The organism is Erythrobacter colymbi, from assembly GCF_002155685.1.
Classification (GTDB): domain Bacteria; phylum Pseudomonadota; class Alphaproteobacteria; order Sphingomonadales; family Sphingomonadaceae; genus Erythrobacter; species Erythrobacter colymbi.
Genome location: NZ_MUYK01000014.1, coordinates 1 through 54,829, shown reverse-complemented (window position 1 = coordinate 54,829; position 54,829 = coordinate 1). Strand labels below are relative to the sequence as shown.

General features: G+C 68.2%; 54 protein-coding genes, 3 tRNA genes and 1 other RNA gene (1 of these 58 cut by a window edge). 26 read left to right on the top strand and 32 right to left on the bottom strand.

Annotation, left to right across the window (positions count from 1 at the left end):
• Positions 1-298, top strand: the final stretch of a protein-coding gene (gene rlmB / locus BZF57_RS17220) for a 23S rRNA (guanosine(2251)-2'-O)-methyltransferase RlmB (protein WP_086740351.1). The gene continues 494 nt to the left of window position 1, outside the view; the window shows 298 of its 792 coding nt (coding positions 495-792); its start codon lies beyond the left edge, outside the window; its stop codon occupies positions 296-298.
• Positions 299-324: 26 nt separating this feature from the next.
• Positions 325-1,251, top strand: a complete 927-nt coding sequence (locus tag BZF57_RS17215) for a hypothetical protein (protein ID WP_086740317.1) — start codon at positions 325-327, stop codon at positions 1,249-1,251.
• A gap of 95 nt (positions 1,252-1,346) precedes the next feature.
• Here the strand turns inward: BZF57_RS17215 and BZF57_RS17210 are convergent, their stop codons facing one another.
• The 7 genes from BZF57_RS17210 to ffs form a co-directional block, all read right to left on the bottom strand.
• On the bottom strand, positions 1,347-1,619 hold the full coding sequence (locus tag BZF57_RS17210; RefSeq protein WP_086740315.1) for an HU family DNA-binding protein: 273 nt from the start codon (positions 1,617-1,619) through the stop codon (positions 1,347-1,349).
• A gap of 245 nt (positions 1,620-1,864) precedes the next feature.
• On the bottom strand, positions 1,865-4,273 hold the full coding sequence (gene lon, locus BZF57_RS17205; RefSeq protein ID WP_086740312.1) for an endopeptidase La: 2,409 nt from the start codon (positions 4,271-4,273) through the stop codon (positions 1,865-1,867).
• Positions 4,274-4,391: 118 nt separating this feature from the next.
• A complete protein-coding gene (locus BZF57_RS17200; RefSeq protein WP_086740310.1) occupies positions 4,392-4,697 on the bottom strand; it encodes a DUF1905 domain-containing protein in 306 nt (101 codons plus the stop codon).
• 19 nt (positions 4,698-4,716) lie between these two features.
• Entirely contained in the window at positions 4,717-5,631 is a 915-nt protein-coding gene (locus BZF57_RS17195) for a hypothetical protein (protein WP_086740308.1), read from the bottom strand.
• A gap of 4 nt (positions 5,632-5,635) precedes the next feature.
• Complete coding sequence (locus BZF57_RS17190; protein ID WP_086740305.1) at positions 5,636-5,977, bottom strand: YbaB/EbfC family nucleoid-associated protein; 342 nt, start codon at positions 5,975-5,977, stop codon at positions 5,636-5,638.
• A gap of 13 nt (positions 5,978-5,990) precedes the next feature.
• On the bottom strand, positions 5,991-7,772 hold the full coding sequence (locus tag BZF57_RS17185; RefSeq protein WP_086740302.1) for a DNA polymerase III subunit gamma/tau: 1,782 nt from the start codon (positions 7,770-7,772) through the stop codon (positions 5,991-5,993).
• Between the two features lie 70 nt (positions 7,773-7,842).
• Positions 7,843-7,937: signal recognition particle sRNA small type (gene ffs, locus BZF57_RS17180), an RNA gene on the bottom strand.
• 63 nt (positions 7,938-8,000) lie between these two features.
• On the opposite strand from ffs, the gene BZF57_RS17175 reads away from it, so the two are divergent.
• Positions 8,001-8,522 carry a hypothetical protein gene (locus BZF57_RS17175; RefSeq protein ID WP_086740300.1) on the top strand — a complete coding sequence of 174 codons (522 nt, stop codon included), beginning with the start codon at positions 8,001-8,003 and terminating at the stop codon, positions 8,520-8,522.
• Positions 8,523-8,534: 12 nt separating this feature from the next.
• Here BZF57_RS17175 and BZF57_RS17170 read toward each other — a convergent pair whose 3' ends face one another.
• The 3 genes from BZF57_RS17170 to BZF57_RS17160 are packed head-to-tail and all read right to left on the bottom strand — an operon-like array spanning position 8,535 to position 12,291.
• On the bottom strand, positions 8,535-8,813 hold the full coding sequence (locus BZF57_RS17170; protein ID WP_086740298.1) for an ETC complex I subunit: 279 nt from the start codon (positions 8,811-8,813) through the stop codon (positions 8,535-8,537).
• Positions 8,814-8,828: 15 nt separating this feature from the next.
• The gene (gene hrpB / locus BZF57_RS17165) at positions 8,829-11,261 is read right to left on the bottom strand and encodes an ATP-dependent helicase HrpB (RefSeq protein WP_086740296.1); all 2,433 of its coding nucleotides are present in this window, start codon (positions 11,259-11,261) and stop codon (positions 8,829-8,831) included.
• A gap of 19 nt (positions 11,262-11,280) precedes the next feature.
• On the bottom strand, positions 11,281-12,291 hold the full coding sequence (locus BZF57_RS17160) for a polyprenyl synthetase family protein (protein ID WP_086740293.1): 1,011 nt from the start codon (positions 12,289-12,291) through the stop codon (positions 11,281-11,283).
• 68 nt (positions 12,292-12,359) lie between these two features.
• Between BZF57_RS17160 and BZF57_RS17155 the strand changes: the two genes are divergently transcribed.
• On the top strand, positions 12,360-12,668 hold the full coding sequence (locus BZF57_RS17155; protein WP_086740291.1) for a chorismate mutase: 309 nt from the start codon (positions 12,360-12,362) through the stop codon (positions 12,666-12,668).
• Between the two features lie 333 nt (positions 12,669-13,001).
• On the top strand, positions 13,002-13,127 hold the full coding sequence (locus tag BZF57_RS21740; RefSeq protein WP_276206644.1) for a hypothetical protein: 126 nt from the start codon (positions 13,002-13,004) through the stop codon (positions 13,125-13,127).
• Positions 13,128-13,293: 166 nt separating this feature from the next.
• Here the strand turns inward: BZF57_RS21740 and BZF57_RS17150 are convergent, their stop codons facing one another.
• The 7 genes from BZF57_RS17150 to BZF57_RS17120 all read right to left on the bottom strand — a co-directional run bounded on the left by BZF57_RS17150 (position 13,294) and on the right by BZF57_RS17120 (position 18,951).
• Positions 13,294-13,851 (bottom strand): hypothetical protein, encoded by a 558-nt coding sequence (locus tag BZF57_RS17150; protein ID WP_086740289.1) that lies wholly within the window; start codon positions 13,849-13,851, stop codon positions 13,294-13,296.
• Between the two features lie 124 nt (positions 13,852-13,975).
• Positions 13,976-14,890 carry a hypothetical protein gene (locus BZF57_RS17145; protein WP_086740287.1) on the bottom strand — a complete coding sequence of 305 codons (915 nt, stop codon included), beginning with the start codon at positions 14,888-14,890 and terminating at the stop codon, positions 13,976-13,978.
• On the bottom strand, positions 14,887-15,504 hold the full coding sequence (locus tag BZF57_RS17140; protein ID WP_086740285.1) for a sigma-70 family RNA polymerase sigma factor: 618 nt from the start codon (positions 15,502-15,504) through the stop codon (positions 14,887-14,889). The genes BZF57_RS17145 and BZF57_RS17140 overlap by 4 nt, the downstream gene beginning before the upstream one ends.
• A gap of 83 nt (positions 15,505-15,587) precedes the next feature.
• Positions 15,588-16,931 (bottom strand): sensor histidine kinase, encoded by a 1,344-nt coding sequence (locus BZF57_RS17135; protein ID WP_240506033.1) that lies wholly within the window; start codon positions 16,929-16,931, stop codon positions 15,588-15,590.
• 118 nt (positions 16,932-17,049) lie between these two features.
• On the bottom strand, positions 17,050-17,727 hold the full coding sequence (locus BZF57_RS17130; RefSeq protein ID WP_086740283.1) for a response regulator transcription factor: 678 nt from the start codon (positions 17,725-17,727) through the stop codon (positions 17,050-17,052).
• Positions 17,728-17,851: 124 nt separating this feature from the next.
• Complete coding sequence (locus tag BZF57_RS17125; RefSeq protein ID WP_086740281.1) at positions 17,852-18,160, bottom strand: PepSY domain-containing protein; 309 nt, start codon at positions 18,158-18,160, stop codon at positions 17,852-17,854.
• Between the two features lie 47 nt (positions 18,161-18,207).
• A complete protein-coding gene (locus BZF57_RS17120; protein ID WP_162291037.1) occupies positions 18,208-18,951 on the bottom strand; it encodes an SIMPL domain-containing protein in 744 nt (247 codons plus the stop codon).
• Between the two features lie 114 nt (positions 18,952-19,065).
• Between BZF57_RS17120 and BZF57_RS17115 the strand changes: the two genes are divergently transcribed.
• The 3 genes from BZF57_RS17115 to BZF57_RS20895 are packed head-to-tail and all read left to right on the top strand — an operon-like array spanning position 19,066 to position 21,826.
• Entirely contained in the window at positions 19,066-20,910 is a 1,845-nt protein-coding gene (locus BZF57_RS17115; protein ID WP_086740277.1) for an ABC-F family ATP-binding cassette domain-containing protein, read from the top strand.
• Positions 20,907-21,689 carry a uracil-DNA glycosylase family protein gene (locus BZF57_RS17110; RefSeq protein WP_338029947.1) on the top strand — a complete coding sequence of 261 codons (783 nt, stop codon included), beginning with the start codon at positions 20,907-20,909 and terminating at the stop codon, positions 21,687-21,689. Before BZF57_RS17115 ends, BZF57_RS17110 begins: the two co-directional genes overlap by 4 nt.
• Complete coding sequence (locus BZF57_RS20895; protein ID WP_162291036.1) at positions 21,686-21,826, top strand: hypothetical protein; 141 nt, start codon at positions 21,686-21,688, stop codon at positions 21,824-21,826. The genes BZF57_RS17110 and BZF57_RS20895 overlap by 4 nt, the downstream gene beginning before the upstream one ends.
• A gap of 7 nt (positions 21,827-21,833) precedes the next feature.
• On the opposite strand, the gene BZF57_RS17105 is transcribed toward BZF57_RS20895, so the two are convergent.
• Positions 21,834-22,316, bottom strand: coding sequence for a DUF6456 domain-containing protein (locus BZF57_RS17105; RefSeq protein ID WP_086740275.1), 483 nt, complete (start codon positions 22,314-22,316; stop codon positions 21,834-21,836).
• Between the two features lie 108 nt (positions 22,317-22,424).
• On the opposite strand from BZF57_RS17105, the gene BZF57_RS17100 reads away from it, so the two are divergent.
• Positions 22,425-23,003 carry a helix-turn-helix domain-containing protein gene (locus tag BZF57_RS17100; protein ID WP_086740273.1) on the top strand — a complete coding sequence of 193 codons (579 nt, stop codon included), beginning with the start codon at positions 22,425-22,427 and terminating at the stop codon, positions 23,001-23,003.
• Between the two features lie 25 nt (positions 23,004-23,028).
• Positions 23,029-24,213, top strand: a complete 1,185-nt coding sequence (locus BZF57_RS17095) for a glycosyltransferase (protein WP_086740271.1) — start codon at positions 23,029-23,031, stop codon at positions 24,211-24,213.
• A gap of 13 nt (positions 24,214-24,226) precedes the next feature.
• On the opposite strand, the gene secF is transcribed toward BZF57_RS17095, so the two are convergent.
• Genes secF through yajC form a run of 3 tightly spaced genes read right to left on the bottom strand, consistent with a single transcriptional unit; the run spans position 24,227 to position 27,194 of the window.
• Positions 24,227-25,204 (bottom strand): protein translocase subunit SecF, encoded by a 978-nt coding sequence (gene secF / locus BZF57_RS17090; protein WP_086740269.1) that lies wholly within the window; start codon positions 25,202-25,204, stop codon positions 24,227-24,229.
• A gap of 13 nt (positions 25,205-25,217) precedes the next feature.
• On the bottom strand, positions 25,218-26,807 hold the full coding sequence (gene secD / locus BZF57_RS17085; protein WP_086740267.1) for a protein translocase subunit SecD: 1,590 nt from the start codon (positions 26,805-26,807) through the stop codon (positions 25,218-25,220).
• A 57-nt stretch (positions 26,808-26,864) separates the two neighbouring features.
• Positions 26,865-27,194, bottom strand: a complete 330-nt coding sequence (yajC, locus tag BZF57_RS17080) for a preprotein translocase subunit YajC (protein ID WP_086740266.1) — start codon at positions 27,192-27,194, stop codon at positions 26,865-26,867.
• 200 nt (positions 27,195-27,394) lie between these two features.
• Between yajC and BZF57_RS17075 the strand changes: the two genes are divergently transcribed.
• Positions 27,395-27,471: transfer RNA gene (locus BZF57_RS17075), tRNA-Pro, on the top strand.
• A 108-nt stretch (positions 27,472-27,579) separates the two neighbouring features.
• Positions 27,580-28,587 (top strand): XdhC family protein, encoded by a 1,008-nt coding sequence (locus BZF57_RS17070; protein WP_086740263.1) that lies wholly within the window; start codon positions 27,580-27,582, stop codon positions 28,585-28,587.
• Here the strand turns inward: BZF57_RS17070 and BZF57_RS17065 are convergent.
• From BZF57_RS17065 to BZF57_RS17055, 3 genes are read right to left on the bottom strand one after another with little or no spacing between them, the layout of a single operon-like run.
• Positions 28,500-29,102: a nucleotidyltransferase family protein gene (locus BZF57_RS17065; RefSeq protein ID WP_086740261.1), complete on the bottom strand. Its 603-nt coding sequence runs from the start codon at positions 29,100-29,102 to the stop codon at positions 28,500-28,502. The genes BZF57_RS17070 and BZF57_RS17065 overlap by 88 nt on opposite strands.
• Positions 29,103-31,367 carry a xanthine dehydrogenase family protein molybdopterin-binding subunit gene (locus tag BZF57_RS17060; protein WP_086740260.1) on the bottom strand — a complete coding sequence of 755 codons (2,265 nt, stop codon included), beginning with the start codon at positions 31,365-31,367 and terminating at the stop codon, positions 29,103-29,105.
• Positions 31,367-31,855 carry a (2Fe-2S)-binding protein gene (locus BZF57_RS17055; protein WP_086740258.1) on the bottom strand — a complete coding sequence of 163 codons (489 nt, stop codon included), beginning with the start codon at positions 31,853-31,855 and terminating at the stop codon, positions 31,367-31,369. Before BZF57_RS17055 ends, BZF57_RS17060 begins: the two co-directional genes overlap by 1 nt.
• 241 nt (positions 31,856-32,096) lie before the next feature.
• On the opposite strand from BZF57_RS17055, the gene BZF57_RS17050 reads away from it, so the two are divergent.
• The 3 genes from BZF57_RS17050 to BZF57_RS17040 all read left to right on the top strand — a co-directional run bounded on the left by BZF57_RS17050 (position 32,097) and on the right by BZF57_RS17040 (position 35,652).
• The gene (locus BZF57_RS17050; protein WP_086740256.1) at positions 32,097-34,211 is read left to right on the top strand and encodes a TonB-dependent receptor plug domain-containing protein; all 2,115 of its coding nucleotides are present in this window, start codon (positions 32,097-32,099) and stop codon (positions 34,209-34,211) included.
• A 56-nt stretch (positions 34,212-34,267) separates the two neighbouring features.
• Entirely contained in the window at positions 34,268-35,167 is a 900-nt protein-coding gene (locus tag BZF57_RS17045) for an HpcH/HpaI aldolase/citrate lyase family protein (RefSeq protein WP_240506032.1), read from the top strand.
• A gap of 71 nt (positions 35,168-35,238) precedes the next feature.
• On the top strand, positions 35,239-35,652 hold the full coding sequence (locus BZF57_RS17040; RefSeq protein ID WP_086740254.1) for a holin family protein: 414 nt from the start codon (positions 35,239-35,241) through the stop codon (positions 35,650-35,652).
• Between the two features lie 9 nt (positions 35,653-35,661).
• Here the strand turns inward: BZF57_RS17040 and BZF57_RS17035 are convergent, their stop codons facing one another.
• Positions 35,662-36,204: an STM3941 family protein gene (locus tag BZF57_RS17035; RefSeq protein ID WP_086740251.1), complete on the bottom strand. Its 543-nt coding sequence runs from the start codon at positions 36,202-36,204 to the stop codon at positions 35,662-35,664.
• 91 nt (positions 36,205-36,295) lie between these two features.
• On the opposite strand from BZF57_RS17035, the gene BZF57_RS17030 reads away from it, so the two are divergent.
• The 5 genes from BZF57_RS17030 (at position 36,296) to BZF57_RS17010 (ending at position 40,861) form a co-directional block, all read left to right on the top strand.
• Complete coding sequence (locus BZF57_RS17030; protein WP_086740249.1) at positions 36,296-36,736, top strand: type II 3-dehydroquinate dehydratase; 441 nt, start codon at positions 36,296-36,298, stop codon at positions 36,734-36,736.
• A gap of 106 nt (positions 36,737-36,842) precedes the next feature.
• Complete coding sequence (accB, locus tag BZF57_RS17025) at positions 36,843-37,358, top strand: acetyl-CoA carboxylase biotin carboxyl carrier protein (RefSeq protein WP_086740247.1); 516 nt, start codon at positions 36,843-36,845, stop codon at positions 37,356-37,358.
• A gap of 4 nt (positions 37,359-37,362) precedes the next feature.
• Entirely contained in the window at positions 37,363-38,712 is a 1,350-nt protein-coding gene (accC, locus tag BZF57_RS17020; RefSeq protein WP_086740245.1) for an acetyl-CoA carboxylase biotin carboxylase subunit, read from the top strand.
• Positions 38,688-39,377, top strand: coding sequence for a phytanoyl-CoA dioxygenase family protein (locus BZF57_RS17015; RefSeq protein WP_086740243.1), 690 nt, complete (start codon positions 38,688-38,690; stop codon positions 39,375-39,377). Before accC ends, BZF57_RS17015 begins: the two co-directional genes overlap by 25 nt.
• A gap of 173 nt (positions 39,378-39,550) precedes the next feature.
• Positions 39,551-40,861, top strand: a complete 1,311-nt coding sequence (locus BZF57_RS17010; RefSeq protein ID WP_086740241.1) for an NAD(P)/FAD-dependent oxidoreductase — start codon at positions 39,551-39,553, stop codon at positions 40,859-40,861.
• On the opposite strand, the gene BZF57_RS17005 is transcribed toward BZF57_RS17010, so the two are convergent.
• From BZF57_RS17005 to BZF57_RS16995, 3 genes are all read right to left on the bottom strand, one after another.
• Positions 40,858-41,325 (bottom strand): hypothetical protein, encoded by a 468-nt coding sequence (locus BZF57_RS17005; protein WP_086740239.1) that lies wholly within the window; start codon positions 41,323-41,325, stop codon positions 40,858-40,860. The two genes, BZF57_RS17010 and BZF57_RS17005, sit on opposite strands and share 4 nt — an antisense overlap.
• Before the next feature lie 23 nt (positions 41,326-41,348).
• Complete coding sequence (locus tag BZF57_RS21650) at positions 41,349-42,122, bottom strand: GFA family protein (protein WP_240506031.1); 774 nt, start codon at positions 42,120-42,122, stop codon at positions 41,349-41,351.
• A 92-nt stretch (positions 42,123-42,214) separates the two neighbouring features.
• Positions 42,215-42,676 carry an Lrp/AsnC family transcriptional regulator gene (locus BZF57_RS16995; RefSeq protein ID WP_067405649.1) on the bottom strand — a complete coding sequence of 154 codons (462 nt, stop codon included), beginning with the start codon at positions 42,674-42,676 and terminating at the stop codon, positions 42,215-42,217.
• Positions 42,677-42,948: 272 nt separating this feature from the next.
• On the opposite strand from BZF57_RS16995, the gene BZF57_RS16990 reads away from it, so the two are divergent.
• The 4 genes from BZF57_RS16990 (at position 42,949) to BZF57_RS16975 (ending at position 45,991) form a co-directional block, all read left to right on the top strand.
• Entirely contained in the window at positions 42,949-44,709 is a 1,761-nt protein-coding gene (locus tag BZF57_RS16990; protein ID WP_086740338.1) for a histidine kinase dimerization/phospho-acceptor domain-containing protein, read from the top strand.
• Between the two features lie 21 nt (positions 44,710-44,730).
• Positions 44,731-45,732 (top strand): polysaccharide deacetylase family protein, encoded by a 1,002-nt coding sequence (locus tag BZF57_RS16985; protein WP_086740237.1) that lies wholly within the window; start codon positions 44,731-44,733, stop codon positions 45,730-45,732.
• An 85-nt stretch (positions 45,733-45,817) separates the two neighbouring features.
• Positions 45,818-45,890 (top strand) — tRNA-Ile (locus BZF57_RS16980).
• 24 nt (positions 45,891-45,914) lie between these two features.
• Positions 45,915-45,991, top strand: a tRNA-Pro gene (locus BZF57_RS16975).
• 14 nt (positions 45,992-46,005) lie between these two features.
• Here BZF57_RS16975 and BZF57_RS16970 read toward each other — a convergent pair.
• Positions 46,006-47,172, bottom strand: a complete 1,167-nt coding sequence (locus BZF57_RS16970; RefSeq protein WP_086740335.1) for an acyl-CoA dehydrogenase family protein — start codon at positions 47,170-47,172, stop codon at positions 46,006-46,008.
• A 312-nt stretch (positions 47,173-47,484) separates the two neighbouring features.
• Here BZF57_RS16970 and BZF57_RS16965 point away from each other — a divergent pair, with 312 nt between their 5' ends.
• Together BZF57_RS16965 and BZF57_RS16960 are read left to right on the top strand one after the other, a co-directional pair.
• Positions 47,485-49,104, top strand: a complete 1,620-nt coding sequence (locus BZF57_RS16965) for a sensor histidine kinase (RefSeq protein WP_086740235.1) — start codon at positions 47,485-47,487, stop codon at positions 49,102-49,104.
• Between the two features lie 2 nt (positions 49,105-49,106).
• On the top strand, positions 49,107-49,730 hold the full coding sequence (locus BZF57_RS16960) for a response regulator (protein WP_086740233.1): 624 nt from the start codon (positions 49,107-49,109) through the stop codon (positions 49,728-49,730).
• Between the two features lie 194 nt (positions 49,731-49,924).
• Here the strand turns inward: BZF57_RS16960 and BZF57_RS16955 are convergent, their stop codons facing one another.
• The 3 genes from BZF57_RS16955 to BZF57_RS16945 all read right to left on the bottom strand — a co-directional run.
• On the bottom strand, positions 49,925-50,632 hold the full coding sequence (locus BZF57_RS16955; RefSeq protein WP_086740231.1) for a VIT1/CCC1 transporter family protein: 708 nt from the start codon (positions 50,630-50,632) through the stop codon (positions 49,925-49,927).
• Positions 50,633-50,671: 39 nt separating this feature from the next.
• Positions 50,672-51,493, bottom strand: a complete 822-nt coding sequence (locus BZF57_RS16950; protein WP_086740229.1) for an SDR family NAD(P)-dependent oxidoreductase — start codon at positions 51,491-51,493, stop codon at positions 50,672-50,674.
• Between the two features lie 107 nt (positions 51,494-51,600).
• The coding region (locus tag BZF57_RS16945; RefSeq protein WP_143738497.1) for an autotransporter outer membrane beta-barrel domain-containing protein at positions 51,601-54,829 on the bottom strand (3,229 nt) is incomplete at its 5' end.

Below are 54,829 nucleotides of genomic sequence, written 5' to 3'. Positions count from 1 at the left end.
CGCGCTCGAGACCGTGCCGTGGGTGCGCGTCGTCAACCTCGCCCGCGCGCTCGAGGAGCTGGCCGAGGCCGGTTACTGGCGCATCGGCATGGCGGGCGAGGCCGAGGCGGTGCTCGCCGATATCCTGCCCACCGGACCGGTCGCCATCGTCCTCGGCGCCGAGGGCGAAGGGATGCGGCACAATATCGCGGCGCATTGCGACGTGCTGGCCAAGCTGCCGATCTCCTCGGCGATCGAGAGCCTCAATGTCTCGAACGCGGCGGCGATTGCGCTTTATGCCGTGGCCAGCCGCGGGTAGAACGGCGCAAACGAGGGGGAAATGCCATGATGATGTTCTCGAGCCTTCGCCTGCGCGCCGCCGCGCTGCTGACCGGCTTTGCGCTGGTGCTTTCGGGGTGTTTCATGTCACCCGGCAAGTTCACCTCCGAGCTCGCGCTGACCGGGCCGGACAGCTTCACCTTCACCTATGAAGGCGAGATCTTCTTCCTTGGCCTGTCGAAGCTCGCCCGCATGGGGGCCGAGGTCGAGACGCCGTTCACGGCCAACTGCTTCGACGACGAGACCTACGAGGCGCGCGACTGCACCAAGGAAGAAGAGGCCGAGCAGCGCAAGGAGTGGGAAGCGGGCGCTGCCGAACGCGCGGAGAAGGCCAAGAAGGACGCCGAGACCATGAAGGCGATCATGGGCGGCATCGACCCCTCCGATCCCAAGGCGGCCGAGGAACTGGTCAAGCTGCTCGAGAGGCAGAAGGGCTGGAACCGCGTGGTCCACAAGGGCGACGGGCTGTTCGAGGTGAGCTATTCGGTGACCGGCACGCTGGGCCACGACTTCATGTTCCCGATGATCGAAGGCTTCCCACCGACCAACCCCTTCGTCCAGATGTTCCTGCGCGATGGCAATCAGGCGCGGATCAACGCGCCTGCCTTCGTGTTCCAGACCAGCGACAGCCCGTTCAGCGGCATCGGCGGGTTCGGCTCTCTGGCGGGTCTTGCGGCGATGGGCGCGGCAGAGGATGCCAAGGCCATCGCGGGCGAAAGCGGCGAAGGCAACGCGGCGCCCGAAGCGATCCCCGGCGTGCCGACGCTGGAGGGCACCTTCACGATCCGCACCGCGCCCGGCATGAAGATCCTCGCCAACAACACCGATGAGGGCCCCGAGGCCGCGCCCGGCGGCGGCGAGGTGCTGCGCTGGTCGATCACTCCGCGTTCCTCGCAGGCGCCCACCGCGCTCGTCGTCACGGCGCCGCGCTAAGGCCCGGAAGCGGACAATGAAAAATCCCGCCGGCCGCGAGGCTGGCGGGGTTTTTCGTGCCCGTCCGCAAGGCGGAGGGCTGCGTCAGCCGCAGGTCAGTTGACCGCGTCCTTGAGGCCCTTGCCCGCCTTGAACTTGGGCTGGTTCGAAGCCTTGATCTTCATCGGTTCGCCGGTGCGCGGGTTGCGCCCCGTGGAGGCCTTGCGCTTGGCGACCGAGAAGGTGCCGAAGCCCACCAGCCGCACTTCGTCGCCGCCCGAAAGCGCCTTGGTGATCGCGTCGAAAACGCTTTCGACCGCGTTCGAAGCATCGTTCTTCGAAAGACCGCTGGCGTCGGCAACGGCGCTGATAAGGTCGTTCTTGTTCATCTGGGAACCCCCTCGTGTCAGGATTTCGTTGTGTCGTATGAATCGCACTTTTCGAAAGCCGGCAAATTGAGACGTTTTTGCCAAGGCTGTCAAAGGCAAATAGCCCACGCGGGGCCGCCTTGCGAAAAGCCGTGCAACTTCGCGCGCCTAACATGGATCGGGCGCAGGAGTGGTCTCTGAAAAGCCGTATTCCGGAAGGATGCGACCCCGCCGCGAATCACGGCAAGTGCGCGCCTTCTAGCGGCTCAGTGCGCGGTTGGCACCTCCGACGCAGCACCGCTTGCACCCGAAGTGGAGGTAGCCGGCTGGCTCGCCAGATCGTCCGCCTCGGTCCACTCGATCGGCTCGAGCGGTGCGACCAGTGCGCGGGCCAGCACCTCGTCGACATGGGAGACGGGGATGATCTCCAGCCCGGCCTTGGCGTTGGCGGGGATTTCAGCGAGGTCCTTGACGTTCTCCTCGGGGATGAGGACGGTCGTGATCCCGCCCCGCAGCGCCGCGAGCAGCTTTTCCTTGAGGCCGCCGATCGCCAGCACGCGGCCGCGCAGCGTGACCTCGCCGGTCATCGCCACATCAGGGCGCACGGCGATCCCGGTGAGGGTCGAGACGATCGAGGTGACCATGCCGATCCCGGCGCTCGGCCCGTCCTTGGGCACCGCGCCCTCGGGCAGGTGGATGTGGACGTTCTTGCGGTTGAAGACGCTCGGCTTGATGCCATAGGCGGGCGCACGTGCCTTCACGAAGCTGAAGGCCGCCGCGACGCTCTCGTTCATCACCTGGCCGAGCTTGCCGGTGGTCTTGACCTCGCCCTTGCCCGGGGTGGTGACGCTTTCGATGGTGAGCAGTTCGCCGCCGACCGACGTCCACGCCAGACCGGTGACCGCGCCGACCTGCGGTTCCTCCTCGGAAACGCCATGCTTGAAGCGGCGCACGCCGGAGAAGTCGCCGAGGTTTTCGGGCGTCACGGTGACGCTCTTGACCTTGCCTTCGAGGATCTGGCGCAAGCTCTTGCGCGCCAGCTTGGCGATCTCGCGCTCGAGCGTGCGCACCCCGGCCTCGCGGGTGTAGTAGCGGATCAGATCGCGCAGGGCGTCTTCCTGAAGGGTGAACTCGCCCTTCTTGAGGCCGTGCGCCTTGACCTGCTTCTCCACCAGATGGCGCTGGGCGATCTCGACCTTCTCGTCCTCGGTGTAGCCTTCGAGCCGGATGATCTCCATGCGGTCGAGCAGCGGCTGCGGCAGGTTGAGGCTGTTCGCGGTGCACACGAACATGATGTCGGACAGGTCGAGGTCGAGCTCGAGATAGTGGTCCTGGAACTTGGCGTTCTGCTCGGGATCGAGCACCTCGAGCAGCGCCGAGGCGGGATCGCCGCGGAAGTCCTGTCCGAGCTTGTCGATCTCGTCCAAGAGGAACAGCGGGTTCGAGGTGCCGGCCTTCCTCAGGTTCGCCACGATCTTGCCCGGCATCGAGCCGATATAGGTGCGCCGGTGGCCGCGGATCTCCGCCTCGTCACGCACGCCGCCCAGCGACTGGCGCACGAATTCGCGGCCCGTCGCCTTGGCGATCGACTTGCCCAGCGAGGTCTTGCCGACGCCCGGAGGGCCGACGAGGCACAGGATCGGACCCTTCAGCTTGTTGGTCCGCGCCTGCACCGCGAGGTACTCGACGATGCGGTCCTTGACCTTCTCCAGCGCATAGTGATCCGCATCGAGGATCTCCTGCGCCTTGGCGATGTCCTTCTTCAGCTTCGATTTCTTGCCCCACGGCAGGCCGAGCAGCACATCGAGGTAGTTGCGGATCACCGTCGCCTCGGCGCTCATCGGCTGCATCGAGCGCAGCTTCTTCAGCTCCGCCTGCGCCTTGGCGCGGGCTTCCTTGGAGAGCTTGGTCTTCTCGATCTTCTCGGTGAGCTCGGCAATCTCGTTGCCCTCGCCGTCGTCACCCCCGCCGAGCTCCGACTGGATCGCCTTCAGCTGCTCGTTGAGGTAGTATTCGCGCTGGGTCTTCTCCATCTGGCGCTTCACACGCCCGCGGATGCGGCGCTCGACCTGAAGCACCGACAGCTCGCCTTCCATGAAGGCCATGACGAGTTCGAGCCGCTTCAGCGGATTGCTCTCGGTCAGCAGGCTCTGCTTGTCCGAAACCTTGGCGCTGATCGCGGCAGCGATGGTGTCGGCGAGTTGCCCCGCATCATCCACCTCGGAGAGGTCGACGCCCGCATCCTCGCCCAGCTTCTTGTTGAGCTTCACGTACTCGCCGAACTGCTCGACCACCTGACGCATCAGCGCGGTGACCTCGCTGCCCGCGACGGTCTCGGGCTCGATCGTCTCGACCTCGGCGACGAGGTGCGTGCCGACATTCTGGAGCGCCGAAAGCCGCGCGCGGCTCTGGCCCTCGACCAGCACGCGCACTGTGCCATCGGGCAGCTTCAAGAGCTGGAGCACCTGTGCGATCACGCCGACGTCATAAAGATCATCGCCCTCGGGATCGTCGCAACCGGGATCGAGCTGGGCGAGCAGGACAATGTCCTTGGAGGCTTCCATCGCCGCCTCGAGCGCCGCCACCGATTTGTCGCGCCCCACGAACAGGGGGACGACCATGCCGGGGAAAACGACGATGTCGCGCAGGGGAAGAAGGGGGAAGGTCTGGGTCATATCTGTATCCGCGGCGGCGCAGGGGGCATCCGCCTTTGTAGGGAATATGGGAAGCGCTCCGGCGGCCCGCAATGGGGGCGGCGGGCTAGGCTGTGGACGGTGAGATCCGCGCCCTGCCTCACCGCGACCGGACCTCGATCACCACGTCCACCCGGTCGCCGAGCGTCACCCCTTCGGCACGCTGCACGGCAACTTTCACGGGTAGCAGATAGGTCTCCCCGCGTGGAAAGAGCGAGGAAGTGAAGCCGGTCGCCCCGATCCGCGCCGTCACCGGAACGCAGCCCCAGCCATAGCTCGCCTCGCGCGCCGCATAGCGCAATTCGGGAACAAGCTCGTCGGGCACACTGACGAACAGGAAGGGCGCCGGCCCGCACCACTCGATGATTGCGCCGGCGAAGGCGATGCGGGCGAGGAGGCCGGTCACAATGGGCAGGGATCCGAAATCACCGGACCCATCCTGGCGGAACGGCGTGAATTGTCATCTTGAAGAAGGTTGGCTGGGCTGCCTCGCCCTTGCGGAAACGGAACTTGCCGCGCTCTTTCAGCACGTCGCAGCCGAACTGCTCGAAAGCGGCGTCGTGCGGCAGATCGACATAGCGGCAGGAGCTCACCTTCCCCTTGCCATCGAGGTAAAGAAGGAAGCTGATGAAGGTCGCCTTGCCGTCAGCGAATAGAGCACGCGGGGCGCGGGTGAGAATGTGGCGGGACAGCTCGGTCCGGTTGGTCATCTCGGCGCGGCTGTCCGAACGATTCTCGTCTGCCGGATCAACCCCCATCGCTTCCAGCATCTCGGCAATACATTTGTCTCGCGCGGCGATCACGCCGTCCATCGGGCCAGTGGCGAACAGCAAGGGTCGATCGAACGCTCCGTCGACAAGGAAGGTCTGGACCGAACGCTTGAACGTAATCGGCCCAACGGACTCGCCCTGCTCGTCGCGTTGCCAGTAGGCAGCGTATTCCGGCGAGCCTTCCTGGGGCGACTTTGCGTCCCACAAGCCGTGGTGGAACAGCACCTGAATGCTGCCGTCCTGCGGGTTCCCGGTCGCGGCATTTGCGCGAGTGACGAACCGCCCGTCGGGTAGCCAGCCTGCGCGGAAAGCCGTGCCGGTCGGCGTATATCTCTGGCTGGAGATTCCGACGTCGAAGCCGCCGTCCCAAGGGTCGCGGTTGCGCAAAGCCAACGTCGTTGGCCGTTCGCGGTCACCGAAGCTGCGCGAGATCGTGCAGGTGTCGCCCACCCGCTCGGTCTGCCACTCGGTGATCGGATTGAGCCGGATCGCATTGACCTGCTCTGCGGCGGCAGGAACAGCCGCCAGCCAGCCGGCGAAGAGTGCAAGAACGACGCTGCGACCCGCCATCACGTCACCCCAGCCCGGGCAGATTGAATCCCGGCGGGAGGCCCATCGAGGACTGCATGTCCTTCATCTGCTGTTCCGACACGCGGTCGGCGCGGTCGCGGGCGTCGTTGAAGGCGGCGGCGACGAGGTCTTCGAGGATCTGCTTGTCGTCGGCATTCATCAGGCTGTCGTCGATGCTCACCCCGAGGATGCGGCCCTTGGCGCTGGCGCGGACCTTGACCAGGCCGCCGCCCGCGGTGCCCTCGACCTCGATCGAGTCGAGCTTCACCTGCATCTCGTTCATCTGCTTGCTGATGGTCTCGGCAGCCTTTTGCGCTGCGGCCATCATCTCTTCCATCGATTTCATCGGGGGTACTCCATCAATTCCAGGGGGGGCTACCCGCGGCGGCGCGGGCGGGTTCCGTGCCGATCAGTTCGGCATCGGGGAAGGCTTCGAAGGCGGCCTTGACCAGCGGATCGGAGCGGATGCGCGCGTCCTCGGCGGCGGCCTCGGCCTCGGCGGCTTCGCGCAAGCTGGGCTGCGCCGGTCCGGTGCCCTTCTCGATCATCCAGCGCTTGCCGGTGATCTTGAACAGCGCCTCGCGGATGTCGGCCTCGGGGTTGTCGGGGAAGCTGTCGGCCTGCTCGTAGACGAGCCGTTCGGGGCCGATCTCGATCACCCGCACGCGGTCACGCATGATCTGGGCAACGCGCAATTGCCCCGCGGCGTCGACCTGATCGACCAGCGCGGCCCAGCTGACATTGGGTGCGGCGGCGACGGGCGCGGCGGCAGCAGCAGCGCCCTCGCCCGCAGGGCCTGCGACGATGCCGCTCGCGGCGATTTCCTCGATCCGCTTGGCGAGCTTGCCGGGGTCGGGCATTTGCGCGGCGTGGAGGATGCGCAGCAGCGCCATCTGGAGCGAGACCAGCGGATCGGGGCCGGTGCGCACCTCGTCATGGCCCTTGAGCAGGAGCTGCCACAGGCGGTGCAATTCCCCCGCCCCCAGCCGCGCGGCGAAATCGGCCAGCGCGGCGCGCTCTTCCTCGGACGGCGCATCGGGCTCGCCGCCCGAAACCTGCGCGAGGGTGATGCGGTGGGTGAGGTCCATCAGCGCGCGCATCAGCGCCAGCGGCTCGACGCCGAGCGAATATTGCTCGTCGACCGCGGCGAGCATCGCCTTGGCATCGCCTTCGAGCAGGTGGCCGAGCAGGCGGCGCTGCGCGCTCTTGTCGGCGAGCCCGAGCATGTCGCGCACGCGGGCGGCGGCGACCTTGCCCTCGCCGTCCAAGTCGGCATGGGCGATGGCCTGATCGAGGATCGAAAGCCCGTCACGCACCGAGCCTTCGGCGGCGTTGGCGATGATCGCGAGGCCCTCGGGCTCGGCCTCGACGCCTTCCAATGCGCAGACCTTGGCGAAGTGTTCGGCGAGCAGCCCGGCGGGGATGCGGCGGAGATCGAAGCGCTGGGTGCGGCTGAGAACCGTGACGGGGAGCTTGTCGACTTCCGTGGTGGCGAACAGGAACTTCACATGCGGTGGCGGTTCCTCAAGTGTCTTGAGCAAGGCATTGAATGCATTGCGCGACAGCATGTGGACTTCGTCGATGATGTAGATCTTGTAGCGCGCCGAGACGGCGGCGTAGCGGACCTGCTCGATGATCTCGCGCACGTCGTCGACGCCGGTGTTGGAGGCCGCGTCCATCTCGATCACGTCGATATGACGGCCCTCGGCGATCGCGGTGCAGGGCTCGCACCGGCCGCAGGGGTCGATGGTAGGGCCGCCCTGCCCGTCGGGGCCGACGCAATTGAGGGCCTTGGCGATGAGGCGCGCGGTCGAGGTCTTCCCGACCCCGCGCACGCCGGTCATCAGGAAGGCATGGGCGAGCCGGTCGCGCGCGATGGCGTTGGCGAGGGTGCGGACCATCGCCTCCTGCCCGATCAGCTCGGCGAAAGTTTGCGGCCGGTATTTGCGGGCGAGCACGCGGTAGGGCTGGTTGCCCGCGGGCGCCGGCGCCGGGGCCGCGGGCGGCGGCGGAGGCGCTGCAGGGGGCGGCGGTGTAGGATCGGGATCGCCGAACAGGGCGTTCTGCCCGGCCGCTTCCAACTCCGCAGCCGTGGGGGCGGGCTCGTCGGTCTCGGGCAGGTCGGGGTCGGAATCGCTCATACCCGCCAAGCTAGGCGCTCGGGCGCCATTTGTCATGGTGCGCGATACGGGCAAAGATCGTGAAGATGGGGATGAAGGAGCCGGGCGACCCGCCGCAATCCACCTGTGCTGCTGCCTTCCGGCCCTGACACGGTGAGCGGACGCAAACGTCCACCCGACTCCCGAGCGGGCATATGGCGTCCCGCACTCCGCTTGGCAAGACGTTTGCGCCGCCCTAGGGTGACCGGCATGATCAAGGAGAAGCCGATGACCGCCCGCCTGCGCCTTGCCACCCTTTGCGCAGCGGCCCTCGGCCTCGCTGCCCTCCCGCTCGCCGCGCAGGACCCGTCGATCGATTTCGGCAAGGACGACAACGAATACGCCCGCGACGGCCAGTGCGACGATCCGCGCTTCACCGGCCCGGGGATGACCAACGTCATGCTTACCGACGACATCGGCCGCGACGCCAGCGATTGCCGCGCCGCCTTCGCTACGGGTGATGTCACGATGAACCCGCTCTTCGCCAGGCCCGCGAACAACGGCGCCATCATCTTCGGCGACGATACGTCCACCTTCGCCAACGATGGCGACTGCGACGACATCCGCTTCGTCGGCCCCAAATCGGCCGAGGACATCTTCCTGTTCGAACACGTCGGCCACGACGCAAGCGACTGCCGCGCCGGGTTCAATTCAGGCGAATTGCGCTGGCAGGGACATCTCGCCGATCCGGAGCGCGGGCAGACCTACGAAGAGATCACCGGCGGCACCTGACGCGCTATCCGCTCAGCGGAAGTTGTCGGCGTAGGCCTGAAGCTTGAGCCGCTTGGGCGGCGTCGCGATCACGCGCGCGGGGATGCCGTACTTCTCGGCATAGGCACGAGCGGCGTCCTTGTCCGGGAAGGTCAGGCGCACCTGCGATTGGGTGTCGCCCGTACCGGTCCAGCCCATCAGCGGATCGGCAAAGCGCGCCTGCGATTGTTCGAATTCCAGCACCCAGTCATCGGTGTGCGCCTTGCCCGATTGCATCGCATGCTTGGGTTTCTGATAGATCCTCGCCGTCATGCTCCGCCCCTTAAATCACGAATCGCTGCGGTTGAAGGCGTTTTTGGTCTTCATGCTCGGCTTTTCGAGCCACGGCTGATCGGGCCAGCGGTGCTTGGAGTAGCGGCCCTTCATATCCTTCACCACATCGCGCCAGCTGCCGCGCCAGAAGCCGGGCAGATCGCGGGTCGACTGGATCGGGCGACCCGCAGGGCTGGTGAGCTTGAGCAGGAGCGGGGTCTTGCCGATCATCGGGTGGGTGTCGAGCCCGAACAGCCCCTGCACCCGCACCTCGACGCTCGGGGCATCGTCGCCCGCGTAGTCGATGGCGTGGCGCGTGTCGGCGGGCGAGGTGAAGTGGGTCGGCGCGGCGCGGTCCAGCGTCTGCCGCTCGTTCCAGTCGATGAGGCCCAGCGCCGCATCGGCGAAGCGGTGTGGCGGCAGATCGAGGTCGCGCCGTCCCGCCAAGAGCGGCACCAGCCAGTCAGCAGCACGCGCGCGCAGAGCCTCGGGCGAGAGCGCCTCCACCCCGGCGAAACGGGCGCGGGCGAGGAAGCCTTCGGGCAGCAGTTCCCCCAGCTTCTCCAGTGCCTTTTCCACGAGAATATCCACAAGCAGCGCGGGATCGGGTGACGGCTCGGGAACGCTCGCCAGCACGACCGCGCCGAGCCTGCGTTCGCGCCGTGCCTCGACCCGCGATTTCTCGTTGTTCCAGCGGGTTGTGACGCGTTCTGCAAGTTCGCTCGCAAACAGCGTGGCGATCCGGTCGGAGGCGATTTCCGCTCCGGCGGTGATACGCGCCCCCTTGGCCTGCCCCTGCGCATCGCCGATCACGATCCACTCCGCTCGCGCAAGCGGCGAGGCGGGATCGAGGATATAGCCCCGCCCTCCGGCGCTCAGCCAGATCTCGCCCGAGGGATCGCGGCGGCGCGCCACGAAATCAGGGCGGGCGAGCGCAAGCGCCTCGGCCGCATCATTCGCGGGGCTGCTCCCGAGGACTTTGGTGAGCTTGCCCGCCTGCCCTGCCCACCCTCGCGCGATCCCGGCCGCCGCCGTGCTGCGCGGTGCGCGGTCGCCGCGCCAGCGGGAGAGGCGCTGTATCAGGTCCTCGCCGCGACCGCCCAGCCCGCGCTCCTGCAACAGCATAACCAGCCGCGCGGCATCCTCGCCCACGCCTGCCGCCGCGCCGTGGAGCACGGCGGCGGCCTGATCGGGCCCCATCGGCAGGCTCGCGATCGCCTCGCCGAGCGGCGTGATGCGCCCCTCGGCCAGAGCGCCCAGCGCCTCGAGCGCCCGCCGCGCGGCGGCCACCGAGGCCTCAGGCGGCGGGTCGAGCCAGGGCAGGCCCTTCGGATCGGCCGTCCCCCACTTCGCCAGCCGCAGCATCAGCGGCGCGAGGTCGGCCTGCATGATCTCGGCGGGCGCGAATTCGGGGAGACCGATATGGCCCGCCTCTTCCCACAGACGGAAGGCGACCCCCGGCCCCTGCCGCGCGGCGCGGCCCGCGCGCTGCGCCGCCGAGGCTTGCGAAGCGCGGCGGGTGACGAGGTGGGTGGTGCCCGCCGCCCGGTCGAACTCGGCGAGGCGGGCAAGGCCGCTGTCGACCACCACGCTCACCCCGTCGAGGGTCAGCGAGGTTTCCGCAATCGCCGTCGCCAGCACAATCCGGCGGCGCCCTTCCGGATCGCGGCGGATCGCGGCGCGCTGGACGGCGGGCTCGATCTGACCATGCAGGGCGTGGATCGGGGTGTCCGGGAGCCGTGCCTCCAGCCGCTCGCGCACCCGATCGATCTCGCGCACGCCGGGGAGGAAGGCGAGGATGTCACCGGTCTCGTCGCGCCAGGCGGTCATCACCGCGGCGGCCATCCGGTCCTCGATCCCTTGCGAGGCATCGCCGCCAAGCCACTTGATCTCCAGCGGAAAGGAGCGCCCCTCGCTTTCGATGACTGCGGCGCCCTCGCCCAGCAGCCGGGCAAAGCGCGCGCCGTCGATCGTCGCCGACATCACCAGCACCCGCAGGTCCTCGCGCAGCACGCTGCGGGTTTCGAGCGCCAGCGCGAGGCCGAGATCGCTGTCGAGTGCGCGCTCGTGGGCCTCGTCGAACAGCAGGGCCGAGACGCCGGGGAGTTCCGGGTCATCGACCAGCCGGTTGACGAGGATCGCCTCGGTCACCACCAGAATCCGCGTCCTGGCGGAAACCTTGCTGTCGAGACGGGTCATGTAGCCGACAGTCTCGCCGGGCTTCTCGCCGAGCATTTCGGCCATGCGTTCGGCGGCGGCACGCGCGGCGACGCGGCGGGGCGAGGTCAGGATGATCTGGCCGCTGCACCACGGCTCGTCCAGCAGGTCTGGCGCGACCGCGGTGGTCTTACCCGCCCCGGGCGGCGCAATCAGCACGCCTGCACCCTCCCCCGCCAGCGCGGCGCGGATTTCGGGAAGGACAGCGTGGATGGGAAGGTCGGGGTTCACGCCCCGCCCGATAGCCTGCTCAATGCCCCCGCGCGACTGCGAATTGCGCGGCTTCGGCCATCGCCGCGCGCGCCTTGCTGTCGGGGAAGATCGAGATCGCGTCGATCGCACGGTGTGCAAAGTGTCGGGCGCGCTCGCGGGTGTCCTCGACCGCGTTGTGCCGCCCGATCAGGCTGATCGCATGGGCGAGGTCTTCGTCCGAGGTGCGATGCCCGATGATCGCGTCCTTCCAGAACTTGCGCTCGTCCTCGTTGCCGCGGGCATAGGCGAGGATCACCGGCAGGGTCATCTTGCCCTCGCGGAAGTCGTCGCCCTGATCCTTGCCCATTTCGGCGGCATCGGAATCGTAGTCGATCGCATCGTCGACCAGCTGGAACGCGACGCCGAGATTACGGCCATAGGCCTCAAGCGCGCGCTCCTGCTCTTCCGAGCATTCGGCGACGACAGCGCTAATCTGGCTGGCGGCGGCGAAGAGCGCGGCGGTCTTGGCGCCGATGATGTGGAGGTATTGCTCCTCGCTGGTGTTGATCTGGCGCTGGGCCGAAAGCTGCGAAACCTCGCCCTCGGCGATCACGGCGCTGGCGCGCGACAGGATCGAGAGCACTCGGAGCGAGCCGTCCTCGGTCATCAGTTCGAAGGCGCGGCTGAACAGGAAATCGCCGACCAGCACGGTTGCCGGATTGCCGAAGATGATATTGGCCGCCGCCTTGCCGCGCCTGAGCTCGCTGCCGTCGACCACGTCGTCATGCAGCAGGGTCGCGGTGTGGATGAACTCCACCGCCGCGGCCAGCTTGTGGTGGCGCGTGCCCTTGTAGCCGACCAGCTCCGCCCCCGCGAGCGTCAGCATCGGCCGGAGCCGCTTGCCCCCGCCCGAGATCAGGTGCCCGGCGAGGCGCGGGATCAGCGGGATCTCGCTCTGCATCCGGTCAAGGATCACGGCGTTGACGGAATTCATCCCACCCGCCGTCAGCGACAGCATGGGATCGAGTGTCGGTGCCTTGCGCGGCAGGGGAATGATATCGGCACTCATGCTGGCTCGGCTCTAGGGCGGCCCGCGCGTGCTTGGCAAGCGCAGATTTGCTGCTAGTTTTGCGCCCTATGCCGCATGATCCGCAAGCCTCGCACGCGCCCGATCCCGTTCTGGCCGCCTTTCGCAAGAGCATCGACAATATCGATGCCGCGCTGATCCACATGCTGGCGGAGCGGTTCCGGATCACGCAGGCGGTGGGAGAATACAAGGCCAAGGCAACCCTGCCGCCCGCCGACCCGGACCGCGAGGCACGCCAGATCGCGCGTTTGAGGAAGCTGTCGGAAGAGGCCGATCTCGACCCCGAATTCTCCGAGAAGTTCCTGCGCTTCATCATCGACGAAGTGATCCGCCACCACGAACGCGCGCAGGCGGGCTGAGAGCGCCGTCAAGGGGTTTCCACCCCTTCAGCTTCGGATGCGATGGGCGGCGCTGTCGGCACGGGCGGGGGCGGTGCAGGGAGCGAGGGAGGATTGCTGAGGGTCCTGAGCAATTCGGCCTGCTGCCTCAGTATCCGGCGCTGGTTGCGTGTGTAACTCGTGCGTTCAGGCCCCGCGACAGAGCTGCCCTCGCCCCGACGCGTCAATGGAACGCCGAGGCAGGTCGCATCCCGGCCTCGGGCCGTGTCGCATTCCGGGCCGATGCCGGTGGTGTCGATCACAGGGCGGACGTAGGGATTGTTGAAGACAGTGCGCTCGCCTTCGAGGGAGTCTGTGGCACAGCCCGACAGCACGAGCATCGCAAACGCCATTGCAGCCGTTCTGCACCATGTCACCGCCGCCATCCTCCCCACAGAAGCTCTGCACTTCAATGACTTCGGCAAATTGAACCGCGCCTGAACCCAGGCAAAAAGGAGGGCACGCCGCCTGAAAAGGCCGCGTGCCCCCAGCCTATGGCGCTTGCCGGTTCACCGGATCGGCGCGGGCGCCTGCCGCTTTTGCGCGCTCTTTCGGAATGGCGGGCGAGCGGGGCCGCATCGCCTGCCGGAGCGGCGCAAACCCGTGATCAGCCGCGGGGACGGCGCGCGCGCGGCGGGCGCGGCGCACCTTCGGCGCGGGTGCGGTTGATGGTGGTGTTCACCTGGCCATTGCTGCGCGTGGTCACCCGATCGCGCGAGGCGAGCGTGTTGCCGTCGCTGTCGGTCACGCGCTGGCTCGCCTGCGAGTTGCCCTGCCCGTCACGGTTGCGGCTGCCCGAAAGGCCATAGGTCTCGCCTCCGCGCCCGGTTGCGGTGCCGGAGAAGCTCGATCCGTTCTCGGTGCGCACGCGCTCGCCTTCGAGGCTGCGGGTGCGGCCCTGGGGGCCGGTCTGGGTGACCGAAACGGTCGAGCCTGTCTCCGTGCGCTGGCGCGTCGCGCTGCTCGAAGCGGTGTTGCCGGTGTTGAGGTTGGTCACCTCGCGGTCGCGGGTCGCGGTGCCGGTCTCGCGGTTGACGGTTGTCGTCTGCGTGGCGCTGACGTTGGGGCCTTCATAGGTCTTGGTGCGGGTCTGGTCCTGCGCGGCGAGCGGGGCGGCAAGGGCCAGCACGGCGAGCGGGGCGAGCATCAGGGGGGTCTTGCGCATTGCTGTGTTCCTCCATGCAAATCAGGGGCTTGCAATTCACCGGCGGCAAGCGGGGCGATGCCGCCGGTGACAATGGAGAAACGCCGCAGCGCGGATTACCCTTCGCGGTGCGGGACGATTTTCGTCATTCTGCCGGGGTCGGCGACGGGGCGGGTTCAGCGGCAGGAACCGTGGCGGGATTGGCTCTGGCAGCGCGGCGGGAGCGGGCCTGGTCGATCAGGGCGCGGCGTTCCTCGGGGGGCAGATTGCGCCACGCCTCGCGCCGTTCCTCGGGCGGGAGCTGGCGCAGTTCGCGCACCGTCTCGCGCAACTTGGGATCGACCGGCGGGCGGCCCGTGATGTCCTCGCGGGTCAGCGCCTCGCCATTGGCGACCTTGCGCTGCATCGTGTCGCGCCGCGCGGCGATGGCAGCATCGGCGCGCTGTTCGCGGCGGGCGAGCTCGGCATCGATGCGGGCGCGCAGACGCGCCTCTTCCTCGGGCGTCGGCACCGGGAGACCGGCCGCGCGGCGGCGTTCGATCTCGCTGCGGATGCGCTGGTCGATGATCGCGCGGCGCTCCTCGCGGCGGCCTGCGCGGACCTGATCGACCCGGCGGAAAGCCTCGCCGAGTTCCTCGGGCGTGTCGATCGGACCATCTATGGTGACGGCAGCGGGCGTCGCCTCGGCCGCGGCAGCAAGCGCGGGCGCGGCGGGCTTGGGCGCGGGGGCGGCCTTGGCGGTTCCGGTGATGCTCGCCCACACGGTCTCGGCCGAGTGCACGGGGATCGCGAGCTGCTGGAGCAGTCCGGTCGCCGTCGCCGCCGTTGCCAGCACGCCAAACGAGGCGACGCCGATGGCGATGCGCTGGCCAATCCGCCAGCGACGGCTGCGCACAGGGCGGCGCAGTTCGGGCAGCGGCGCAGCGCGCGTCCCGGCGGCGACCGCCACACGGTCGGCAAAGCCTGCGGGCAGGCCGGGTGCGGCGAAACCGTCAAGCGCCCGGGCGAGCGGGCTGTCCTTGGCGATCGGCGCGCCGGGGTCGTTCTCATTCACGCTCATGGCGTGTCTCCTTGCGCCGCGAAGGCCTGACGCAGCGCCGCGCGGGCGCGGTGCAGCAGGCTCTCGAAGGCCTTGATGTTCATGTCCAGCGCCGCCGCCGCTTCGGCATTGGGCAGGTCCTCGTAATAGGTCAGCACGATCGCGGCGCGCTGGCGCTCCGGCAGAGCCAGAACCAGCGCCCGCGCCTGCCCCTCGCGCTCGCCCGCCTCGATCAAAGCATCGGCGAGCGGCGCGGCATCCTCCTCCTCAGGCACCTCGCCACCCGCTATGCGGCGGGCGCGGCGCAGACGGTCGATGGCGAGGTTCGTCACCACCCGCTGGAGCCAGCCGCCGAGCCGCAGGTGCGCCGCCGCCTGACTACCGGCGGGATGGCGATCGGCCAGAGCGGGCGCGTGATCCCACAGGCGCAGGAGCGCTTCCTGCACGATGTCCTCCGCCTCGTGCGCATCGCCCGTCATGCGGAAGGCGACCCGGTGAAGCACGCCCGCGTGGAGCGCCACCACCTCGCGCAGCGCCTCGGCATCGCGCGCCGCCAGCCGTGCAGCCAATGCCGCATCCCCGCCCGTCGGGGAGACGGACGGCGCTATCGGCAGGGGTTCGCTTGCAGCGTTCATGGCGTGTCGCAAAGGGCCCGTTTGCGTGTCGTTTTCGGCTCTACAACGGGCGGCTTTCGAAAACCCTTCGCGTGGCTTTGCCCTCAGCTGGCGCGCGGCAGACGCAGCTCGACCAGCAGCCCGCCCAGATCCTCGCTCTCGCCGAGGGTGACGCTACCGCCGTAGATCTCCGCCACATCGCGCACGATCGCAAGGCCGAGGCCGGTGCCGGGCTTGCCGGTGTCGAGCCTGACGCCGCGGTCGAAGATGCGGATGCGCTCGGCCTCGGGGATGCCTGCGCCGTCATCCTCGACCCAGATGAGGCACATCCTGGGATCGCGCGGCGCCTCGGCTTCGTCGGGGTCGATGGTGACGAAGACGGAGCCACCGCCATATTTGGCCGCGTTCTCGATCAGGTTGCCGAGCAGTTCGTCCAAGTCCTGCCGCTCGAGCGAGACGGTCGCGGCCTTGTCGCCCGCAATGTCGAGCCGCCCTTCGGGATAGAGCCGCTCGACCGCGCGGCGCACGGCCTCGGCGCTCGCCATGACATTGGTGCGCGCATGACCGACCGCGCGGCGACCCACGGCGCGGGCGCGGGCGAGGTGGTGGTCGACATGGCGCTGCATCGTGCGCGTCTCTCGCATCACCGCCTCGCCGAGGTCTGGCGCGCGCGCGGTTGCGGCATTGGTGAGCACGGTCAACGGGGTCTTGAGCGCGTGGGCGAGGTTGCCCGCGTGTCGCCGCGCTTCCTCGGCCTGGCGCTCGGAATGTTCGAGCAGCGCGTTCAGCTCCTCGACCAGCGGCTGCACTTCCAGCGGCAGCGGCTCGGTGATGCGGTTCGCGCCGGTGGTGCGCAGGTTCTGGATCGCCGCGCGCACCCGCCGCAGCGGCGAGAGGCCGTAGCGCACCTGCATCAGCGCCATCAGCAGCAGTCCGAGGCCGAGCACTGCGAAGCTCCAGATCAGGATCAGCCGAACGCGTCCGATCTGCGCGTCCATCTGCTCGGTGGCGCTGGCCACGGCGAAGGTCCAGCGGGTCTCGCTGCCCGGCAGGATCACCGTGCGCTCGGCGATCCGGAGCGGCTCGCCCGGGAACTGGTCCGAGTTGTAGACGTGCACCTCGCTGTCGAAATGCTCGCCCTTGGCCTCGGCACCCTGCAGCTTGAGCGTACGGTCCCACAGGCTGCGCGAGGGCCAGGGTTCGTAATTGCCGCCAGAAATCTGCCAGTAAAGCCCGCTGCCCGGCTCAAGGAAGCGCTGGTCACCCAGCGTGCGGTAGAACCACACTTCCCCGCTCGCGTCGATTTCGGCCGAGGCGATCATCGCGGTCAGCTGGTAATCGAGCTGCTCGTCGAAATTGGCTTCGACCTGGCTCGTCAGCGTGCGTTCGAGCGCGATGCCGCCGCCCAGCAGCAGGACGGAAATCCACCCCGCCGCGATCAGCCCCATGCGCCGCGCGAGGCTGGCGCGGGGCTTGGCGGTGGCGGGTATCGAGGGTTCCTCGGACACGGCTTGCGCCCCGCCCGCGGGCAAGGTCAGCGGGGCATCGCCGCCGCCCGCCGGCACGTCAGGCGCGCGGCTGGTCGGCGGGGTCGTCGAGGCTGTAACCGAGGCCACGGATGGTGGTAATCACGTCTGCGCCGAGCTTCTTGCGGATGCGGGTGACGAAGACTTCGATGGTGTTCGAATCCCGGTCGAAATCCTGATCGTAGATATGCTCGATCAGTTCGGTGCGGCTTACCACCTTGCCCTTGTGGTGCATCAGGTAGGAGAGCAGCTTGTATTCCTGCGCGGTCAGCTTGACCGGTTCGCCCGCGAGCGTGACACGGCCCGAGCGGGTGTCCAGCCGCACGTCGCCGGCGGTGAGTTCGGACGAGGTATTGCCCGAAGCACGGCGGATCAGCGCGCGCAGACGGGCGATCAGTTCCTCGGTCTGAAACGGCTTGGCGAGGTAATCATCCGCACCCGCATCAAGGCCCGCCACCTTGTCAGACCAGCTGTCACGCGCGGTCAGCACCAGCACGGGGAAGGTGCGCCCCTCGCGCCGCCACATGCCGAGCACAGTCAGCCCGTCGATCTCGGGCAGGCCGAGGTCGAGCACGACCGCGTCGTAATCCTCGGTCGAGCCCATGAAGTGCCCGTCCTCGCCATCGGTCGAAAGGTCGACGGCATAGCCCTGACCTTCTAGCGTGCTCTTGAGCTGCGCGCCGAGGGTGGGTTCGTCTTCGACGATCAGAATGCGCATGTTTCCCCGGTTTCCTCGTTAAAAATCGCGCAGGTTCGTGCGCTTTTGGCACGCGAGCGTCAAGCAAGCGCTACGCGCCCTGCCCGCTGCTGTCCCCCGCTGAAATCGCATGGCTGCGTGAATGTCAGCGCGACCGGCCGATGATCCGCCCGGTGCGGGCATCGACATCGACATAGGTCACGCGACCATCCTTGATGAACTTGAGGCGATAGGCCCGCGCGGTCGAATCATAGGCAAAGCCCAAATATTCGGCATCGCGCATGGTCGGCAGGATGCGCGCCTCGATCTCGCTCGAGCGCATGATGTTGCCCGCCTGCGCCTCGCGCCGCGCTTCGCCCTGGTCGCCGCGCGGCTGATCCTGCGCGGACACGGCGGTGCCCGCCAGCGCAAGCGCGGCGATCGGAGCGAGACAGAGGGCGAGACGGTTTTTCATCACGGGATCGCTTCTAGCGGGTGTCCATTGAACAAGCCGTGAATGGCTCACTTGGTTCCGGCGGCGGTCTTGCCGACCAGTTCGTAGGTGATGCTGACGCTCACCCCGCTCGTGACCTGACCGGGCAGGATCGGGGTGGAAGTGGCTACGGCAGCGGCTGCGCGGGCGGCGTCGGCCGAGGCTTCGAACACGGGCAGGCCGACGCTCGCGCCCTCCGTGACCGAAAGCACCTTCACACCGTCATAGCCGAGCATCTTGGCATAGGCCTTCGCCTGTTCTTCCAACAAGGCGACGGCCTTGGCACGGGCCTCTGCGTAAGCGGGTGCCCGATTGTCGGAACCGAATTCCGGCCCGTAGAGATCGGTCGCGCCGGCTTCGACCAGCGCATCGAGCACGCGGCCCGTATCCTCGACCTTGCGCAGCACCACGCTGACGCGGTTCGTGGCCTGATAGGCGCGGAACTTGGCGGTGCTGATCTCGTAGTCATATTGCGCGCCGAGGCTGACGCTGCTGGTCTGGATGTCCTTCTCGGCGATGCCGAGCGCCTTGATCTTGGCGATCACCTTGCTCATCTGCGCCGCGTTCTGGCGCATCGCCTCGCTCGCGGTCGGTGCCTCGGTGACGACACCGGCGCTGATGGTGGCGAACTCGGGGGCGGTCGTCACTTCCTGATAGGCGGAGAGCTCGACCACCGGGCCGGCGGGCGCAATCGTGATCTGCGGCGCGGCGAAAGCGGCAGCGGGCAGCACCATCGCCGAGGCGACGAGCAGGGCGAGAGCGGGCTTGATCATGGGCATTTCCTCCGTTTGATCGCGCCTGTGCAACGCCTCGCCTTTCGCGGGACTGAACCGGATCACCCTTGCACCCTTGCCGCCTGCCCGCCCAGTCCCTAGGTGGCGCGGGCCATGGCGCAACCACCCATCTTCTCCTTCGAGGGCCTCGCCCTGCAGCAGGGCGGCCGCTGGCTGTTCGGCGGGCCGACCCCGACCACCGGCGCAGCGCCGATCGACCTCCACGTCCTCCCCGGTGACCGTCTGGCGCTGATCGGGCGCAACGGCGCGGGGAAGACGACGCTGCTGCGCCTCATCACCGGCAAGATCGATGCCGACCGCGGCCAGCGCCGGATCAAGCCGGGCACGAAGCTGGTGTTCCTCGAACAGGACCCTGATTTTGCGCCCTATTCGACCCTCATGGATTTCGCCCTCGGCGGCGAGGATGCGCCCGCCGCGCACGAGGTCGAGGCCATCGCCGGCCAGCTCGGCATCGACATGAGCCGCCCCGCCGCCACCGCCAGCGGGGGCGAGCGCCGCCGCGCCGCCATCGCCCGCGCGCTGGCGCAGGATCCCGATCTGCTGCTGCTCGACGAGCCGACCAACCACCTCGATCTGGGCGCGATCGACTGGCTGGAGGACTGGCTCTCGCGCTACCGCGGGGCGTTCATCACCATTTCCCACGACCGCACCTTCCTCACCCGCCTGACCCGCGCGACCCTGTGGCTCGACCGCGGCACCTTGAGGCGAAAGGAGGTCGGCTTCGGGGGTTACGAGGCGTGGGAGGAATCGGTCTATGCCGAGGAGGCCCGCGCGGCGGAACGCCTTGATGCCAAACTGAAACTTGAAGCCCACTGGCTCGAGCGCGGAGTCACCGCAAGGCGCAAGCGCAACCAGGGGCGGCTCGAGAAGCTTTACCAGATGCGCGCTGTCCGGGCGGCGATGATCTCGGGCGCGGGGACGGCCAAGCTCAAGCTTGCCTCGGATGATGACTTCAAGTCCAAGTCGGTGATCGTTGCCGAAAACATTTCAAAGACTTACGGCGAGCGAGCGGTGATCAAACCGTTCTCCTTGCGCATCCAGAACGGCGACCGCATCGGGATCGTCGGCGCGAATGGCGCAGGCAAGACCACCCTATTGAAATTGCTCACCAAAGAGCTTGAAAGCGACACCGGTTCGGTCACCCATGCCCGCACGCTTTCGGGCGTGATGATCGACCAGCAGCGCAAGATCCTCGAACCGGGCGCTACCGTGCGGCAGATCCTCGCGCAGGGCGGCGACTGGATCGACGTGCGCGGAGTGCGCAAGCACGTCCAGGCCTACCTCAAGGATTTCCTATTCGATCCCGGCCTCGTCGACACCAAGGTCGGCATTCTTTCGGGCGGCGAACGCTCGCGGCTCTTGCTGGCCCGCGAATTCGCACGTACCGCCAACCTCCTTGTGCTCGACGAGCCGACCAATGATCTCGACCTTGAAACCCTTGATCTTCTTCAGGAAGTCATCGCCGATTTCGAAGGCACAGTGCTGATCGTCAGCCACGACCGCGACTTCCTCGACCGCACGGTCACCATCACGCTCGGCCTCGACGGGTCGGGCAAGGTGGATATTGTCGCCGGTGGATATGCCGATTGGGAAGCACGCCGCAAAGCGCCCGCAGCGGCGAGCAAGACGGGGTCTGGTGGGGGTCTGAAGGGGGTCAAGGAGGGGTCTCAGGGGGACCAGAAACCGGTTCCTACAAAGCCGCCCGCCAATTCCAAACTCTCCTACAAGGACCAGCGCGATTACGAGATCCTTCCCAAGCGGATCGAGGAGCTCGAAGCCGCGATTGCCCGGGGCGAGGCGCTGCTGGGCGACCCCGAGCTCTACGCGAAAGACCCCCAGCGCTTCGCGACGATCAGTCAGGGCATCGCCAACGCCCGGGCTGAGAAGGACGCGGCGGAAGAGCGCTGGCTGATGCTCGCCGAAATGGTCGAGGGGTGAGCGGCCCCGGCGGGGGGCCAGACGACACCATCGCGGACCTCAAGCGCCGGATCGCCGCCTGCACCCTGTGCGCGGGCGACCTGCCGCTCGGCCCGCGCCCGATCGCGCGTTTTTCCGCCACGGCGCGCATCCTCATCATCGGACAGGCACCCGGCACCAGGGTCCACGCCAGTGGCGTGCCGTGGGACGATGACAGCGGCGACCGGCTGCGCGACTGGCTGGGGATCGACAAGGCGACATTCTATGACGAGGGCCTCGTGGCGCAGATGCCGATGGGCTTCTGCTATCCCGGCCGCGCCGCCGGGGGAGACGCACCGCCGCGCAAGGAGTGCGCCCCGCAATGGCATGACGCGGTGCTCGGCATGCTGCCGCAAGACCGCCTGACCCTGCTGGTCGGCGTCCATGCCCAGGCGCGCTATCTGCCGCAGCTGAAGCGCCTCTCGCTCACCGAAAGGGTCGCCCGCTTCGGCGAGGATCTGCCCTTCGTCGCCCTCCCCCACCCCGCATGGCGATCGCGGCTGTGGATGACGAAGCATCCTTGTTTCGAGACCGAAGTGCTGCCGCCGCTGCGCGCCATGATTGCAGCGCAACTGGCAAGCGCGGGCGAAACGCCCTTTCAACGCCCGCATGGCATTTTTACGTGCAAAGCCAATCACCTGTGGGATCGCACATGCCAAAGGAAATCAAGGCCGCTTTCGGAATTCTGGTGTTCTCGCTGTGGGGCCCCTACCTGTTCTACATCTGGATGGTTCCGAGCGAAGTCCCCGAATGGGCCATGACCCGCGCCACCCGCAAGGCGCTGTTCCTGAGCCGCGATTTCGAGCCGTCCGTGTTCACGCTGTTCTTCGCCGTGGCCTTTACCGCCATTGCGGTGGGCGGTTTCTACAAGCTCGCCACCGACCAGTTGCCCGACTGATCGAAGCTCAGGTGATCCGGTAGAACTCCGCCACCCGCTCGAGCGCAATCCTGAGCACCAGCTTGCCGCTACGGGTCGGCCAGCCGAGGCGCTTTTCGGCCTCGGGCAGCGGCTCGCCCGCGCAGACGACGCGCCACAGGATGTCCTCCAGCCCCCGCCCCGCCATCCGGATCGCTCCGTCGAACCGCTGGCGCGCGGCGATCTGCTTTTCGGTCGGATCGAGCTCGCCGGGCGCGGTCGAGACGCTGCGCACCGGGTCCCAGCGCATGGTAATGTTGGCGGGAAGCGCGCTGCGCTCGTAATCGCTGCGCAGGGCCTCGCCCGCGTCGAACAATCGCTGCGAAAGATGCCCGCGCGCGTGGAGCCAGGCGAGCGGGCTTTCGGCGAGGTTGACCGTCACCGAGCGCGAGCGGCGCAGCCCTCCGGGTGCGGGCGCGCGCTGGCGCGGGCCTTCGGGGGTGAGTTCGCGTTCGACCAGATGGCGCTTCATGTCTATTCCTCCGCTTGTTGCGCGAAGGACTTGCCAAGACGGATTGCCTGTAGGAAAGTGAAAACCAATCCGGTTAAATCAGGTGAGCCACGCAACAGGGTTGATGACATGACCAACCGTATCCGCGACATCCGCAAGGCCAAGGGCCTCACCCTCGCCGATCTCGCCGCGGCCTGCGATCCGCCGACCACCGCGCAGACCATCGGGCGGCTGGAGACGGGGATGCGCCAGCTCTCGCTCGGATGGATGAACAAGATCGCCGCCGCGCTCAGCGTCGATCCGGCCAGCCTGATGCGCGCCGAGAGCGATGCGCCCGCGCGGATCGTTGCCGAACTCGGCGCAAACGGGGCCGAGGCGCTCTCCGCCCCGCGCGAGGCGCTCGCCCCTTCCGCGCTTGCGCCTGAAGGCGGCCCTCCCCCGGTGGTGCTCGCCGTGACGCAGAGCGTGGGCGAATATCGCCCGGGCGATCTCGTGTGGCTGCGCCCGCTCGATCCGGACGAGGCCCTCAGCGCAGTCAACCGCGACTGCCTTGTCCCCCGCCCCGGCGGGCGCTTCGCCTTCGGGCGGCTGATCGACCGGCGCGGCACTCTGGTCGGCCTGCTCCCGCCCGGTGCGGGGCATAAGCAGGTGGTGGTCGACAATCCGCCGTGGATCGCGGTCGCCTTCATGCTTGTGAGGGCGCTTTAACCCCGCACGTGATAGGAGCCTTCTCGTGAAGCACGTGCTCGCCCTGTCCACGCTCTATCCCAACCCGGTCAATCCGCGGTTCGGGACCTTCGTCGCGCGCTCGCTGGAGGCGCTGGCAAAGCGCGGGGACTGGCGGGTGACGCTGGTGAACCCCATCGGCCTGCCGCCGCTGGCGCTGGGGCGCTATCGCCCGCTCGCCGATCTTCCGGCCGTGAGTGTCGAGGGCGGGATCACCATCCACCGCCCGCGCTTCACGCTGATCCCGCGCATCGGCGCGCGGCGCAATGCGGCCGCGATCGCCGCCGCGGTGCTGCCGCTGGCGAAGCGCATCCATGCCGAAACCCCGGTCGACGTGATCGACGCGCAGTTCTTCTTTCCCGACGGCCCTGCCGCCGCGCAGATCGCGGGCGCGCTGGGCCTGCCGCTGTCGATCAAGGCGCGGGGGAGTGACATCACCCTGTGGGGCAAGGAAGGCTTCGCGCGGCGGCAGATGCTCGATGCGGCTGCGGCGGCAACGGGCTTGCTCGCGGTGAGCGAGGATCTTGCCGGGCAGATGGCGGCGCTGGGCATGGATCGCGGCAAGATCACGCTGCATTACACCGGGCTTGACCGTGACCGCTTCCGGCCTTTCGATCACCCGCAATTGCGCCGCCAGCTGTCCGAGGAACTGGGCTTTGCCCTGCCCGACAAGGCGCCGCTTCTCGCCTGCGTGGGCGCGCTGATCGAGCGCAAGGGGCAAGCCATTGCGATCGCCGCGCTGAAGTCGATTCCGGAAACGCGGCTGATCCTGATCGGCAAGGGCGAGGACGAGGCCCGGCTTCGCGCGCTGGCGGCGAGCGAGGGTTTGGCCGAGCGGGTCTATTTCGCCGGATCGATCGACCATGACCTGCTGCCGCTGATCCTTTCGGCTGCGGATGCGATGGTGCTGCCGACGGTGAGCGAAGGTCTGGCCAACGCATGGGTCGAGGCGCTCGCCTGCGGGACGCCAGTGGTGACGAGCGACGTGGGCGGCGCGCGCGAGCTGATCAACAGTGACACCGCCGGACGGCTGGTGCCGCGCACCCCCGAGGCCGTAGCGGCGGCGGTCAACGACATCCTCGCCGCCCCGCCCCCGCGCGAGGCGGTGGCAGCGCTGACAGAGAGCTTCAGCTGGGACGCCAACGCCGCAGCGCTGGCGGCGCATTATGAAAGGCTGGTCGGGGAAGCGTGAGCCTCCCCACCCTTCAGCCCTCGCCGCGGGCGAGCTTTTCCTGACGGTCGACCGCGGTCTCGGTGGGGACGAAGCTGTTGGTCGTCACCCCCATCCAGATCAGCAGCGCGCCGGCCATGTAGATCGACGAATAGGTGCCGATGAACAGGCCCACGGTGATCGCCGCGACCATGCCGAACAGGCTCTCCGGCCCGAAGAACAGCAGCGGGATCAGCGCGATGAACAGCGTCAGCGAGGTCATCACCGTGCGCGAGAGCGTCTCGTTGACGGAGAGGTCGAGCAGGTCGAACATCTCCATCTTGCGGTACTTCTTCATGTTCTCGCGGATGCGGTCATAGACGACGATGGTGTCGTTGAGCGAGTAGCCGATGATCGCGAGGATCGCGGCGACGATCTGGAGGCTGAACTCCATCTGCGTGACGGCGAACAGGCCGATCGTGACCGACACGTCGTGCACCAGCGCAAACATCGCGCCCGCACCGAACTGCCATTCGAAGCGCACCCAGATATAGGCCGCCACGGCCGCCATCGCCGCCAGCAGCGCGAGGATCGCCTGATCGCGGAACTCGCCGGCGACCTTGCCGGACACGGTGTCGTTCCCGTCCTTGCGCGCATCGGGATAGGACTTGGTGATCGTGGCGATCACCTTGTCGCCGATCGCGGTGGCCGCGCCCGGCGTGTCCTCGGCCCCTTCGGGCAAAGCGACGCGGATCGAGACCTGGTTCTTGGCGCCGAATTCCTGCACCACCGGCTCGCCATAGCCGAGCCCGCCGACCAGCTCGCGCAGGGACGGGATCGGCGCTTCGGCCTGCTTGGTGAAGGTCATGCGCACTTCCTGCCCCCCGGCGAAGTCGACGCCGAAGTTGAGGCCGTTGATCGCGACCGCGGTCCAGCTCCCCACGATCAACACGAGGCTCAGCACGAAGAACGGCACGCGCAGCTTGAGGAACTTGATGTTGGTGTCGTCGGGGACGAGCTTCAGGAGTTTCATCGTCTCGTGCTCCTCAGATGTTGATGTCGTTGGGGCGCGCCTTGCGCAGCCACCCGGCGACGAACATGCGGGTCAGGGTCACGCCGGTGAACACCGAGGTGATGATGCCGATCACCAGCACCACGGCAAAGCCCTTCACCGGCCCGGAGCCGAAGGCGAAAAGGGCAACGCCCGAGATGACGTTGGTGATGTTCGCGTCCCAGATCGCGCGGCTGGCTTCGGTGTAGCCGGTCTCGACCGCGGCGATGACCCTGCGGCCGCGCTTGCGCTCCTCGCGGATACGCTCGTTGATCAGCACGTTGGCGTCGACCGCCGCGCCGATGGTGATGACGAAGCCCGCGATGCCCGGCAGGCTCAGCGTGAAGCCGCCCAGCGCCATCAGGCCGAGCAGCATCAGCACGTTGAACACCAGCGCCACCGTGGCGTAGACGCCGAAGCGGCCGTAGCTCGCCACCATCAGCGCGATCACCGCAAGGCTGCCGATGCCCATCGCGAGCAGCCCCTTGCGGATCGAGTCCGCGCCGAGATCAGGTCCGACGGTGCGTTCCTCGACCACCGTCAGCGGCACCGGCAGCGCGCCCGACTTGAGCGCGATGGCGAGGTTGTTGGCGCTTTCGGGCGTGAAGTTGCCCGAAATCTGCGCCCGCCCGCCGATGATCGGCTCGTTGATGTTGGGAGCGGAGAGCACCTGCTTGTCGAGGATGATCGCGAAGGGCTTGCCCACGTTCTCGGTGGTCAGCTTGGCGAACTTCGCCCCGCCCTGCGCATCGAAGGTGATGGTGACGACGCTCTGGTTGTTCTGCGGATCGCGGCCCGCCTGCGCGCCGGTGAGGTTGTCGCCGCGGATCCCGCCGAGGCGCTTTACCGCGATCGCCCCGCTCTGCCCGTCGGCGTAGGGGAAAATCTGGCTGCCCGCGCGCGCGACACCGGCCTGCACGTCGCTCGGCAGGGCATCGAGATCGACCAGCTTGAATTCGAGCTGCGCGGTCTGGCCGAGCAGCTTCTTGAGCCCCGCCGGGTCCTGAAGGCCGGGCACCTGCACCACGATGCGGGTGCTGCCCTGGCGGATGATGGTCGGCTCGCGCGTGCCCAGTTCGTCGATACGGCGGCGCACGACGTCGATCGCGCCGTTCATGGATTCGTCGATCGCCTGGTTGATGCCCGCCTCGGTCTGCGTGAGCACGATGCGCTGCCCGTCGACAACCTTCAGCTCCCATTCGCGGACCGTGGTCGAGCCCTGCATCGCCGGCTCGATCAGCCCGCGCGCCCGGTCGATATCGGCAGCGTTCTCGAGGATGAAGGACAGCTCGCCCCCCGCGGTCGAGACATCGCCGATGCGGATGCGCGGGTTGGCGTTGCGCATCAGCTGGCGCACGTTCTCTTCCATCGCCTCGAGCCGCTGGGCGCGCACATCGCCCGCCTTGGCTTCAAGCAGCAGGTGCGAGCCGCCGGCAAGGTCGAGGCCGAGGTTGACCTGCGGATCGGGCAGCGCCGAGGGCCAGTCCAGCCCCGCCACGTTGAACAGCGAAGGCAGCGCCAAGAGCGAGGCCGCGAGCGTGATCGCCCATAGCGAGAGCCTCTTCCAGAGGGGGAAATCAAGCATTGCGTCAGTGTCTCACACGCAAGGAACAGGGGTGCGGCAGGCGCGCGGCCGGCCGGATCAGTCGTTGGCGGGCGAGCCGCCCGGCGGGATGATGTCGCCCAGCGTCGACTTGATCGCCTTGACGCGGACATTGGTGCCCAGTTCGAGCTCGACGAAGGTCTCGTCGACCTTCACCACCTTGCCGACAAGCCCGCCCGCGGTGACGACCTGGTCGCCCTTCTTTACACCGGCGATCTTCTGCTGGTGCGCCTTCTGCTTCTTCATCTGCGGGCTGATGATCAGGAACCAGAAGATCGCGATCATGCCGACGATCGGCACGAGGTTCATCCACATGGCGGCACCCGAAGGGGCACCCGCCCCGGCGGCGGCAAGAAGTTCGATTGTCATGCGATAAGGCCCGTCAGATCCCGTGAATATCGTGCGAGGGGCCGTGCCCCCCGAGCGTTCAAGTGGGCGCGCCTAGCAGCAATGCAAGGATGTCGCAATCGCGCCCGCTCACCGCGATGCACACAGGCAACACCACATCCCCTTCCAAACCCGCTTGCCAGTGCAAGACTCGCGCCCTATAGGCCCCGCTCCACTGGTGACGGGACGTAGCGCAGCCTGGTAGCGCATCACACTGGGGGTGTGGGGGTCGGAGGTTCGAATCCTCTCGTCCCGACCAGTGGAATTCTCCTTCCTTGCCGTCTTTTGCCGCCGCCGCGCGTGATTGCGCGTGCGAGGCGGGCGGGCTAGGCTCGGGCTCCGTTCCACCCGAAAGCCGCCCTTCCCCATGAGCCGCTGGCGTCCTGCCGCTTCCCTTGACGATATCCGCGCCGCGCTGCTGGCTGCGCCCGCGCTGCCGGAACGCTTTGCCATCGCCACGCTGGTCGAGGTCGACGGCTCGGCCCCCCGTGATGTGGGCGCGCAGATGCTGGTCACGGCGGACGAGCACTGGGGCTTCCTGTCGGGCGGCTGCATCGAGGATGACGTGGCGCGCCACGCCCGCGAAGTGCTGGCCGAGGGGGCCCCTCGCCTGCTGCGCTATGGCGAGGGCAGCCCGTGGTTCGATATCAAGCTCGCCTGTGGATCGGGCATTTCGGTGCTGGTCGAGCCGGTCGGCGCCGGGGAGACCGCGGTGGCGGCGCTGCTCGATGGCTGGCGCGCGCGGCATCCGGTGCTGTGGTCGAGCGATGGCGTGACCCGCCGCGCCGATGCCGCAGGCGAGGAGCCCGCGCGGGACGACTGGGACGGCGCGCGCTACACCCGCCTGTTCACCCCGCCCTTGCGCCTCGTGCTGATCGGCGAGGACGGCGCGACGCTGACCGCCGCGTCTCTTGCGCGGGAGATGGGCTGGGAGGTGGCGCTGGTCACCCCAGGCGGGCCGGACGATCCGCCCTTCCCCGGCGTTGCCTACCTCCGCGGCGATCCGGCCGGCGCGCTCGCCGCCATCGCGCCCGACCGCTGGACCGCCATCGCGGTGCTCTCGCACGACCGCGAGGATGACGAGCGCGGGCTCGCGGCGGCGCTGCAAAGCGAGGCCTTCTACGTCGGCGCTATCGGTGCGCGGGCGCGGCTCGATACGCGGATCGCCCGCTTGCAAGGACACGGCACGAGTGCGGCGCAGATCGCGCGGCTCCATGCGCCCATAGGGCTCAACGGATTCGGGAAGGCCCCGCGCGAGGTGGCGCTATCGCTGGTGGCGGAGGTCGCTCAGGCTTTCCATGCAGCTACCGCCGCGGCGAGGTCTGCGGGCGTGTCGATGTCGAACAGCACGCCGCTATCGGCCGTGTCGCAATAGGCGACATCGCTGCGCCCCGCGAGGAGCGCGGTCGCGCCGCGATCGCCCTCCAGTGCCATCAGATCGGGAAAGGCCGAGCGGGTGAAAGCGACGGGGTGTCCGGGCTTGCCGTCGTGCCGCGGCCTTGCGGCATAGCCCGCCGCCTCCGCCGCCTCGGTCAGCGCGCCGCACAGCCCCACCGGCACCAGCGGCATGTCGCCGAGAAAGACGCAAACGCCCCGCGCCTTGGGGGACAGCGCGGCCATGCCGGTACGCAGGGTGGCGGCCATGCCCTTGGCCCAGTCATGCGCGTGGACGATGCCGCAGGCAAGGCTCTCCAGCGCGGCGCGGACGGACGCGTCACCCGCGCCCGTCACGACCACCACCTCGGCAAAGCCCGCATCGCAGACCCGCTCGGCCACGCGCCGGATCACCGGAGCGCCGGCGAGGTCGGCCAGCAGCTTTCCGCCCGCCCGGTCTTCGGCGAAGCGCCGCCCCGCTCCTCCGGCGAGGACCAGCGCCGACCAGCCGCGCATTTAGGCCTTGGCTTGTGCGAGCACCGGCAGGTTGCGGACGCGCTTGCCCGTGGCGACCGCAAGCGCATTGGCGAGCGCGGGCGAGGACGGGGGCACGCCCGGCTCCCCGATCCCGCCGGTCTTCGCGCCGCTTTCGATGAAGTGCACGTCCACCGCAGGCGGCGCATCGGCAAGCTTGAGGATCGGGTAATCGGTAAAGTTGCTCTGCTCCACCGCGCCCTTGTCGAGCGTTACCGCCTCGCCGATCGCCGAGGACAGCCCCATGATGAGGCCGCCCGCGATCTGCGCTTGGGCGTTCAGGGGGTTCACCGTGGTGCCGCAATCGACCACCGCCCAGGCGCGCAGCACCTTGGGGGTGCCGTCTTCCTTGAGCGTCGCCTCGACCACCTCGGCGACGATCGTGCCGAAGCTCTCGACGATCGCGATCCCGCGGCCGACGCCAGCGGGTGCCGGGGTGCCCCAGCCGGAACGCTTGGCGACCTCGTCGAGCACCGCGACATAGCGCGAGCCTTCGGGCAGGTGCTTGCGGCGGAACTGGTAGGGGTCCTCGCCCGCTGCTGCCGCCAGCTCGTCCATGAAGCTTTCGGTGTAGAAGCCGAGCTGCGTTGCATTCACGGAGCGCCACGGCCCGTCGATCTGGTTCGACTTGTAGGCGAAGTGGCGGCGCGAGGTCGCGGGCAGGTTGTAGATGAAGGGCACCTCGCCCTCGGCGCTGTCAGCCTGCGCGTAGTCGATCCGCAGCGCGGTGATCTTGCCGTCCGCCACGCAGCCCTTGAGCCGCGCCGAGGACTGGCAGCGGTAGGAGCCGTGGGTGACTTCCTGCTCGCGGCTCCACACCAGCTTGACCGGATAGGGGACCTGCTTGGCAAGGATCGCGACCTGATCGATGATTTCGACCACATCGGGGAAACGCCGGCCGAAGCCGCCGCCCATGATCATCGGGTTAAAGACGACCTGATCGACTTCGAGCCCCGCAGCCTTCGCCGCCTTGACGCGGGTGCTGAGCGGGTCCTGCAGGCCGCCCCACAGGGTCAGCGTGCCGTCCTTGTAGTGGCCGGTGAGCGCGAAGGGCTCCATCATCGCGTGGTGGAGGAAGGGAACGCGGTATTCCGCCTCGACGATCTTGCCGCCGGGGGCCTTGAAGGCCGCTTCGACATCGCCCTCGCCCGCTTCGTTGTCGGCCTTGCCGCCGTCTAGCAATTTGCCCTGCGCGGCATAGATCGCGGGGGTGGAGATCGCGGCGTGGCCACCGTCGGTGAACTTCGGCGAAAGCGCCTCGAGACCCTTCTTGGCGGGCCAGTAGCCCTTGGCGACGACGATCACCGCGTCATCGAGCTTCACGACCTTCTCGACGCCCTTCACGGCCAGTGCCGGGGCTTCGTCGACCGATTCCAGCTTCCCGCCGCGCACGGGGGCCGCCGCGATGGTGGCGACGCGCATGTCGGGCAGGGTGAAGTCGATCCCGTAGACCGCCGAGCCATCGACCTTGGCGGGGATGTCGCGGCGTTCGACCGGCTTGCCGATCAGCTTCCACTGCTCGCGGGTCTTGAGCACCGGATCGCTCGACAGCGAACGGCCGGCAGCGCCCGCCGCCAGTTCGCCGTAGCGCAGCGATTTGCCGGACTTGGCATGGGTGACGACGCCATCGGCGGTGGTGAGTTCGCCCTCGGGGACGCCCAGCCGGTCGGCGGCTTCCGCGACGAGCGCCGCGCGCACCGCTGCGCCGGTGCGGCGCATCGCGATTTCGCCGGTGAAGCGGATCGCCGAGGAGCCGCCCGTGATCATCAGCGGCATCGCGCGCGCCATCATCCCGATCACCGCATCGGGCAGCAAGCCAGCGAGCGTGTCACCCGCCATCGTCGGCAGGAAGCCCTTGGCGAGCGCGGCATTGGCGAAGGCCATGTCCGCGGGCGCCTGTTCGATTGTCACCTTGTCCCAGCTCGCATCGAGCTCGTCGGCAAGCATCTGCGCGAGCGCGGTGTGCGAGCCCTGACCGAAGTCGATGTGGGGCGAGAAGACGGTGACCGTATCATCTTCGGCAATGGTCATGACGCTGCCGAAGGCGGACTTGCCCTCGCCGCCGATCAGCGCGTTGCCCTTGGCCTTGGCGCTGCTGTCGGTCCACCACACGCCGAAGATGCCGCCGCCCACGAGGAGCGCGGAGCCGGCGAGGAAGATGCGGCGCTTGACGCCCTTCTTCTTCGGCTTGGTCACCGGAGCGTCGGCTTCGGGCAGGTCGAGATCGGGATTGGGATTGTCGGCCATCATGCGTCTCCGGTCGCGGTGGTGGCGGAGGCGGCGGCGCCCGTCGCAGCGAGGATCGCCTTGCGGATGCGCGGATAGGTGCCGCAGCGGCAGATATTGGTCATCGCCTCGTCGATCTGTTCGTCGGAGGGCGAGCCGACCTTCTCGATCAGCGCGACCGCGGCCATGATCTGGCCCGACTGGCAGTAGCCGCACTGCGGCACCTGCGCCTCGATCCACGCGGCCTGCACCTTGTGGAGCGTGCCGTCGGCAGCCTTCAGCCCTTCGATGGTGGTGACCGACTTGCCCGCAACCTCGCTCACCGGCACGCTGCACGAGCGGGTGAGGTTGCCGTCGACATGGACCGAGCACGCCCCGCAGGCGGCGATGCCGCAGCCGAACTTGGTGCCGGTGAGGCCGAGATCGTCACGCAAGGCCCACAGCAGCGGCGTGTCGGCATCGGCCTCCACGCTCACGGGCTTGCCGTTTACAGAAAATGCGATGGCCATGCGGCGGCGCTCCCCCGAGGATTGGATTTGCGTCTTCTATAGCAACCGGACGGGCCGGTCGCCAAACGCAAAAGAGAGAGCCGCACAAGCGCGGGGCGCACCGCAGGGTCAAGTGGCCAGATGACCGATATCCTTGCCGCCCGAACGCCCTGTTCCTTCGTCGACGCCCGATGCACATTCGACGAACGCGGGTTTAGCGATCACTCGACAGGGCAGGCCTTTGCCGCCAAGCGCGGCGCCAATGCGTTCCGTCCGTCTCTTGCCGCGCCCGTTCTGCCGCACTGCACCCGCGATCCTCGCGGCAATACTGGGTGCGATCCCGGCCGCTGCTCAGGAGGCACCCGCGCCCGAGACGCCGGCAGCGCAGCAGGGCGAGAACATCGCCGCCACCACCCGCAGCACCTTTGCGCCCGATTACTTCGCCCGCTTCGCCCCGCGCAGCGCCTTCGACATGGCGCGCAACGTCCCGGGCTTTGCGATCAGCAACGGCGACGGTGCGCGCGGGCTCGGGCAGGCGGACACCAATGTCCTCATCAACGGCCGGCGCATCTCGGGCAAGGCCAATGGCCCGACCGAAGCGCTGCGGCGCATTCCGGTAGAGGACGTGGTCCGGCTCGAACTGGTCGACGGCGCGAGCCTCGGGATCGGCGGGCTCACCGGGCAGGTGCTCAATGTCGTCACCAGCGCCAGCGGGCGGGTGACGGGGCAGTTCCGCTACCAGCCCGAATTCCGCAGCTACGGCACGCCTGCGCGCCTGCTCCAGGGCAGCATCGCGCTTGCCGGGAGCGGGGCGAAGACCGAGTGGAACATCGCGCTGCGCAACGAGTCCAACCGTCGCGGCAACGAGGGGCCCGAGGACGTCTTCGACAGCACAGGCACGCTGGTCGCCCTGCGCGACGAGATCGCCAACTTCAACAACGACCGCCCTACCCTCTCGGGCAGCTTCACGCGCACCGCGGGCAACGGCAACATCCTCAACCTCAACGGGCAGGTTCAGGGCTATATCTACCGCGAGCGCGAGCTTTCGCTCCAGCGCCCGCCCGGCGGCAGCCTGACCCGCACCCGCAGCCTCCGCCGGACCGAGGACGAGTTCAATTATGAGCTCGGCGCGGATTACGAATTTGCCGCAGGCCCCGGGCGCCTGAAGCTGATCGGCTATCACCGCTACGAGGACAGCCCCTCGACCAGCACCGTGCTGACGCGCTTTGCCAGCGGCGCGCCCGATCAGGGCTCGGCCTTCGCGCAGGATGCCGACGAGGGCGAGACGATCCTGCGCTCGGAATACAGCATCAAGGCGGGCGGCGGGAACCTCGTCGCGGCGCTCGAAGGCGCGCGCAATTTCCTCGAGATTGCCTCCTCCCTGTCCGAACGTGATGCGGCAGGCGTGCTGCGTCCGGTCGCACTCGACGGATCGAACGCGCGGGTGGACGAGGACCGCGTCGATGCCGGGCTGACATGGAGCCGCGCGCTCGCCACCAACCTCCAACTCCAGCTTTCGGTTGGCGGGGAGTATTCGCGCATCAGCCAGTCCGGCCCTCTCGGCCTCACCCGCAGCTTCTGGCGGCCCAAGGGCTTTGCCTCGCTCGACTGGAAGGTCGCGGCCAACCTCAACCTCGCCGGACGCATCGAGCGGGTTGTCGGCCAGCTCGATTTCTTCGACTTCATCGCCTCGGTCGATCTCGATCAGGACCGCGCGGACGGCAGCAATGTCGACCTGCGCCCCGAGCAGAGCTGGCTCTACGATATCGAGGCGAGCTGGCGGATGGGCGCGCTCGGCAACCTGACGGTCAGCGCCTATCTCGAGGACTTCATCGACGTGGTCGACCAGATCCCGCTGCCCGGCGGCGGTCAGGCGCCGGGCAACCTGCCCTCGGCGCGGTTCTACGGGCTGGAGAGCCAGGCGACGCTGCTGTCCGACGGGCTCGGCTGGAAGGGCACGCGCATTGACCTCACCCTCGGCTGGAACCGCAGCGAGGTGCGCGATCCGCTGCTGGGCTTCGTGCGCGAGGTTTCGGAGAACGAGCTGTTCGACGTCGAATTCCGCCTGCGCCACGATCTTGCCGGGACGCCCTGGGCCTTCGGCACGCGCGGCGACTGGAAGAAGAACGCGCGCAATGTGCGGCTTGACGAGATTTCGCTGAACCAGCCGAGCTTCGCGCAGGCCTTCGCTTTCCTCGAGCACAAGGATCTGGCGGGCATGACGGTGCGCGCGCGGGTGGGCAATCTGCTCGGCCAGCGCGACCGGTTCGAGCGGACGGTCTTCACCAACCGCGCCGCGGGGCAGGTCGCCTTCAGCGAGCGCCGCAACCGCCATTTCGGCACGGTCTTCAGCCTCGATATCGAGGGTTCGTTCTGAGGCTTGCCTGCATGGCCCGCGCTTCGTAAGCGCTGGGGCGAGAGAGGATCGTCCCCATGCCCCACACCCCCGCCCTTCCCCGCATGCGTTCCTGGCTGTTCGCGCCGGGCGACAGCGAGAAGAAGATGGGAAAGGCGATTGCAGGGCCGGCCGATATTGCGCTGCTCGATCTCGAGGATTCGGTTGCACCCGAGAACAAGCCCGCCGCCCGCGCAATGGTCGCGGAGACGATTGCGGCGAGCGACAACCGCGCGCGGCTGTGGGTGCGGATCAATCCGGTTGCGACCGCCGACTGCATCGCCGATCTCGTCGCGGTGATCCCCGCGCGGCCCGGCGGAGTGTTCCTGCCCAAGGCTGAGGGCGCGGCGGATATCACGCGCCTCCACCACTATCTGACCGCGCTCGAGGCAGCGAACGGCATTCCCCTCGGCCGCACGCTCATTGCCGCGCTCGTCACCGAGACGGCGGCGGCGATGTTCCGCACGGGCGACTATGCGGGCGACTATCCCGGGCGCGAGCGGCTGGTGGCGATGAGCTGGGGGGCGGAGGACCTCTCCTCGGCGCTCGGCGCGCGCGAGCAGCGGGGGCCGGACGGGGAATATGCGCACACCTACGAAATGGCGAGGAGCCTCTGCCTGATCGGCGCGAGCGCGGCGGGTGTCGCGGCAATCGAGACCGTCCAGCCCGAGTTCCGCGATCTGGACGCGCTGGCGGCGCGCGCGCGGCGGGTGCGAGCGCAGGGCTTCCGCGGGATGCTGGCGATCCACCCGGCACAGGTCGAGCCGATCAATGAAGCCTTCACCCCGAGTGCCGAGGACCTCGCCCATGCCCGCGCGGTGGTGCAGGCGTTCGCCGACCATCCGGGGGCGGGCGTGGTGGCGCTCGATGGCGCGATGCTCGACCGGCCGCATCTGGCACTGGCCCAGCGCTTGCTTGCCGAGGCGGGTGCGGAATAGGTTATCTTATTTTCCTACTCTAACCTATTTGGTTATTTAATGGCGCGACTCGCAGCTTAGAGGAGCGCGCCATGGCCCTTATCGATGCCCTGATCGGCCCCATCGCCTCGATCATCGACAAGATCATCCCCGACAAGGAAGCGCAGGCCAAGGCCAAGATCGAGCTGATCGCCTTGCAGGGCTCGCAGGAGCTCAAGATGCTCGAGACCCAGCTTCAGGCGATCGTCGCCGAGGCGAACTCGAGCGACCCCTGGACCAGCCGCGCGCGGCCGAGCTTTCTCTACGTGATGTACGTCCTGCTGCTGACCGCCTTGCCGATGGGGGTGCTCAGCGCCTTCAACCCCGCCGCCGCGCACGAAATCGCGGCGGGGATGAACGCCTACCTCACAGGCCTGCCCGAGCCGCTCTACGCGCTCTTCGGCACCGGCTACCTCGGCTACACCGCCGCGCGCCAGTGGGGGAAGGTCAAGGGGGTGGACAAGTAGGGGGGCGCCTCAGTCGAGCAGCGCGCGGCCACCAAAATGTTCGATCGCGGCCATCGCTTCCTCGAAACTGCGGTCCGTGCCGATCAGCGATATCGCGATGTCGCCCCCCGTTATCATCCGGTTGGCGCTCGCCAGCCATGCGTGGATCCCGCGACCGGGAAAGGCCTCCGGGTTAAGAAGATGCAGAACGATGCTCTTCTGGCGGTTCTGGATGTACACCGAAACCCGCACAATCTCGTCCCAAGGTATGGTTGCGTCGGACCAATTCGACCAGTGGATTCCGGTCGCACCGATTGCGACCTGTACGCCATCGTCGAAGAAACGCTTCAGGATCACGGCTGCGCCGAATGCAAAAAAGATCACGCAGAACCAGCTCGCATAGGGGACGAGTTCGGGCGGAATACTGCCCCTTCGCCCTGACCATTCGGCCGGGTCCGAAGGCTCCCCGATGACCCCAACCATTAGCAGTCCGAGCACGACAAAGTCGACCGACAGCAGAAACAGCAGGACCAGTCGCCAGCGCGAGTAAGAGGCGCGAAATTCTTCCATCATCCGGAAGCCTAAAGGAAACGCGCGGCCGGGCAAGTCACGGCCGCGCCCAGCCCCCTTCCCCGCCCCGCCCCTTCCCGCTAAGCGGCTGCGCATGAGCAACCTCGTCTACGTCCTCAACGGCCCCAACCTCAATCTCCTCGGCACGCGCGAGCCGGAGATCTACGGCACCACCACTTTGGACGACATCGCCGGGATGCTCGAAGACCGCGCCCGCGAACTGGGCCTCGAAATCGAGATGCGCCAGACCAATCACGAAGGGATGCTGGTCGACTGGCTGCACGAGGCGCAGGCCGAAGGCGCGCGGGCGGTGCTGCTCAATGCGGCGGCCTACACCCACACCTCCGTCGCGCTGCTCGATGCGATCAAGGCGATCCGCACGCCGGTGATCGAGGTGCACCTTTCCGATCCCAAGACCCGGGAGAGCTTCCGGCACCTGTCCTACGTGGGCATGGCCGCGGCCAAGACCGTCGAGGGCCACGGCGCCAACTCCTACCTCATCGCGCTCGAAGCCGTAGCGTCGGGCGAGGTCTGATTTCGTCACGCGACTTTCACATTTTGCACCTCTGCCACTTGCCTGCCGCAATTGGCGGCAATAGACGCGCGGGTTTCACGGTCGCACCACATCACAAGGGGCATACATGGCAAACGACGCTGGCCAATCCGGCAAGGCAAACGGGCGCAAGTCGGGGATGAACATCGACACCGCACTGGTGCGCGAGCTGGCCGAACTGCTCAACGAGACCGGCCTCACCGAGATCGAGGTCGAGGATGACGACCGCAAGATCCGCGTCTCGCGCGGCGCGGTTGCCGCTGCCGCTCCGGTCTATGCTGCGGCGCCTGCTCCGGCTGCGGCCGCGCAGGCCCCTGCCGCCGCCGCGCCCGCTCCGGCTGCGCCCGCTGCCGAGGCTGGCCCCGATCTCAAGAACGCGGTGAAGTCCCCGATGGTCGGCACCTGCTATCTCGCCGCCGAACCGGGCGCTGCGCCCTTCATCGCAGTCGGCAAGGACGTCAAGGAAGGCGACACGCTGCTGATCGTCGAGGCGATGAAGGTGATGAACCCGATCACCGCGCCCAAGTCCGGCACGGTCAGCGCGATCCTGATCGAGAACGCCCAGCCGGTCGAGTTCGACCAGCCTCTGGTGGTGATCTCGTAAGACAATGGGCATCAAACGCATCCTGATCGCCAATCGCGGCGAGATCGCGCTGCGCATCCACCGCGCGGCCCATGAAATGGGGATCGAGACGGTCGCGGTGCACTCCACCGCCGATGCCGACGCGATGCACGTGCGCCTGGCCGACCACGCGGTCTGCATCGGCCCGCCGCCCGCGGCCGAGAGCTATCTCAACGTCGCCAACATCATCTCTGCCGCGGAAATCGCGCAGTGCGATGCGATCCACCCGGGCTACGGCTTTCTGTCGGAGAACGCCAAGTTCGCCGACATCGTCGAAGCGCATGACATCATCTGGATCGGCCCCAAGCCCGAGCATATCCGCACGATGGGCGACAAGGTCGAAGCCAAGCGCACCGCGGGCGCCTTGGGCCTGCCGCTGGTGCCGGGCTCGGACGGCGCGGTCAGCGATTTCGACGAGGCGCGCAAGATCGCCAAGGAGATCGGCTACCCCGTGATCATCAAGGCCGCTTCGGGCGGCGGCGGGCGCGGCATGAAGGTGTGCGAGAGCGAGGACAAGCTCGAAACCCTGATGCAGCAGGCCGGCAGCGAGGCGAAGGCCGCTTTCGGCGACGCCACGGTCTATATCGAGAAGTACCTCGGCAACCCGCGCCACATCGAATTCCAGGTGTTCGGCGATGGCAACGGCAACGCGATCCATCTCGGTGAGCGCGACTGCTCGCTCCAGCGTCGCCACCAGAAGGTGCTCGAAGAGGCCCCCTCGCCCGTCATCTCGGTCGAGGAGCGCATGCGCATGGGCGAGGTCTGCGCCAAGGCGATGCGCGACATGGGCTATCGCGGCGCGGGCACGATCGAGTTCCTGTGGGAGAACGGCGAGTTCTACTTCATCGAGATGAACACCCGTCTCCAGGTCGAACACCCGGTGACCGAAGCGATCACCGGCGTCGATCTGGTGCGCGAACAGATCCGCATCGCGGAGGGCCGTCCGCTCTCGGTCGCGCAGGCGGATATCGAGTTCCACGGCCACGCGATCGAGTGCCGGATCAACGCCGAGGACCCGTTCAACTTCGCGCCCTCGCCCGGTCTCGTGAGCTATTTCCACGCGGCGGGCGGCATGCACGTGCGCGTCGATAGCGGGCTCTACGCCGGCTACCGCATCCCGCCCTATTACGATTCCATGATCGCCAAGCTGATCGTCTATGGCCGCACGCGCGAAGGTTGCATCATGCGGCTGCGGCGCGCGCTCGAGGAAATGGTGGTTGAGGGGGTGAAGACCAACATCCCGCTGCACCAGGAATTGCTGCGGCAGGACGACGTCCTCAACGGCGACTATTCGATCAAGTGGCTCGAAAAGTGGCTGGAGGAGCGAGAGGTCTGAGCGACCTGCGGCTCGACCGGGACGGGGCGCAGCTCATCGCGGGGGCCGCCCGCGATATGCTGCCCGCGCTGGAGCAATACTACGCCAGCGCGCCGCTCGCGCCCGGCAGACGCATCACCTGCCTCGGCGCGCTGGGCCCGTTTCTGACCGGAACCGGGGCGATAGCGGGGGTGGTCGCGCAGCTGGCAGGGCGCGCCATGCGTCCGGTACGCGCCATCGCCTTCGACAAGTCTCCGCAAACCAACTGGGCGCTCGGCTGGCATCAGGACCGCACGATCAATGTCGCCGCGCGGGCGGAGGTCGAGGGCTATGGCCCTTGGACGGTCAAGCAGGGCAGCCTCCATGTCGAACCGCCCTTCGACGTGATCGCGGGGATGCTGACTTTGCGCATTCACCTCGATCCGGTCACGCCCGACAATGCGCCGCTGGAAATCGCATTAGGATCGCACCGCAAGGGATACATCGCCGAGTCCGATGTCGCTTCGGTGGTGGCTGCATCTCCGGTCGCGGCGTGCCTCGCACAGCCCGGCAACGTCTGGGCCTATGCCACGCCCATCCTCCACGCCTCGCAGCGCTCGCGCAGCACCGCGCGGCGGCGGGTGCTTCAGGTCGACTTTAGTGCGGTCGAGCTTCCCGCGCCTCTCGAATGGGCGCTGCGAGCCTAGTGGCTGGCGACTAGCGGAAGCGCGGGAACCCATCGCAGCCTCGCGCGCTGTGACATTCATGCTGCACCGCAACATGAGTTGCTTCGCGCTACGTTGATTTGGCGCGCAATTGTGCGCGGCACCCGCTAACAGGGCATCGGGATTGCGCTGCACGGCTGTGCGAAGGAGCTTGAATGAACCGCAAGACCCAGATTGTCGTCGTTGGCGGGGGCGCTGGCGGGCTCGAACTGGTCCGGCGGCTGGGTGCCAAGTACGGGCGCAAGAAGCACGACATCATCCTTGTCGACAAGAACCTTTCCCACATCTGGAAGCCGCTGCTGCACGAGGTGGCGGCCGGATCGCTCGACGCCAATCTCGACGAGGTCGGCTATCGCGGGCACTGTTTCCGCTGGGGGTATCGCTTCTTCCAGGGCAGCTTCGAGGGCGTCGACCGCGCGGCCAAGACCATCCGCCTTGCGCCGGTGAAGGACGAGGATGGCAGCGAGCTGATCGCGGGGCACACCATCCGCTATGATATCCTCGCGCTGGCGCTGGGCTCGGTTTCCAACGATTTCGGCGTGCCGGGGGTGAAGGAGCACTGCCTCTACCTCGATTCGCGCGAACAGGCCGACCGTTTCCGCACCCGCCTGCTAAACCATTGCCTGCGCGTCAGCCGGGCGATGATGAACGACCCCACCGCCGACGAGCAGGTGCGCGTCGCGATCGTCGGCGGCGGCGCGACGGGGGTGGAACTGGCGGCCGAGCTCTACAACGCGGCCGGGGCGCTCAGGCACTACGGGCTTGAGGTGTTCGACGAGAGCCGGATGCACGTGACCCTGCTCGAAGCCGGCCCGCGCATCCTGCCTGCCCTGCCCGAAAAGCTCGCCGCTGCGGCCAAGCACGAGCTCGAAGTGCTCGGGGTGCAGGTGCGCCCGGCGGTGCAGGTGGTCGAGGCCCGTCCGCGCCAGCTCGTCACCAAGACGGGCGAAGTCATCGAGGCCGACCTCATCGTCTGGGCCGCAGGGGTCAAGGGCGCGGATTTCCTATCCGGGCTGGGGCTGGAGACCAACGGGCGCAACCAGATCATCGTCACCGACACGCTCCAGACGCAGGAAGACCCTTGTATCTTCGCGCTCGGCGACTGCGCCAGCTACACACCCCCGGGCGAGGACCGACCCGTCCCTCCGCGCGCGCAGGCCGCGCATCAGATGGCCGAGACGGTGTTCGCCAACATAGTGCGGATGCAGCAGGGCCGCCCGCTCACCCACTTCGTTTACCGCGACAAGGGCTCGCTGGTCTCGCTGTCGCGCTTCTCGACCGTGGGGAGCTTGATGGGCAACCTGATCGGCGGGAGCATGGCGATCGAAGGGCGGCTGGCGCGGTTCATCTACACCTCGCTCTACCGCCTGCACCTGATCGGCATCCACGGCTGGCTGAAGGCGACCTTCCTGATGGCGGTCGGCCGCGTGAACCGTATCGTGCGGCCCAAGCTGAAGCTGCACTAGAAGTCGATCTTCACCTTCACCTCGGCCCCGTCGGCATCGAAGCCACCGACGCCCTGCTTGATGAGGTTGGCCTCGGCCTCGGCGTTCTCCGAAAGCTTGATCCGTGCGCGCGGAATGGCGCTTCCGAAGCCGTCGTCGACCGGGCCGACCACGGGGCCGAGGCGCGGCGCGGGGCCGGTTTCGGTGCACACAATGATCGCGGGGTTAAGCGGATCGGGCTGATCCTCGGCGCACTCCTGTGCAGGCAGCGGGGGCACGAGCTGCGTGAGGTCGATCACCTCCGGCCCTTCCGGAGCAGGCGCCTCGATCACCGGAAAGGGTTCGCAGAGCACCTCGCCGGGCCGCGCCGGATCGAGCGAGTAACGCGCGCAGACGGGGCGCGGCGGCGACGGCAGGGTTCCGAGGATCACGACCTCGCCGGCCGGGGGATCGGCAGGGGGTGGCAGGGGAGGCTCGTCGAACATAAGCTTTGTGCCTCCCTTTCACGTCATCCGAAACTGAAGCCCGCAGCCTCCGCTTCGGCGATGCATTCGGGCCCGGTCAGCATCGGGCTTTCCTGAAGGATATCATACCAGTCGGGCTTTTCATCGACGAAAATTTGCCGCTCGATGCCGAAGCCCTTGGGCAGGTCGAACAGCCCGGCGAGGAAGCTGCGGTGGCCGGTCGGGAGGAAGCGGTACCACAGGCTGCTGCCGCAGGTGCCGCAGAAGGCGCGCTCGGCCCATTCGCTCGAGCGGTAGACGGTGAGCGCCTCCTCGCCCGAGACGACCGCGCTCTCGCCCTTCACACCCGCGTAGAAGGCCCCGCCCCAGCGCTGGCACATGGCGCAGTGGCAGATATCGACCTCGGGATGCATCGCCTCCACCGTGATCGACACCGCGCCGCGCAGGCAGCGGCCGGAGACGGGAGCGCTGAGGGCGTCGATCGCATCGGTCATGGCGGGCTTCTCCGGATGCGGCGAATCTGCCGCCGCGCCAGAGTGCCACTGCGCCGCGCCCTTGGCAACCGCGGCGGCGATGCATTCGGCCGCGCGCGCGGTGATCGCATCGGGCTTGTCCTTCGCCATAACCGCCGCACGGCCCGCGTTGATCGCGGCCGCAGGATCGGTCTTGAGCGGAGCGGCATAGGCGTTGCGATGCCAGCCGAGCGCGAGCGCGGCCTCACCGGCCTGCGCGCTGTCGGCGGGGATTTTGCCATCGGCCATCAGGTAGGTGGTAGCGCTGATATCGACCGCGCAGGCCAGGTGCTCCTCGCCCGACATGGCGTCAAAGGGTTTGGGCCCCGGCGGCGAGCAGGCTGCGCCGCCAAGCGACACCCCGGCGAAAGCGAGTGCGGCGGCGGTCCGCCCTGCCCTTAAAGAGGAACCCCCGGCTCCTGCTTGGCGGTGCGGATGGTGAGCGAAGTCTTCACGCTCTCCACATTGGGCGCCGGGGTCAGCTTGCCGGTCAGGAACTCCTGGAAGCTCTGCAGGTCCTTGCTGACGATCTTGAGGATGAAGTCGATCTCGCCGTTCAGCATATGGCACTCGCGCACTTCGGGCAGGGCGCGCATGTGCTCCTCGAATTCGCGCAAGCTGGCTTCGGCCTGGCTCTTGAGGCTGACCATCGCGAAGACGGTGATGGCGAAACCGAGCTTCGAGGGATCGAGATCGGCGTGATAGCCGCGGATCACGCCGTCTTCCTCGAGGCCCCGCACACGGCGCAGGCACGGCGGTGCGGTCAGCCCGACGCGCTGGGCGAGTTCGACATTGGTGACGCGGCCTTCCGCCTGCAGTTCCGCCAGCAGACGGCGGTCGATATCGTCGAGATTGGCCACGTGACCTAACGCTCCCCTGTCACGGTCTCCTCCCGCCGGGGTGGAGCCTGTGCAACATGATCCCAAAGAAACAAGACGCGTGCCGGATGGCGCGCTTGGCTAATATTATTAGGTCTGGCAGCAATTGTCCCGCTTTGCAACGCGCCTTTCGCGCCAGATTGTGACAATTCCCCCATCCTGATAAGACGAAACCGCAGGGCCCGGCTATTGTGCGAATGCAGCCCCGCCCCGCGCCTGCGATTCGCGGCCCTGCCGCTCAAGTGGAGACCCCGGTGTTTTTCGACGATCGCCTTGCCACCGTGCTGCGCCAGCGCGCCACCGGCGAGGCATCGTTGCGCACCCAGTACCGGCAACTGCTCGATCTGCTCGGGCGCGAGCGGGTGCACCATCCGGGCGGCGACCAGAGCCTGCTCGCCGCGGCATGGCTGCGGCTGGATGCGCTGGCCGAGGAGATCCCGGCAGCAACCCGCGCACGCATGATCCGCGAACCGGGCTGGCGGTTCCGCAATCCCGATCTGGCCGCGCATCTCGCCGATCAGGAGCCCGACGTCGCCGCTGCCGCACTGACCCGCGCCGATCTTTCCACCGAAGACTGGAGCGCGCTGATCCCCCGCCTGCCGGTGCGCGCGCGCGGCTTCCTGCGCCTGCGCCGCGATCTGCCGGTCGATGTCGAGGCGCTGCTGGCAAGGCTCGGCGTGCATGATCGCGGTCTGCCCGCGCCGACATCTGCCCCGGCCGAACCGGAGATCGCGGCAGCCCCCGCCCCCGCGGCGCCGATCCCGCTGCGTCCCGTCCAGCTGCGCCCCGTTCCCGCCCCCGAGCCCGCACCTGCGCAGCCCGCAACCCGCGACGACACAGGCCGAACCGAGATTTCGGCGCTGGTGGAACGCATCGCGCAATTCCGCCGCACCCGCACCGAGACCCAGGCCGAACTCGAGCGCTCCCCCCGCCTGCCGCTGGGCGAACTGCCCGAGCGGGCTGAGCGCTCCGTTGCGAGTTTCGGCTTTGCCTCGGACACCACCGGGCGCATCGCCTGGGCAGCGGCCGAGGTGGCGCCGATGGTGATCGGCGTGCGGTTGTTCGCCGCGCAGCCCGCCGGTGCCTCGGAGACCGACAGTGCCGCTCTCGCCCGCGCCTTTGCCCGCCGCCAGCCGATCACGCGGGGCGCGATCACGCTGGCCGGCGCACCGGCGATCACAGGCGACTGGATCGTCGATGCCGAACCGCGTTTCAGCGAGGACGGCCACTTCACCGGCTATTTCGGCCGCTTCCGCCGCGCGCCTGATCCTGCCGCCGCGACCGCGCCCTCTGGCCCCGAAGCGCGCGAGGCAGACCGCATCCGCCAGCTGCTCCACGAACTGCGCACGCCGGTGACGGCGGTGCAGGGGTATGCCGAGGTCATCCAGCAGCAGCTGTTCGGCCCCGCCCCGCACGAATATCGCGCGCTCGCCGCCGCGATCGCCGCCGATGCCGCGCGCATCCTCGCCGGGTTCGAGGAGCTCGACCGGCTGGCGCGGCTCGAGACCGGGGCGATCCGTATCGAACCGGGCGAGACCGATCTGGCAGCACTGCTGCGCCGCACCGCCGCGCAGCTCGATCCGGTGCTGGCACCGCAGGATGCCGGGATCGCACTGGAATTTGCCGAAAGCAGCGCGATGCTCGTCGGGCTCGATGCCGAGGATGCCGAGGCGCTGGTGTGGCGCTTGCTCGCCAGCCTTGCCTCCGCCGCCGCGCCGGGCGAGCGGATTGCGCTGCGGCTCGATCCGCTGATCGGCAAGGGCGATGCCCTCGCGCGGCTGGTGTGCAGCATTCCTGCGCGGCTCGCCGGGGACAGCAACCTGTTTGCCGCCACCACCCGCGGCGTGGAGAGCGCGATCAGCCCGGGCCTGTTCGGCACCGGTTTCGCGCTGCGCCTGGCCCGCGCCGAAGCCCAGGCGGCGGGCGGGGGATTGCGTCACGAAGGCGACACGCTGGTCTTGACGCTGCCGCTGCTAAGCGGGATGACGCCATCGAGGGGCGCTCTCGAGGCCTGAGGGCTAACGGCGGGGAAGTGCATGACGACTGGCTCGATGCTCGAGGTGCCGCCGTCCGGGCGGAGTGCCGCATTTGCACCGGGCTTCGGCCAGCGCGTGCTGCTGACGGTCGATACCGAGGAAGAGTTCGACTGGACCGCCCCCTTCCGCCGCGAAGGTTTCGGTCTCAGCCATGTCGGGGCGATCCCGCGCTTCCAGACCTTTTGCGAGCGGATCGGCGCCCATCCCGTCTACCTCGTCGACTGGCCGATCGTGCAGGATGTGCGCGCGGTAGAGATTATCGGCGATGCGGTGCGGCGCGGGACGGCCGAGGTCGGCGTGCAGCTCCACCCCTGGGTCAATCCGCCCTTCGACGAGGAAGTGAGCGTCTACAACTCCTTCGCGGGCAATCTGCCGCCGGCTCTCGAGGCGGCCAAGTTCACCTTGCTGCGCGATGCGATCGAAAGCGCTTTCGGCACGGCCCCGCTGATCTACCGCGCCGGCCGCTACGGCCTCGGCCCTCACACCGCCGAGCTGCTCAAGCGCACCGGTATCCGGGTCGACACATCGGTGCGTTCGCTGTTCGATTACAGCGAGCATGGCGGGCCGGACTACAGCCGGCACCCGATCGAGCCCTACTGGATCGACGGCGCGATGCGGCTGCTCGAGCTGCCGGTGACGACGGTCCACACCGGGCTGCTGCGCGCGGCCGGACGTCCGGTTCACCGGATCGGCGGGCAGGTGCGTAAGGCGCTCGGGGCGCTCTCGCGGCTCGGACTGCTCGAACGCATCGCGCTCACGCCTGAAGGCGTTTCGGCCGAAGAGGCGCTGCGCGGCGTCGACGTGGCGATCGACAGCGGCCTGCCGGTGCTGGTGCTCTCGTTCCACAGCCCTACCCTCGCTCCCGGCCATACCCGCTATGCCAGGGACGAGGCGGGCGTCGACACGCTCTACGCCTGGCTCGAGACCGTCTACCGCCACCTCGCTGCGCGCGGCGTCACAAGCTGCACCGTCACCGACATCATCGCGGCAACAGGCGGATAAGCCCGCCCGTCCCCGCTTGTCTCGCTGCCCCTGCCGGAGTAGGGGCGGCACATCGCCCTGCCTTCCGGCGCGCTTTTTGCGCCAAGGGCCTGTAGCTCAGCGGTTAGAGCTGGCCGCTCATAACGGCTAGGTCGCGGGTTCGAATCCTGCCGGGCCCACCGGAAGGGCGAGTTGAAAAGCGTCGGGGAGTGGCGCAGTCCGGTAGCGCGCTTGCTTTGGGAGCAAGATGTCGCAGGTTCGAATCCTGTCTCCCCGACCACTTTTCTTGCAAGGTCAGTGCTGCGCCGCCTTCCATTCGCGCTTGATTTTCTTGGCGAGGCTCCACTTATGGACTTCGGTGGGGCCGTCATAGATGCGGAAGGCGCGGATTTCGCGGAACACCTGAGCGACGATGGTATCGTCGGTCACCCCGGTGCCGCCCATCACCTGCACGCAGCGGTCCGCGACCCGCATCAGCGCTTCGGACACCGCGACCTTGGCCATCGAGCTCTCCGCCGTCCCCATCGATCCCGCATCGAGCGCGGCGGCGCACCAGTCGATCATCAGTTCGGCCTGCTTCAGGTCGATCAGGTTTTCAGCGAGCATGAAGCCGACGCCTTCGTGGTCGATCAGCGTCTTGCCGAAAGCCTCGCGGCGGCAGGCGTAGTCGGTGGCGATCTCGTGCGAGCGCACGCAGGCGCCGAGCCAGCGCATGCAGTGCGACAGGCGCGCGGGCGCGAGGCGGATCTGGGCATAGGTGAAGCCCTCGCCCGCCTTGCCGAGCATCTGGTCGGCCGGCACCCGCAGGTTGTCGATGGCAACCACCGCGTGCCCGCCGGGCATCGAGGAATCGATGGTGTTGGGTACCCGCTCGATCCGGATCGCGGGATCGGGCAGGTCGACGAGGAACATGCACGCGCCCTCCTCGGCCTTGGCCATGACGATCCCCACCCCGGCCCCGTCGGCGCCGGTGATGAAGGCCTTGCGCCCGTTGATGACCCAGTGATTGCCATCGAGACGGCAGGTGGTGCGCATCATCGAGGGGTCGGACCCCGCACCGCCCTCGGCCGCAGGCTCAGTCATGAAGAAGGCCGAACGCGCACGGCCCTCGACCAGCGGCTTGAGGAACCGCTCCTTGATCTCGGGACTGCCGACCTTGCCGAGCAGGAACATGTTGCCTTCGTCGGGCGCGGCGGTGTTGAGCGCGAGCGGCCCTAGGGGCGAGAGGCCCGTGGCGCGCAGGACGATCGCGGTCTCGGCCTGTGTCAGGTGGCCGCCACCGGGGAGAATATGCGGGGTCAGCAAACCGGCAGCCCGCGCCTTTTCCTTCATTTCGGCGACCAGCTCGTCGCTCGGGCAATCGTGGTGATCGCGCCGGGGATCGCGTTCATAGGGCACGATGGTCTCGCGCACGAAGGCCTCGACCCGCGCGGCAAGCGCCTGTGCGGCTTCCAGACCGATGCCGGTCACAGCACTGTGCTCCGGTTTTTAGCCGTCTGCGTGTTGTGCATCCTGTGTCCCTCCTGCTGCCAAATCTGTCGCGCCGTGCATGGGGCATAGGCCGCGCCTGCGGAACCCCTCGATTTTGATCCTTGCGCGCGATTTGCGGGGGCAATCACCCGGCGAGGGGACCGCGCGGCCGGGGGATGACTTGCCTTTGCGCGCCGCTAGGCCGAGAAGGGCGCCGCCGAAACCACCGGAAATGTCCGGAGTCGGGGGCGAGAGGATTGGGCCATCTGCAAGGGTGCCTGACGTAATGATCCAGGGAAGATCATGCTGACACGGATTCTCGAATATCATTCGGGGCGAGGCATCGCCCTGTGCCGGCTCGCGCTCGCGGTGGTGTTCGTGGCGGTCCTTTATATCGACCCCAACCAGCCGGTGCGTGACGGGGTGACAGCCTTTGCACTCGTCGGCAGCTATGTGGCGATCGCGTTCGCGCTGGTGGTGGTGACATGGAACAGCTGGTGGCTGGATCACATCCTGCGCCTGCCGGCCCTGCTGTGCGACGCCGCCATGTTTCTCACCGCCTTCTACTTCACCGAAAGCGGTGCGAGCGACCTGACCAGTCCGTTCCTGTCGTTCTTCATCTTCATCATGCTCTCGGCCACGCTGCGCTGGGGCTGGCGCGGCATGGCGATCGTCGCGGCCGGTCTTACCGCCAGCTACATCGCGGCAGGTCTCGCGCTGGAGATTTCCGGGTTCGACATCGAGTTCCAGCGTTTCGGACGGCGCGGCGTCTACATGATGCTGCTGTCGGTCATTCTCGTCTGGTTCGGCCTCCAGCGCCGTACCCCCGCCGTGCAGCGCCTCGACTTCGCGAACGAGGACGCTGGCGACGTGCCGATTGTCGAGCTGGCGGAATATGCGCAGGAGGCAACCGGTTCACGCTTCGCGATCGCGGCCTGGTGGAGCGACGAGGAGCCCAATGTGCTGGCCTGCGCGACCGCGGGCGAGGCGCCGGTCGTGGTCCACCTGTCCCCCGAGGTTCTGCCCGAACCCGAACGACAGGTCTTCGCCCTGTTCGATCTGGCGCGCGCCCGCAAGCTGGTGGTCGAGCCGGACGGGCGGCTGATCGCGATCCGCAAGGTCTTCGTATCGGCACTGGCTGACCAGTTCGGCATCAAGGAGGGGCTGGCGATCCCGCTCTCGAGTTCGTCTGGCAGGGGTCTGGTCATTGTGGACGCCGACCGGGGGTTCAGCATGGATCACCTCACCCTTGCACCGGCTCTGGCGCAGGAAATGGCCGCGGCGCTCGACCGGCACCTGCTGACGCGGATCTCCCGCGAGGCGGCTGTTGCGCACCTTCGCGCGACGCTGGCCCGCGATCTGCACGATAGCGTCGCCCAGACCATTGCCGGGGTCCGCTACCGGCTCGAAGGGATCCGCGCACAGGTTCGTGCAGGGACCGATCCGGGGTCGGAATTCGACGAACTCAAGGCCAGCCTGAGCAGCGAGCACCGGAACTTGCGCGAGATGATCGAACGCCTGCGCCGCACCGAGCTCGAACCGCGCAAGGTCAAGCTGGCCGGCCAGCTCAAGGGCGTGGCGAGCGAGCTCGAGCGGACGTGGAAAGCGAAGCTCAATCTGTCGATCCGTCCCGAGGATCTCACCGTGCCGGTTGAACTCGCCTACGAAGTCCAGCAGATTGCCCGCGAGGCTGTCGCCAACGGGGTCCGCCACGGCGAGGCGAAGACCTTCAGGATCGCGGTTTCGCAGCTTGGAGCGGGTATCGATCTCGACATCCGCGACGACGGCACGGGTTTCACCGGGGAGCCGCCCATCCATCCGCGCACGCTTGCCGAGCGGGCCCGGGCGAATGGCGGCACCCTTACTGTCTGCAACAGTCGATCGGGAGCGCACCTCCTGATCACCCTACCCAACCGGAACTGACCATGATCAACGTAGTCGTAGCTGATGACCATCTCTTCCTGAGGGCCGGTCTCGAAGCCATCCTGCGGACCGCCGACATTTCGGTGGTCGCCTCGGTGGGCGATGGCGATGCGGCCCTCGAGGCGATCGACGCGCATGACCCCGATGTCGTGGCGCTCGATGTCGCCATGCCCAAGCGCGACGGGGTGGCAACGCTTGCGGCACTGCGCGCGAAGGGCGATGCGCGCCCGGTCGTGCTGCTCACCGCGAGCATCGACGATCACCAGCTGATCGAGGCGGTGCGGCAGGGCGTCACGGGCATCGCCCTCAAGGAAGACGCCGAGGACTTCCTGATCGACTGCATCCGCAGTGCCAAGGCCGGCTCGCGCGCGATCGACCCGCGGCTGATGGAGCGCGTTCTCGATCTCAGCGCCAATCCCAAGCCCAAGCGCCGGTTCGATACACTCGGCCAGCGCGAAAAGCAGATCGTGGAGCGGGTGGCGCGCGGCATGCGCAACCGCCAGATCGCCGAGGAGCTGTCGATGAGCGAAGGCTCGATCAAGGTCTATCTGCACACGATCTTCGAAAAACTCGAGGTGCGCAGCCGCACCGAGCTTGCGATCATGTACCACGAGGAAACGAACTAGGCCGGCAGCGGCTTCCGAGCGAGCGCGACCTTGAGGCACCGGTAGCCGACGGCGCGGGTGATGTCGCCGTAGCGCTCGATATTGCGCTCTGCCTCGATCACCGTAATGGCCGATGTCCGCGCGCCGAGCTGAGCAAGCCCGCCTCACCCATGTCGCTCTGGTCAAAGGCGGAGAGCTGGTGCTCAGCGGCTGCGCTAGACGCTGACGCCGAACAGCTTGCCCACTGCCGCGGTGGTCGCCATCGCGAAGACGCCCCAGCCCACCACGCGCAAGGTGGCGGGCACGACCGGCGCCGCGCCGGCCTTGGCCCCGAGGGCGCCGAGCACCGCCAGCGCCAGCACCGACACAGCGACCACCGTCGCCATGATCGCGCCTGCCGGGGCGAGCCACGCCGCCACCAGCGGGACGGCGGCGGCGGCGCTGAAGGTTGCCCCCGAAGCCATCGCCGCCTGAAGCGGGCGCGCAGCGAGATGTTCCGATAGGCCCAGTTCGTCACGCACATGGGCGGCGAGCGGATCGGCTGCGCTCAGCTCGCGCGCCACCAGCGCTGCGGTCGCCTCGCTGAGACCTCGCGCACGATAGATCGCGGCGAGCTCCGCCTCCTCGTCGGCGGGCGTCGCGGCGAGCGCTTCCTTCTCGCGGCGGATATCGGCCTGCTCGGAATCGGCCTGCGAGGAGACCGAGATATATTCCCCCGCCGCCATCGACATCGCGCCCGCCATCAGCGCGGCGACACCGGCGACGAGGATCGGTCCCGGCTCGGGCGTCGCGGCGGCCACGCCGATGATCAGCGATGCGACCGAAATGATCCCGTCATTCGCCCCCAGCACGGCGGCGCGCAGCCATCCGGTGCGGTGGACATAGTGCGGATCGTCGGGGTGGGCGCTGGTTGCTGTTGCCATGCCGGTCTTGTCCGCCTTCCGGGCCGCCGAGGCAAGCCTTCAGGTGGCCGACCAGCCCGCGTCGATCATCAGCGCCGATCCCGTCACCACCCGCGCGGCCTCGCTCACCAGATACATGACCGCAGCGGCGGACTGCTCGGCCGTGATCTTTTCCTTGATGAGGTGCGGCGTGAGTTGCAGCTCGTAGGCCTCCTCGACGCTGAGGCCATGCGCTGCGGCAACCTCGTCGGTGGCGTGGGCGACCATCGGCGTGTCGACCAGCCCGGGGCACAGCGCGTTGACGGTAATTTTGTGCTCCGCCAGCTCGCCCGCCATCGCGCGCGTCAGGCCCATCATGCCGTGCTTGGAGGCGCAGTAATGGGCATAGCCGGGCGTCCCGACATGCCCCGCGACCGAGGCGACATTGACGATCCGGCCGCCCTCACCTCGTGCGATCATGTGCGGCACCGCCGCGCGGATCACGCGCCAGGCCCCCGTCAGATTGACGTCGATCATGGTGGTCCACATCGCCTCGTCGAGCTCGTGGGCGGGCCGACCGCCAGTGAGGATCCCGGCGTTGTTCACGAGGATATCGATCCGCCCGAAGGCCGCGATCGTGGAGGAGACGAAGGCCTCTACCTCGGCGGCGCTGCGCACGTCGCAACCCATCGCCAGCGTACGCACGCCGTGGGCTTCGATGCCTTGCGCGACCTCGCCGAGCGATCCGCCCAGCGCATAGCCGACCGTCTCCACCGCCGCTGCACCGACATCGCAGATCGCGACATCGGCGCCCGCGTCGGCGAGCGCGAGCGCGATCGCCCGGCCCTGCCCGCGCGCCGCGCCCGTCACCAGCGCGGCCTTGCCTGCGAGTGCTCCTGTCATGTCCCCTCTCCCCGTCTATCCGGTGAGCGAGACTAGCGCAGCCCGGGCATTTCCCAAGCGGCTGAAGTGATAGGCGGAGGGCTTGCGCCCTCCGCCTGTGGTTTACCTCAGAACACGACGTGCAGGGTAGCTTTTGCGCTGTGGTCCTGGAGTGTGGAGCCGATGAGGCCGGAGTATCCGAGGGCGAGGCCGACGTTGTCGCCGAGGTCGAAGTCGGCTTCGAGGCGGGCGGCCAGCGCCACGTCGTCGAGCTGGACGCCGCTCACTGCGAACGCCTGCTGCGGTGCGGCGGCGAGCGCGAGGGTTGCTTGCGGGTCGCGGTCGCCGAGCTGCGCGCGGGCGGCGAGCGTGCCGGTCAGGCGCACCCCCTTGCCCGCGGGCACGATCGCATCGAGCCCGCCGGTGAGCGAGCCGGTGCTGTAGCTCTGTGCGCGCATGTCGAGCGCGGCGGCTCCGCCGGTCTCGCGCAGCGCGTCGAGCTTGAAGCTCCCGATCGCCCCGCTCACGAACGGCCGGATCGTGCTCTTGCCCGCCGGGATCGTCCACGCGATCTCGGCGAAGGCCTGGCGCGCATCGCCCGTCGTGCGGCCCGCCAGCGTCTCGGTAAACCCGGGCAGGTCGATGTTGCGCGAGCCTTCCAGATCGACCGCGGCGAGGTAGCCGCCCACCGCCGCGCTGAACGCGCCCGTGGTGAGCGAGGCATAGGCCCCGCCGCCCGACTGGCGCACCTCGGCCGAGGAGCCGAGCCGGTCGATCGTCACGTCGCTGGTGACGTGGAACCCGAAGGCCCCGATCCGCCAGCTGCCGCTCTCGCTCGCGCGGCCATAGTCGAGCCCGGTCGCAAAGCCGCCGCGGTCGCTGTCGAACGCAGAGGCATTGCCGTCGCTGTCACCATTGCCCCAGCCGCCGAACAGCTGGCCCCATGCGCCAAGCCCGCTCGCCGCCTCGGGCGCATCGCGCCCTGCCGCCGCCACGCTCGCCGCACGGCCGAGCACCGCCTCGCGCAGCAACCGCTCCTGCTCGATCCCCACGCCCGCCGCGGTCGCATAGACCTCGCCCGAGAGCTGGTCGAAGGCACCCGGCAGCTGGGCGGCCGGCAGGATGTAGATGTTGAACAGCGGCTGCGGGTTGTAGCCCGCCGCCACCGCGCCATCGATGCGGCTCACCACCGAACGCTGGTTGGCGGTCAGCGCCGTGGTCCCGCCGACGATGTTGGCGAGGGTGTTGGGCGCGAACCGCAGGCGCACCTGCGTGCCGGTATAGACCAGTTCGGGCCGGTAGATGATCCCGAACCCGGTCAGCCCGGTGGCATTGGCGAAGGTCCCGGTCCGCCCGCCATCGGCCTGCAGCACCACGATCTCGGAGTTGAACACGTGGGCATTGGCACCGCTGAGGTTGGTGAACGCCGCCGTGCCGTTGATGCTCGCCGTGCCGGTCGCCAGGATCAGGTCCGAAGGCGCGCCTGCGGCGATCTCGTAGACCACCGTGCTGCCCGCCTGGAGCGTGACGTTGCCCGCCACCCCGAGCGTGCCCGGGCTGGTGCCCGGCGCGATCGTGGAGCCGCTCTGCGCGATCAGCCCGCCGATCACCCCGGTGCCCGACAGCCTTGCGCCGCTCTGCACCGTCACCACCGAGCGCGCGAGGCCGCCGTTGACCCGCAGCTCGCCCACCCGCACCGTGCTCGCGCCGGTGAAGCCGTTGCTGTTGCCGGTGAGGGTGAGGAGCCCTGCGCCGGTCTTCTCGAACAGGCCCGTGCCCGCCAGCGATCCGGCGAAGGTGCCGGCCGCGCCTTGCGCGAACTCGAGCGTGCCATTGGCGTTGAGCTGGATCAGACCCTGGAGCGAGGTGGTGGTGCCCACCAGGCGCCCGCGGTTGACCAGCGTGCCGCCGCTGTAGCTGTTGGCGCCGGTCAGCGTGGTCGTGCCGGTGCCGTCCTGCACCACCACGCCGGTCCCGCTGATCACGCTCGCCAGCGTATAGGCATTGCTGCGGCTCACCACCAGCGCGCCGTTGTTGACCACCGGGCCGACGATCGAACCCGTGGTCCCGTTCTCGCCCAGCTGGAGCGCGCCTTCCGCGATCGTGGTCCCGCCGGTGTAGGTGTTGGCTCCGGTCAGGGTGAAGCGGGTCGCCCCGGTCTTCACCAGGCTGCCCGCGCCGCTGATCACGCCCGCGAAGGTCGTGTTGAGCAGCGCGCTGCCCACGGTCAGCTCGCCCGTGCCCAGCGCCACGCTGCCCGCGCCGCTCAGCGCGCCGAGGCTCGTGTCGAACCCGGCCAGGTCGAGGCTGCCGGCGGCGGTCTGGCTGAAGGTGGTGATCCCGCTCGTGGTCCCGGTCAGGGTGATCGTCCCGCTGTTGGTCACGAAGCCGTTCACCGCGCCGCGCAGCTGCGCCGTGCCGCTGTTGTCGAGCCCGGTGCCGATGGTCCCGCTCGAGACCAGCGTCCCGGCATTGTTCACGCCGCCCGCGATCGTGCCGATATTGGTCGCGCTCGCGCCCGCCGCATTGGCCAGCGCGCCCGCGATGGTGCCGGCGTTGAACAGGCTCGCGCGGTTGCTCACGCCCCCGGCGATCCGCCCGCCGCTGGCCAGCTGCAGGCCGCCTTCCTCGATGAAGGTCGTGCCGGTGTAGGTGTTCACCCCGGTCAGGGTCAGCGTGCCGCCGCCGGTCTTGACCAGCCCGCCCGTGCCCTCGATCACGCCCTCGAAGCGCGTGGTCAGGTCGTTCGCGCCCACCGTGAGGGACGCCGTGCCGAGCCGGATCGTGCCCTCGCCCGCAAGGCTGCCCATCGCGGCGTTGAAGCCCGCCAGATCGAAGCTGCCGGTCGCGGTCTGGATGAACTGGCCGGCATAGACCGTCTCGCCGATGCTGGTGATGGTCCCGGTGTTGAAGGTGGTCCCCTCGATCCGCCCGGCGATCTGCGCCGTGCCATTGTTGCCGAGGTTGCGCAGCAGGCGACCGTCGACCACCAGGTTGGCGTTGTTCACCACCGAGCCGGTGAGGGTCCCGCCCGCCAGCACCAGCGTGCCGCCGTTGACCTCGGTCAGCCCGCCATAGGTCTGGGTGCCGGTCAGGATCTGGGTGCTCGCCCCGACCTTGACCACCCCGCCCCCGGCCGAGATCACCCCGCCGAAGGTGGTCGTGCCCGAGCCCGTGCCGATGGTCAGCAACCCGCCCGCACCCAGGTTCACCGAACCGGCGCCCGCAAGGCTCGCAATGCTGGTCGCAAACCCGCCGAGGTTGAAAACACCCCCCGCCGTCTGAACCACCGCACCAATCCCCGTGGTCACACCGGTCAGCTCAAGCGTCCCGCTGTTGTTCACAAACCCGTTCAGC

What these genes read in the sequence shown, in the direction of transcription:
- BZF57_RS17215 (WP_086740317.1), top strand. Translation starts at nt 325, where the DNA reads ATGATGATGTTCTCGAGCCTTCGCCTGCGCGCCGCCGCGCTGCTGACC.
- BZF57_RS17210 (WP_086740315.1), bottom strand. Translation starts at nt 1,619, where the DNA reads ATGAACAAGAACGACCTTATCAGCGCCGTTGCCGACGCCAGCGGTCTT.
- lon (WP_086740312.1), bottom strand. Translation starts at nt 4,273, where the DNA reads ATGACCCAGACCTTCCCCCTTCTTCCCCTGCGCGACATCGTCGTTTTC.
- BZF57_RS17195 (WP_086740308.1), bottom strand. Translation starts at nt 5,631, where the DNA reads ATGGCGGGTCGCAGCGTCGTTCTTGCACTCTTCGCCGGCTGGCTGGCG.
- BZF57_RS17190 (WP_086740305.1), bottom strand. Translation starts at nt 5,977, where the DNA reads ATGAAATCGATGGAAGAGATGATGGCCGCAGCGCAAAAGGCTGCCGAG.
- BZF57_RS17185 (WP_086740302.1), bottom strand. Translation starts at nt 7,772, where the DNA reads ATGAGCGATTCCGACCCCGACCTGCCCGAGACCGACGAGCCCGCCCCC.
- BZF57_RS17175 (WP_086740300.1), top strand. Translation starts at nt 8,001, where the DNA reads ATGATCAAGGAGAAGCCGATGACCGCCCGCCTGCGCCTTGCCACCCTT.
- BZF57_RS17170 (WP_086740298.1), bottom strand. Translation starts at nt 8,813, where the DNA reads ATGACGGCGAGGATCTATCAGAAACCCAAGCATGCGATGCAATCGGGC.
- BZF57_RS17160 (WP_086740293.1), bottom strand. Translation starts at nt 12,291, where the DNA reads ATGAGTGCCGATATCATTCCCCTGCCGCGCAAGGCACCGACACTCGAT.
- BZF57_RS17155 (WP_086740291.1), top strand. Translation starts at nt 12,360, where the DNA reads ATGCCGCATGATCCGCAAGCCTCGCACGCGCCCGATCCCGTTCTGGCC.
- BZF57_RS17150 (WP_086740289.1), bottom strand. Translation starts at nt 13,851, where the DNA reads ATGCGCAAGACCCCCCTGATGCTCGCCCCGCTCGCCGTGCTGGCCCTT.
- BZF57_RS17145 (WP_086740287.1), bottom strand. Translation starts at nt 14,890, where the DNA reads ATGAGCGTGAATGAGAACGACCCCGGCGCGCCGATCGCCAAGGACAGC.
- BZF57_RS17140 (WP_086740285.1), bottom strand. Translation starts at nt 15,504, where the DNA reads ATGAACGCTGCAAGCGAACCCCTGCCGATAGCGCCGTCCGTCTCCCCG.
- BZF57_RS17135 (WP_240506033.1), bottom strand. Translation starts at nt 16,931, where the DNA reads ATGGGGCTGATCGCGGCGGGGTGGATTTCCGTCCTGCTGCTGGGCGGC.
- BZF57_RS17130 (WP_086740283.1), bottom strand. Translation starts at nt 17,727, where the DNA reads ATGCGCATTCTGATCGTCGAAGACGAACCCACCCTCGGCGCGCAGCTC.
- BZF57_RS17125 (WP_086740281.1), bottom strand. Translation starts at nt 18,160, where the DNA reads ATGAAAAACCGTCTCGCCCTCTGTCTCGCTCCGATCGCCGCGCTTGCG.
- BZF57_RS17120 (WP_162291037.1), bottom strand. Translation starts at nt 18,951, where the DNA reads ATGATCAAGCCCGCTCTCGCCCTGCTCGTCGCCTCGGCGATGGTGCTG.
- BZF57_RS17115 (WP_086740277.1), top strand. Translation starts at nt 19,066, where the DNA reads ATGGCGCAACCACCCATCTTCTCCTTCGAGGGCCTCGCCCTGCAGCAG.
- BZF57_RS20895 (WP_162291036.1), top strand. Translation starts at nt 21,686, where the DNA reads ATGACCCGCGCCACCCGCAAGGCGCTGTTCCTGAGCCGCGATTTCGAG.
- BZF57_RS17105 (WP_086740275.1), bottom strand. Translation starts at nt 22,316, where the DNA reads ATGAAGCGCCATCTGGTCGAACGCGAACTCACCCCCGAAGGCCCGCGC.
- BZF57_RS17100 (WP_086740273.1), top strand. Translation starts at nt 22,425, where the DNA reads ATGACCAACCGTATCCGCGACATCCGCAAGGCCAAGGGCCTCACCCTC.
- secF (WP_086740269.1), bottom strand. Translation starts at nt 25,204, where the DNA reads ATGAAACTCCTGAAGCTCGTCCCCGACGACACCAACATCAAGTTCCTC.
- secD (WP_086740267.1), bottom strand. Translation starts at nt 26,807, where the DNA reads ATGCTTGATTTCCCCCTCTGGAAGAGGCTCTCGCTATGGGCGATCACG.
- yajC (WP_086740266.1), bottom strand. Translation starts at nt 27,194, where the DNA reads ATGACAATCGAACTTCTTGCCGCCGCCGGGGCGGGTGCCCCTTCGGGT.
- BZF57_RS17070 (WP_086740263.1), top strand. Translation starts at nt 27,580, where the DNA reads ATGAGCCGCTGGCGTCCTGCCGCTTCCCTTGACGATATCCGCGCCGCG.
- BZF57_RS17065 (WP_086740261.1), bottom strand. Translation starts at nt 29,102, where the DNA reads ATGCGCGGCTGGTCGGCGCTGGTCCTCGCCGGAGGAGCGGGGCGGCGC.
- BZF57_RS17060 (WP_086740260.1), bottom strand. Translation starts at nt 31,367, where the DNA reads ATGGCCGACAATCCCAATCCCGATCTCGACCTGCCCGAAGCCGACGCT.
- BZF57_RS17055 (WP_086740258.1), bottom strand. Translation starts at nt 31,855, where the DNA reads ATGGCCATCGCATTTTCTGTAAACGGCAAGCCCGTGAGCGTGGAGGCC.
- BZF57_RS17050 (WP_086740256.1), top strand. Translation starts at nt 32,097, where the DNA reads ATGCGTTCCGTCCGTCTCTTGCCGCGCCCGTTCTGCCGCACTGCACCC.
- BZF57_RS17045 (WP_240506032.1), top strand. Translation starts at nt 34,268, where the DNA reads ATGCCCCACACCCCCGCCCTTCCCCGCATGCGTTCCTGGCTGTTCGCG.
- BZF57_RS17040 (WP_086740254.1), top strand. Translation starts at nt 35,239, where the DNA reads ATGGCCCTTATCGATGCCCTGATCGGCCCCATCGCCTCGATCATCGAC.
- BZF57_RS17035 (WP_086740251.1), bottom strand. Translation starts at nt 36,204, where the DNA reads ATGATGGAAGAATTTCGCGCCTCTTACTCGCGCTGGCGACTGGTCCTG.
- BZF57_RS17030 (WP_086740249.1), top strand. Translation starts at nt 36,296, where the DNA reads ATGAGCAACCTCGTCTACGTCCTCAACGGCCCCAACCTCAATCTCCTC.
- accB (WP_086740247.1), top strand. Translation starts at nt 36,843, where the DNA reads ATGGCAAACGACGCTGGCCAATCCGGCAAGGCAAACGGGCGCAAGTCG.
- accC (WP_086740245.1), top strand. Translation starts at nt 37,363, where the DNA reads ATGGGCATCAAACGCATCCTGATCGCCAATCGCGGCGAGATCGCGCTG.
- BZF57_RS17010 (WP_086740241.1), top strand. Translation starts at nt 39,551, where the DNA reads ATGAACCGCAAGACCCAGATTGTCGTCGTTGGCGGGGGCGCTGGCGGG.
- BZF57_RS17005 (WP_086740239.1), bottom strand. Translation starts at nt 41,325, where the DNA reads ATGTTCGACGAGCCTCCCCTGCCACCCCCTGCCGATCCCCCGGCCGGC.
- BZF57_RS21650 (WP_240506031.1), bottom strand. Translation starts at nt 42,122, where the DNA reads ATGTCGGGCGAGGAGCACCTGGCCTGCGCGGTCGATATCAGCGCTACC.
- BZF57_RS16985 (WP_086740237.1), top strand. Translation starts at nt 44,731, where the DNA reads ATGACGACTGGCTCGATGCTCGAGGTGCCGCCGTCCGGGCGGAGTGCC.
- BZF57_RS16965 (WP_086740235.1), top strand. Translation starts at nt 47,485, where the DNA reads ATGCTGACACGGATTCTCGAATATCATTCGGGGCGAGGCATCGCCCTG.
- BZF57_RS16960 (WP_086740233.1), top strand. Translation starts at nt 49,107, where the DNA reads ATGATCAACGTAGTCGTAGCTGATGACCATCTCTTCCTGAGGGCCGGT.
- BZF57_RS16955 (WP_086740231.1), bottom strand. Translation starts at nt 50,632, where the DNA reads ATGGCAACAGCAACCAGCGCCCACCCCGACGATCCGCACTATGTCCAC.
- BZF57_RS16950 (WP_086740229.1), bottom strand. Translation starts at nt 51,493, where the DNA reads ATGACAGGAGCACTCGCAGGCAAGGCCGCGCTGGTGACGGGCGCGGCG.